This window comes from Ruegeria sp. AU67 (assembly GCF_900312795.1).
In the GTDB taxonomy this organism is placed as follows: domain Bacteria; phylum Pseudomonadota; class Alphaproteobacteria; order Rhodobacterales; family Rhodobacteraceae; genus Ruegeria; species Ruegeria atlantica.
The window spans coordinates 1-57,671 of sequence record NZ_OMPH01000007.1 but is presented as its reverse complement, the minus strand read 5'-3'; the positions used below and the strand labels follow the sequence as shown (position 1 = coordinate 57,671).

37 protein-coding genes, 1 tRNA gene and 1 pseudogene are annotated in these 57,671 nt (G+C 57.0%); 17 read left to right on the top strand and 22 right to left on the bottom strand.

The window, feature by feature from the left end:
- The first annotated feature begins 135 nt into the window (after positions 1 to 135).
- Complete coding sequence (locus tag DK510_RS02605; RefSeq protein WP_160116429.1) at positions 136 to 984, top strand: tetratricopeptide repeat protein; 849 nt, start codon at positions 136 to 138, stop codon at positions 982 to 984.
- A gap of 25 nt (positions 985 to 1,009) precedes the next feature.
- Here the strand turns inward: DK510_RS02605 and rpe are convergent, their stop codons facing one another.
- From rpe to DK510_RS02570, 6 genes are all read right to left on the bottom strand, one after another.
- Positions 1,010 to 1,699: a ribulose-phosphate 3-epimerase gene (gene rpe / locus DK510_RS02600; RefSeq protein WP_109310789.1), complete on the bottom strand. Its 690-nt coding sequence runs from the start codon at positions 1,697 to 1,699 to the stop codon at positions 1,010 to 1,012.
- Between the two features lie 741 nt (positions 1,700 to 2,440).
- Entirely contained in the window at positions 2,441 to 3,454 is a 1,014-nt protein-coding gene (locus DK510_RS02590) for an alpha/beta fold hydrolase (protein WP_109310794.1), read from the bottom strand.
- Positions 3,455 to 3,473: 19 nt separating this feature from the next.
- Positions 3,474 to 4,913, bottom strand: coding sequence for a glutamine synthetase family protein (locus DK510_RS02585; RefSeq protein ID WP_109310788.1), 1,440 nt, complete (start codon positions 4,911 to 4,913; stop codon positions 3,474 to 3,476).
- Positions 4,914 to 5,016: 103 nt separating this feature from the next.
- Entirely contained in the window at positions 5,017 to 5,415 is a 399-nt protein-coding gene (locus tag DK510_RS02580; protein ID WP_109310787.1) for an AraC family ligand binding domain-containing protein, read from the bottom strand.
- Positions 5,416 to 5,419: 4 nt separating this feature from the next.
- Positions 5,420 to 5,854, bottom strand: a complete 435-nt coding sequence (gene gloA / locus DK510_RS02575; protein WP_109310786.1) for a lactoylglutathione lyase — start codon at positions 5,852 to 5,854, stop codon at positions 5,420 to 5,422.
- A gap of 19 nt (positions 5,855 to 5,873) precedes the next feature.
- Entirely contained in the window at positions 5,874 to 6,965 is a 1,092-nt protein-coding gene (locus tag DK510_RS02570; protein ID WP_109310793.1) for an aromatic ring-hydroxylating dioxygenase subunit alpha, read from the bottom strand.
- Positions 6,966 to 7,422: 457 nt separating this feature from the next.
- Here DK510_RS02570 and DK510_RS02565 point away from each other — a divergent pair, with 457 nt between their 5' ends.
- The 4 genes from DK510_RS02565 (at position 7,423) to DK510_RS02555 (ending at position 22,380) form a co-directional block, all read left to right on the top strand.
- Positions 7,423 to 7,935, top strand: coding sequence for an Lrp/AsnC family transcriptional regulator (locus tag DK510_RS02565; RefSeq protein WP_234998858.1), 513 nt, complete (start codon positions 7,423 to 7,425; stop codon positions 7,933 to 7,935).
- Positions 7,932 to 8,273 (top strand): hypothetical protein, encoded by a 342-nt coding sequence (locus DK510_RS23560; protein ID WP_160116428.1) that lies wholly within the window; start codon positions 7,932 to 7,934, stop codon positions 8,271 to 8,273. The genes DK510_RS02565 and DK510_RS23560 overlap by 4 nt, the downstream gene beginning before the upstream one ends.
- A gap of 406 nt (positions 8,274 to 8,679) precedes the next feature.
- Positions 8,680 to 21,882: an autotransporter outer membrane beta-barrel domain-containing protein gene (locus DK510_RS02560; RefSeq protein WP_109310784.1), complete on the top strand. Its 13,203-nt coding sequence runs from the start codon at positions 8,680 to 8,682 to the stop codon at positions 21,880 to 21,882.
- Between the two features lie 18 nt (positions 21,883 to 21,900).
- Positions 21,901 to 22,380 (top strand): invasion associated locus B family protein, encoded by a 480-nt coding sequence (locus DK510_RS02555; protein ID WP_160116427.1) that lies wholly within the window; start codon positions 21,901 to 21,903, stop codon positions 22,378 to 22,380.
- Positions 22,381 to 22,976: 596 nt separating this feature from the next.
- Here the strand turns inward: DK510_RS02555 and DK510_RS02550 are convergent.
- Positions 22,977 to 23,053, bottom strand: a tRNA-Met gene (locus DK510_RS02550).
- Between the two features lie 81 nt (positions 23,054 to 23,134).
- A complete protein-coding gene (locus DK510_RS02545) occupies positions 23,135 to 24,109 on the bottom strand; it encodes an alpha/beta fold hydrolase (RefSeq protein ID WP_109310782.1) in 975 nt (324 codons plus the stop codon).
- A gap of 176 nt (positions 24,110 to 24,285) precedes the next feature.
- Here DK510_RS02545 and DK510_RS02540 point away from each other — a divergent pair, with 176 nt between their 5' ends.
- Together DK510_RS02540 and DK510_RS02535 are read left to right on the top strand one after the other, a co-directional pair.
- Positions 24,286 to 25,494, top strand: coding sequence for a site-specific integrase (locus DK510_RS02540; RefSeq protein WP_109310781.1), 1,209 nt, complete (start codon positions 24,286 to 24,288; stop codon positions 25,492 to 25,494).
- Positions 25,491 to 26,147: a hypothetical protein gene (locus DK510_RS02535; RefSeq protein WP_109310780.1), complete on the top strand. Its 657-nt coding sequence runs from the start codon at positions 25,491 to 25,493 to the stop codon at positions 26,145 to 26,147. The genes DK510_RS02540 and DK510_RS02535 overlap by 4 nt, the downstream gene beginning before the upstream one ends.
- Positions 26,148 to 26,565: 418 nt before the next feature.
- On the opposite strand, the gene DK510_RS02525 is transcribed toward DK510_RS02535, so the two are convergent.
- The 3 genes from DK510_RS02525 to DK510_RS02515 all read right to left on the bottom strand — a co-directional run bounded on the left by DK510_RS02525 (position 26,566) and on the right by DK510_RS02515 (position 30,927).
- Positions 26,566 to 27,465, bottom strand: coding sequence for a GTP-binding protein (locus DK510_RS02525; protein WP_109310778.1), 900 nt, complete (start codon positions 27,463 to 27,465; stop codon positions 26,566 to 26,568).
- On the bottom strand, positions 27,462 to 29,255 hold the full coding sequence (locus tag DK510_RS02520) for an amidohydrolase (RefSeq protein WP_109310777.1): 1,794 nt from the start codon (positions 29,253 to 29,255) through the stop codon (positions 27,462 to 27,464). Before DK510_RS02520 ends, DK510_RS02525 begins: the two co-directional genes overlap by 4 nt.
- A gap of 631 nt (positions 29,256 to 29,886) precedes the next feature.
- Entirely contained in the window at positions 29,887 to 30,927 is a 1,041-nt protein-coding gene (locus tag DK510_RS02515; protein ID WP_109310776.1) for a GlxA family transcriptional regulator, read from the bottom strand.
- Positions 30,928 to 31,070: 143 nt separating this feature from the next.
- Between DK510_RS02515 and DK510_RS02510 the strand changes: the two genes are divergently transcribed.
- Both DK510_RS02510 and DK510_RS02505 read left to right on the top strand, forming a co-directional pair.
- The gene (locus tag DK510_RS02510; RefSeq protein ID WP_109310775.1) at positions 31,071 to 32,465 is read left to right on the top strand and encodes an FAD-binding oxidoreductase; all 1,395 of its coding nucleotides are present in this window, start codon (positions 31,071 to 31,073) and stop codon (positions 32,463 to 32,465) included.
- Between the two features lie 31 nt (positions 32,466 to 32,496).
- Positions 32,497 to 33,441: a homocysteine S-methyltransferase family protein gene (locus DK510_RS02505; protein WP_109310774.1), complete on the top strand. Its 945-nt coding sequence runs from the start codon at positions 32,497 to 32,499 to the stop codon at positions 33,439 to 33,441.
- Between the two features lie 730 nt (positions 33,442 to 34,171).
- On the opposite strand, the gene DK510_RS02500 is transcribed toward DK510_RS02505, so the two are convergent.
- From DK510_RS02500 to DK510_RS02480, 5 genes are all read right to left on the bottom strand, one after another.
- The gene (locus DK510_RS02500) at positions 34,172 to 35,674 is read right to left on the bottom strand and encodes an NAD(P)/FAD-dependent oxidoreductase (protein WP_109310773.1); all 1,503 of its coding nucleotides are present in this window, start codon (positions 35,672 to 35,674) and stop codon (positions 34,172 to 34,174) included.
- 103 nt (positions 35,675 to 35,777) lie between these two features.
- Positions 35,778 to 38,198: an FAD-dependent oxidoreductase gene (locus DK510_RS02495; RefSeq protein ID WP_109310772.1), complete on the bottom strand. Its 2,421-nt coding sequence runs from the start codon at positions 38,196 to 38,198 to the stop codon at positions 35,778 to 35,780.
- A 110-nt stretch (positions 38,199 to 38,308) separates the two neighbouring features.
- On the bottom strand, positions 38,309 to 38,548 hold the full coding sequence (locus tag DK510_RS02490; RefSeq protein WP_109310771.1) for a hypothetical protein: 240 nt from the start codon (positions 38,546 to 38,548) through the stop codon (positions 38,309 to 38,311).
- A gap of 59 nt (positions 38,549 to 38,607) precedes the next feature.
- On the bottom strand, positions 38,608 to 39,762 hold the full coding sequence (locus DK510_RS02485) for an aromatic ring-hydroxylating dioxygenase subunit alpha (RefSeq protein WP_109310770.1): 1,155 nt from the start codon (positions 39,760 to 39,762) through the stop codon (positions 38,608 to 38,610).
- Positions 39,763 to 39,861: 99 nt separating this feature from the next.
- Positions 39,862 to 40,767, bottom strand: a complete 906-nt coding sequence (locus DK510_RS02480; RefSeq protein ID WP_109310769.1) for a LysR substrate-binding domain-containing protein — start codon at positions 40,765 to 40,767, stop codon at positions 39,862 to 39,864.
- A gap of 556 nt (positions 40,768 to 41,323) precedes the next feature.
- Here DK510_RS02480 and DK510_RS02470 point away from each other — a divergent pair.
- From DK510_RS02470 to DK510_RS02450, 5 genes are all read left to right on the top strand, one after another.
- Positions 41,324 to 43,150 carry a BCCT family transporter gene (locus DK510_RS02470; RefSeq protein WP_109310767.1) on the top strand — a complete coding sequence of 609 codons (1,827 nt, stop codon included), beginning with the start codon at positions 41,324 to 41,326 and terminating at the stop codon, positions 43,148 to 43,150.
- 156 nt (positions 43,151 to 43,306) lie between these two features.
- A complete protein-coding gene (locus DK510_RS02465; RefSeq protein WP_109310766.1) occupies positions 43,307 to 44,854 on the top strand; it encodes a trimethylamine methyltransferase family protein in 1,548 nt (515 codons plus the stop codon).
- Positions 44,855 to 44,930: 76 nt separating this feature from the next.
- Positions 44,931 to 46,034: a mandelate racemase/muconate lactonizing enzyme family protein gene (locus DK510_RS02460; RefSeq protein WP_109310765.1), complete on the top strand. Its 1,104-nt coding sequence runs from the start codon at positions 44,931 to 44,933 to the stop codon at positions 46,032 to 46,034.
- Positions 46,035 to 46,045: 11 nt separating this feature from the next.
- A complete protein-coding gene (locus tag DK510_RS02455; RefSeq protein WP_200833192.1) occupies positions 46,046 to 46,777 on the top strand; it encodes an SDR family NAD(P)-dependent oxidoreductase in 732 nt (243 codons plus the stop codon).
- The gene (locus DK510_RS02450; RefSeq protein WP_109310764.1) at positions 46,774 to 47,508 is read left to right on the top strand and encodes an SDR family NAD(P)-dependent oxidoreductase; all 735 of its coding nucleotides are present in this window, start codon (positions 46,774 to 46,776) and stop codon (positions 47,506 to 47,508) included. The genes DK510_RS02455 and DK510_RS02450 overlap by 4 nt, the downstream gene beginning before the upstream one ends.
- A 4-nt stretch (positions 47,509 to 47,512) precedes the next feature.
- Here the strand turns inward: DK510_RS02450 and DK510_RS02445 are convergent, their stop codons facing one another.
- The 4 genes from DK510_RS02445 to DK510_RS02430 are packed head-to-tail and all read right to left on the bottom strand — an operon-like array spanning position 47,513 to position 51,985.
- Positions 47,513 to 48,853, bottom strand: coding sequence for an FAD-binding oxidoreductase (locus DK510_RS02445; protein WP_109310763.1), 1,341 nt, complete (start codon positions 48,851 to 48,853; stop codon positions 47,513 to 47,515).
- The gene (locus DK510_RS02440) at positions 48,850 to 50,346 is read right to left on the bottom strand and encodes an aldehyde dehydrogenase (RefSeq protein WP_109310762.1); all 1,497 of its coding nucleotides are present in this window, start codon (positions 50,344 to 50,346) and stop codon (positions 48,850 to 48,852) included. The genes DK510_RS02445 and DK510_RS02440 overlap by 4 nt, the downstream gene beginning before the upstream one ends.
- Before the next feature lie 3 nt (positions 50,347 to 50,349).
- Positions 50,350 to 51,267: a dihydrodipicolinate synthase family protein gene (locus tag DK510_RS02435; protein WP_109310761.1), complete on the bottom strand. Its 918-nt coding sequence runs from the start codon at positions 51,265 to 51,267 to the stop codon at positions 50,350 to 50,352.
- A 7-nt stretch (positions 51,268 to 51,274) separates the two neighbouring features.
- On the bottom strand, positions 51,275 to 51,985 hold the full coding sequence (locus DK510_RS02430; RefSeq protein WP_109310760.1) for a GntR family transcriptional regulator: 711 nt from the start codon (positions 51,983 to 51,985) through the stop codon (positions 51,275 to 51,277).
- 137 nt (positions 51,986 to 52,122) lie between these two features.
- Here DK510_RS02430 and DK510_RS02425 point away from each other — a divergent pair, with 137 nt between their 5' ends.
- The 3 genes from DK510_RS02425 (at position 52,123) to DK510_RS02415 (ending at position 54,551) form a co-directional block, all read left to right on the top strand.
- On the top strand, positions 52,123 to 53,073 hold the full coding sequence (locus tag DK510_RS02425) for a GlxA family transcriptional regulator (protein WP_109310759.1): 951 nt from the start codon (positions 52,123 to 52,125) through the stop codon (positions 53,071 to 53,073).
- A 385-nt stretch (positions 53,074 to 53,458) separates the two neighbouring features.
- Positions 53,459 to 53,962: a hypothetical protein gene (locus DK510_RS02420; RefSeq protein WP_109310758.1), complete on the top strand. Its 504-nt coding sequence runs from the start codon at positions 53,459 to 53,461 to the stop codon at positions 53,960 to 53,962.
- A 304-nt stretch (positions 53,963 to 54,266) separates the two neighbouring features.
- Positions 54,267 to 54,551 carry a hypothetical protein gene (locus DK510_RS02415; protein WP_160116426.1) on the top strand — a complete coding sequence of 95 codons (285 nt, stop codon included), beginning with the start codon at positions 54,267 to 54,269 and terminating at the stop codon, positions 54,549 to 54,551.
- A 967-nt stretch (positions 54,552 to 55,518) separates the two neighbouring features.
- Here the strand turns inward: DK510_RS02415 and DK510_RS02410 are convergent.
- Together DK510_RS02410 and DK510_RS02405 are read right to left on the bottom strand one after the other, a co-directional pair.
- Positions 55,519 to 57,168, bottom strand: coding sequence for an FkbM family methyltransferase (locus DK510_RS02410; protein WP_234998860.1), 1,650 nt, complete (start codon positions 57,166 to 57,168; stop codon positions 55,519 to 55,521).
- Between the two features lie 397 nt (positions 57,169 to 57,565).
- Positions 57,566 to 57,671: pseudogene (locus DK510_RS02405) on the bottom strand (IS5/IS1182 family transposase); the annotation flags it as partial.

Sequence of the window (57,671 nt, the reverse complement as noted above, 5' to 3'; positions counted from 1 at the left end):
CGCATTTTGCCTAAATTCCGGCCTTGAATCCCGATGCCGAGCTTGGGCTGCAGACGCGCGCGTGGGTGCACTACAATCACGATGAGTATGCGGCTGCCACCATGTTGTCTAGGCAAGCCGTGTCGCGCAAGCCCAATGCAAGCAACATGGCCGGTCTGGTCGCCAGCGCGCCGGGCCGGAGATATGGATTTTGCCGATTTCGAAGAGATGGTGCAAACCGCTCTCGCTCTGAACCCTGAATACACTTGGGCGATGCGCGAGCTGGCCTGGATATTGGAGGATCATAACCGGCAGGACGAAGCGCTTAGCCTGTTCAGAGCTGCCAGCGAACTGGATCCATATGATCCATATGCGGAATACGGCGTCGCCTTTCTGTTGTCCGAGCAGAACGATTGGGAAGGCGCGTTTGACCACGTAAGTCGGGCATTGGAACTGAAGCCGGATTTCGTGACCGCATTATCGCGCCGGTCTCTTATCCTGCTGATGCTGGATCGGCCCAAACAGGCATTGAAAGATGCCGAAGCGGTGATTGAGGCCGAACCTGATGACACGGACGGCTACGTGCGAAAGGCGCAGGCGCTGTCAGACTTAGGACAAAGATCACAGGCGCATGAGGTGTTGGAGCTGGCGGAAAGCCGGGTGGGACCGGGTAGTTATCTGCTTTATTGGCGGGCCAGCCTGTTGGCGGACGACCTCGAGTATGAAGCCGCTCTTTTCCACATTCGACGCAGTGTCGCGCTTGAGGGTGCCGACCGCTTTGACCACCGCCTGCATGCGGATATCGCGTTAGGGCTGGGGTACACGGATGAAGCCCGTGATGCCATTGATCAGGCGCTTGGACTCTTTCCCGATGGAGAGTTTGAGCGGTATACGAATGCGCTGGTGCTGCTGGCCGAGGGGCGGTTCATGCAAGCGATCAAGATGCGTGCTCGGTACAAAAACCGTCAACCGGATGCGACAAGTGACGCGCAACGTTCGAACTAGCGCGTCACTTCGAATGCAGTGATATTTACGACGTCGCCGATTCCGCCGCGCTACGCACCGCTTTGATGTTTGCGCCGTAGACGTCCGGGTTATCGACCGAACCGCCCTTGAATACGGCTGAACCTGCGACCAGCACATCCGCACCAGCTGCGGCCACCAGCGGTGCCGTCTTGGGGTCGACGCCACCGTCAATCTCAATATGGATCGGACGGTCTCCGATCATCGACCGCAGTTTGCGAATCTTGTTGGTCATGTCGATGAATTTCTGGCCGCCAAAACCGGGGTTCACTGTCATGACGCAAACCAGATCGGTCAGGTCCAGCAAGTGTTCAACCGCGCCGGCCGGGGTGCCGGGGTTCAACGCAACGCCCGCCTTCATGCCAGCGGCGCGAATCGCCTGCAAAGTACGGTGGGTATGGGCCCCGGCCTCGACATGTGCAGTCAGGATATCGGCGCCTGCATCCGCGTAGGCCTGAATGTAGGGATCAACCGGCGTGATCATCAGATGCACGTCCATGACCGTTTTGACATGGGGGCGGAACGCTTTGACGGCGGGCGGGCCAAAGGTCAAGTTGGGCACGAAATGGCCGTCCATGACGTCGATATGGACCCAATCCGCCCCCTGGGCTTCGATGGCCTGAATCTCGGCACCGAAATTGGCGAAATCTGCGGACAGGATCGACGGGGCGATCTTGATGCTGCGGTCAAAGCTCATGAATGGCCTCATATGGATAGCGTGTTGGCACAGCGTATAGCGGCGATATGCGCCAATGGGTAGGCCCTCAGTGCGGAAGGACGCAGGCTAAGCTCTGCTGATGAACTGTTGCCCGCATTGGAAGCGGCAATCGTCAGTGGCAAACTAACTGTCCTCGACATCCAAATGATCAACAACCCTACACCTACGACCGGATATTGGAACATCCTGGACTTATACTCACTTGACAAAGAGGTTTCGCACGTCGCGGCCAACGATTCTGAGCACGGCTAGCCGCGCTCAGAATCGTTGGCCGTCAATAAGTCTGTTTATGATCGAATAAACTGTTGCGTTATGGCGGGGAAACGATGCTCGTCTCTAATTCTGCGCAATGTGCAGCAAACCAACAAAGGTCTGCTGTGCGGCGTTGCTAAACTGTCAAACGCCAGCATTTATGGGTCCAATTAGGGCAGCTTGATAAGATAGTGTTTTGGGCTGATCGTAGCGGCTGAAGAGTGGGCGATGAAAAAGACAACTGGAACCCGAAAGAGCCCAGGTGAGAACAACTTCAAAAATTTGATCTCACATCTCGATTCCGACATACCGTTCAAAGAACGCCCCTTCTTCGTCCATCAATAGGTCGCGTGCCAAGTTGGTCTCCATCAATGAAAACAGCTTGAAAGATGTCCTTCGGCAAATTTGAATCTCTTTTGTCACTACGTCTTGGAGAATGCGCACGGCCCCCCAGTTATTCACCAAGTGTTAATCTTCTAAAAGTTCCCGAATATTGGCATCTAACTGCGCCGTGAAACCTTTGTCATTGCCTGGGTTGGCAGCGCAATGGCCCCAAGGGGAAATGTAAGGGCGGAAGATGGCGCGAGGTATGTGGCGGACCTCAATTTCATTGTCCTCGGGAGGGAAATAGAGATCCTGAGTACAAGGCATCAGAATGGCACGAGCCTTGATGGCACCTAGCGCCAGTTTGTAATCCCCATTGTAAAGCGGCCCGGCTGAGATGTCGCCTGCCTGCCAAGTGGCAAGCTTGGCCAGCAAATTGTTGGCATCCCAGCCCTGCACATGGTCTTGCTCCCAATCCTGCATCAGCTCTTCTATCGATTGGAATCCCAGCTGCCGATATAGCCCCTCGCGATAGAAGGTCTGAGAGAAAGCCCAGCCTGCGTAAACCCGGCCAAAGGCTCTAAGCCCGGCCTCGGGTGGGCTGTCATAGTTACCGCCGTTCCAATTCTGATCCGCACAAAGGGCGGCCTTGACCCCTTCGAGGAAGGCAAAATTATGCGGTGAGGTCTTGGCCGAGGCGCAGAAAGGCAGGATCGCCTGGACCATGTCCGGGTATTGCGCCGCCCACTGGTAGGATTGGCAGCCCGCCATTGACCAGCCAGCGACTAGGGCGATTTTCTCGATTCCCAGGTGATCATGGATCAACCGATGCTGGGCAGCGATGTTGTCCCACATCTGCACCAGCGGAAATCGCGGGCCGTCCTGCGGCGCAGGCGTATTCGATGGCGACGATGAGCGACCATTACCGAACAGGTTCGGGCTGACGATAAAATGGCGGCTTGGATCAATCGCGCGACCCGGGCCAAAGAACCCCTCGTTACGGGAATTTGTGCCTGTGTAAAAGGTGGGCAGAACGATGACGTTGTCACGGGCGGCCGACATTGCACCGTAGGTTTGATAGGCAAGCTTGGCATCCTTCAATACCTTGCCCGACAAAAGCGGAAAGTCGCCCAGTTCGTAAATCTCAAAATCCGGCACCACCTGTTCCTTTCCTGTCTTAGTAGAGCCGCAGATATTCCTGCACTTCCCAATCGGTGACCGATTGGTGATACCGCTCCCACTCATCGTTTTTGTATTCGAGATAGGAATTACGCATCACCGGGCCCATCACATGTTCCGCCATGGCATCGCCACGCAAAGCCTCAATCGCGTTATAGAGTGTTCGCGGCAATCGGCGGATTCCGAGCTCGGCAAGTTCAGCTTCGGTCTTAGAATAGAGATCAAAATCCGTTGGTTCGCCCGGGTCGGTCTTTTCTTTGATGCCCTTAACACTACAGCTCAGATGCATCGCCATTGCCAGATAGACATTCATGGTCATGTCGCAGGCACGGTTTTCGATGCAGTGACGGCTTTGCGGCAGGCGGAACTGGGCCGAGCGATTGTTGAAGCCATATGTGATATTGGTCGGAGCCCAGGTGACTGTGCCGCCTTCAAAACCGCCAACGCGCGGCACCAACCCGTTATAGGAATTCACTGTCGGACAGGTGATTGCGGTGATGGCTTCGGCGTGCTGCATCAATCCGCCCACTGCCCAGCGGCTCTCGTCGCTCCAGTTGCCATCGGGTGTCTCAAAAATGTTTTCGCCGGGGCGACTTTCATGCTGCATCGACATGTTGATATGCGCCCCGGACCGCCAGTCCCCCACAGTTGGTTTGGGCATGAAGGTCACAAACAGCCCATGCTGCTTGGCCACCTCTTTCAACGTGATGCGCAGAAAAGCCAACCGGTCGGACATTTCCAGGAGGTTGGTGTAGTGGAAATCAAGCTCAAACTGGGAATACGCCCCCTCGGCCACCACGTCATGCAGGTTCCAGCCTAATCCTTCGATGATGTCGATCAGGGTTTTTAGGAATGGCATCGAGTCGATGGAATACTCAACATCATAGCCAAATGCCTGACGACGCGGACGAAGCCCATCTGCAGGGTCATCGTCAAATGCCTTTACCGGCTGCCCGGCGTCGTCATATTTCATCACGATAAACTCGGGTTCTACCCCGGCGTAACCAGTGTACCCTTCCAGCGCGGCCTCGTGCATGGCGCGTTTCAGGGCCTGACGCGGACAAACGTTGTAAGGAGCGTCTTCCCAGTAGAGATCCGAGAAGATGATCGCCATCGATGTGTCCCATGGACAGACATAGACGGCATCGAGATCCGGAACCACCACCTGATCGCTGTCGGCGGGGCTTAGCTCGGGCACGTACGAAATCGAATGCACCGCGAATTGCGGGCCTTTTCCAAGGCATAGCGGTTCAAAATCACTCATCGGTACGGGTTTTGTTTTTGGAATACCGTGCAGGTCAATCCAGGCGGCCATCACGTATTTGACGCCAGCCTCCTCCAGACGTTGCCGTACCTCTGCGATACGCGGGCGGTTACGCTCGACAGCGTCGTGGAAAGTCTCGTAGTAGATGCGGGTGCTGGCATTATCCTTGGGCATTCGGCGTCCTCCCATCGAATGGCAATCAGATTTGGTTCACCGAGGGTGATCCCTCAGTGTTGGTGTTGGTTACGGTTGTTCTGTCGCTCAGCGGTTAAAATGTTCAGCCGGGGACAAAATCGTCAGGGTCGATGCCCGGAACCTGCGTGATCCCGGCAAGCTGTTTCCAGTTGTGAGGGTAGGCGGCATAGAAGATCACGCATTTGCCGTCCGACTCGTAGGAGATGTGGTTGTCCTTCGGGACAAACAGCACATCACCACGATTGCAAACATAGCTTTTGCCATTGCAAACCAGTCGGAACGTGCCCTCAAGGCAATAAATGATCTCGTCGCAGGTCAGATCCCACGGCACCTTGATGTTGTTCAGGACGTTGATGCCTCCGCACATGGACTTGCTGAATTCGCTGGTCACCATCGGTTTGATGTAGGTGTCGCTGTCGCCCATCGAGTCGTAGCGATTTTGAACCAGATCGAATTTGAAAAGTTGAGGTGTGTCACCCATTTGGTCAGCCTTCCTGTGCCAGGTGTTTCAGTATGGATTCGTTCAATTCGACCTTGTAACCGTCGGGGTCCTCGCAAAAGGCGATGACCCTTGTGCCGTTTTTCATTGGCCCCGGTGGACGGGTGATGTTTATCCCCGCCGCAGCCAGCTGTTCGCACGCGGCATAAACATCTGGCGTTTCGATGCAGATGTGACCCCAGCCGTCGCCTTTGTCATAGGGCGTGCCCTGATCCCAATTGGCGGTCAGCTCCAGCGTAGGAAACTCGGCCTCGGGCCCATAGCCGATAAAGGTATTGGTGAATTTGCCTTCGGGGTAGTCCGTGCGCCGCTGCACTTCCATACCCAGAATTCCGCAATAGAAATCCAGTGACTTCTCCATGTCGGTGACCCGCATCATCGTATGGGCCAGACGAAACCCTTTGGATATGGACTTGTTCATCGTTATTGTTCCTTCTTGCTTAGGCACTAGCTACGTCGCGCTCGATCAGATCCTGGAAGGCGCGCACGCTGTCCTCCCAGGCGGGCGACAACAGGCCTCCATCCTCGGCGACTGGGGATTTGCGGCCCTCAAACATGCGTTCAACCATCTCGTGATCTTCCTTGTGGACATCCCACCAAAGATTTCTGAGGGCTTGTATTTCCTCGGCGCTCAGCTCCTGACCTTCTGTCGTGTAAAGTGCTCGGTACTGGCGCATTTTTCCGGGGCCGATGGGTACGTTCAGATAGACGCCCAGCTGATCCGGAAAATAGCGGCCCAGAATGAAATTGGGGTACAGGGTCAGATAGCGAGAGCTGACGCCCAAACTGCCGGATGTGCCCAACTCTTCGTTCAGATCCACCGCGCTGCCGATGCAGGTGCCATCGGTGATAGTATAGTGGTTTTCCAATGGTTGATCAGTGGTTGAGGCATGGACAAACTGAACGTGGTAGGGCTCGATAAAGTTCTCCATGATCAGCTTCCAGTTGGTGCCAATCTCACCAAAGTCGAGCAGGCCAATTGGTTCCACTCTGGTGAAATCCATCCCCTCCAGCCGGCTTATCAAAGGCGCGGCATAGTCTTCGAAATCAGGCGCGTTCCCATCCAGATTGACGAAGATCCAGTCATGCCAGACATGGGTGCGTACAGGCTTGAGGCGATGATTTTTGATATCAAAGCCGTCGAACTCCTGCTTGCCGGTTCCGGCAAAATGAGGTGCAGCCCGCAGGCGGCCATCCAGGTCATAAGCCCAAGCGTGATAGGGGCAGCGGATCAGCTTGCCAACGTTCTTGGGCTTGTCGACCAATGTCATGCACCGGTGCAGGCAAACGTTGTGAAAAACCTGGATGTCGCCATCACGACCGCGCACCGCCAACAGTGGCAAGTTTGCGCATGTGACCGGATGAGCGTCGCCGGGGTTTGCCATCTGATGCGCAAACCCGATGAATACCCAGTTCTTGGCCAGGACCGTCTGGCATTCCCGTTGCCAGAACTCTTCGCTGCGATACGCCCCGGCGGTCAGCCCGTGTTGAGGCCCTCCAATGGCCTGGGCTCTATCCTCGGCAATTGTCATTTGTCCTCCCTTCGACACTGCCACCTGTACCCGTCGGTCCAACGACAGGCGCATGGTTTTTCCGTTTCTCGCGGTCTTCCTACTTGCCGGCTCTGTCCCGCCGCGCCGGGACGTGAGGTTTCGACTGCGAATATCGTATTTTCCGTCTAGCGATATTTCGATTTCCGCGACTAATTGGGATTTTGGGGCAAGAATCGGAAATGATCTGGTCAAAAAACGGCATGATGGTACGAATTTCGAATAACGAGGTCGTGTGGATTGCGAGAGTCGCAATTCCAACGGGATTTTACAGAAAATTTGGCAATAGGTCCGCGTCACCGTCCTTGGAATCTGCGGTGTCGAGGGCAAAGGATGTCGTTTTCTGCACTTCCTGCCACAGAATTCTCAGGGGAGAATTGCGGATTTCGATGTCCTCACCTAGTCTCAGCTACGAATGCAGCAATCGAGCATCAGGTATATGGCAGTCAAAAAGCAATCAAACGTGCGCGCCACCGGACAGAGCATTAGGTCCCCAAAGGATGACTTGAACCAACAGATCATCCGGCTGTTGCAGCAAGATGGCCGGATGGCCTTTTCGGAGATTGCGCAGCAGTTGAACGTGTCCGAAGGAACCATCCGCAACAGGGTGAGCGGTCTGCGAGACAATAACATGTTGCGGATCGTCGCGATGTCGGATCCCGTGGCCACAGAGTACACAACCGACGCGATGATTGGGTTGAATGTGGCTGTTGGCGTGACCCCACGCCAGGTGGCGGAGCGGCTTGAAAAGAACCCTCGGGTTGTTTTCATTCTGTGGGTCGCGGGTCGATATGACCTGATCATTGAATTGGTCAGCGACGATGATGACGCATTGAAGGAATTTCTGGAGCATGAAATCCACGCGAATGACGATATCGCCAATGCCGACGTTATGCCGGGGCTGAAGAACTTCAAGAATCAGTTCCTGCTAAAGCAGGATGTGAGGGAGTGATTAGGAAGAAGTTGATCGCTGAAATCAATTGGGCGAGAGGCTTTCACCAAGGTTATTTTTTGGGGGGGCTTTGTTGCATACTTTTGAATAGTGACCTGCGTGGCGAACGGCACTATCCAGTTGAAAGTTGGTCAAGGATTTCTTTCAAAGGTGCGCGGGATCCAAACGAAATGACCCTGTTCGCAGTGATTTTCTATGTTCGATACAGTGTTTCCTATCAGAATCTAGAAGAAATCATAGCGGAACGTAGTGTATCAGTTGATCAAACCACACCGAACCTTTCTCTCACTAAGAAGCCTGATCGTCCATTCCTTGACGGTAACGATGAGCCAAAATGACTCTCTCAGAAAATCGCCGTGCATCGACCCATCGGTGCTGGCGACAGGCAATGTGACAACACCCCAAACAATACTGTGAGTATCAAACTGAGATTGTCTGTTGCATTTTGGCAATGGGTGAATCGTACCTCCAATGGGGCGAGCTTAAAATAGATAATCTCCTTAATCTTGTGTTTATTCTATTCCGAAGTGAGATGGGGAAATTCGAGTTGTAGGTTGCCGTTCTGCGCGAACGCGGCTTGCCCCCAATGTGTTTTGGCTAAGTCGTATGTGGGGTGCAAGGGTGTCCAAAAAATCTAGATTGCTATTGGCAGTCTCTTTTTATGCTTTAATTTCAACGCCTTTATTCGCAGCGCCCACGGCAGACTCAAAAGTAGGCGACACAGTGGCCAACCCGGTGACAGGTATGGACACCACTGTCAGCGCACTGATTGTCGACCCGGCCTCGACGCCTACAGCCGGAACAACAGCATTTGTAGAGACAGCAGATGGCTACGTTTTCCTCGTCAAAGATGTTGGGGCCACAATTTACAATTCCGACAATCCTCCGCTTGCCTTTGAAATTGCCTCCATTTCAGGAACAACGGCTCAGATTAGCAATTCAGGGGCAACCGGAACGGCCGGTTTGTCCACTCAGCTGACCCTTGCGCAATACAATAGCAACTTTAATAGCTCTGGCACCCCGGGCGCAGTGACGCCGCCTGAAGACGTTTCAGGGCCAAATGGTGTGAGCCAAGTTATCTATGGTCAGGACGGCAGCAATGGCCGAGACGGTGCGTTGGTTGTACCGCCTAGCTCAGGCGACAGTGGCTCAACTGGACCGACGCAGACAAAGACCCTCAGCAGCGACGTCAACGCGACCAGCAACATCGGGTGGCAGGTAGGTAGCGTCGGTGGTGATGGTGGCAACGGCGGTGATTCATACCTGAGTTTCTGGGACGGGCGCGATGGTGGCGATGGCGGCAAGGGCGGCACCGTGAATGCAACACAGTCCAGCGGCAGCACAATCCAAACATCGGGCAACGACAACGACGGCATTTTCGCATTCAGCCGAAGCGGCAAGGCTGGGAATGGCGGCAGCGGGTTCGCCGCCCCCGGCGGTGGAACCGGCGGGCATTCAGCGGATGGCGGCAATGTGACCGTCACGCAGAGAGGTGAGATTTCGACGTCCGGAGATTCCGCCGATGGTATCTATGCACTGAGCGTTTCGAATAATGGTGGAAATGGCGGCTCGCAGTGGGGCCTGGTAGGATCTTCAGGTGACGGCGGCTATGGCGGCAGCGGCGGTGCTGTGACAGTCAATACCACATCAACCGGCAGCATACTGACAACCGGCGACTATGCGAACGGGATTTATGCACAGTCGATTGGGGGTTCGGGTGGGTCCGCAGGGACCAGCGGCAACCTATTGGTGTCCCTGATCGGCGGTGCCGACAACGGTGGTAACGGCGGGACGGTCACGGTTTCCCATGCTGGCGCTATTGAGACACAGGGCGACTTCTCGCGCGGGATCGTGGCGCAGTCGATTGGTGGTGGCGGCGGTTCCGGCGGCGCAGGGGGCGGGTTGGTTGCGTTGTCTCTGGGTGGTGTCGGATCGAACGGTGGCAGCGGCAGCGCCGTTAGCGTGACGGTTCAGGGCAGCGGCAGCATTCTGACCTCAGGCAAAGGTGCCGATGGTGTCATGGCGCAATCTATTGGCGGCAGTGGTGGAACGGGTGCGAACTCGTACGGGTTGGTCGCAATCGGTGGCACCGGGTCAAGAGGAGGCACAGGAGCTGCAGTAAGCGTCAGTAACTACGGACAAATCCAAACCGGGGGCGACGGCGCGCGCGGAATCATCGCTCAGTCGATTGGCGGCGGTGGCGGCGACGGTGGCTCGTCCGCCGGAATGGTATCCGTTGGCGGAAACGGCAGCGGCGGTGGCGCTGGATCAACTGTGACCATCGTCAATGACGGGATCATTACCACGACCGGAGACGATGCGATGGGCATTCTGGCCCAGTCCATCGGCGGTGGCGGCGGCAATGGCGGTTCTTCCGGAGCGGTCGGCGCATTCGTGGGCGTTGCCATCGGCGGCGATGGCGGGTCCGGAGGCAAAGGCGGCGACGTGAACGTCACATTGTCGAACACCGACAGCAGTCAGCCATCTGCAATTCAAACCTCAGGCGATCGCTCCACTGGTGTGTTCGCACAATCCGTCGGCGGCGGTGGCGGCAATGGCGGCGGCGCTGTTTCAGTAGCGGTCGGTGCCTTTGGCGCGGCTTCGGTCTCGGTTGGTGGCTCGGCCGGCAGTGGCGGCGACGGTGGCGATGTGTCAATCAGCGGCAGCGGGTCTGCATCTGTGCAGACCGGCGGCGACGATGCAATTGGCGTCATGCTGCAATCCGTTGGCGGCGGAGGCGGCAATGGTGGATATGCGGTTTCTGTTGCGGTGTCTGGCGGCCCGGTTTCGGGCTCTTTGGCGGTTGGTGTCGGCGGCGATGGTAGCACGGGTGGCAAAGGCGGCACGGTCACGGTCGGCCAGTTTGACGGCAGTGGCTCTCCGACGGCTGCGGGGTTTGAAGGCACCGTTGTCACAACCGGGAACCGCTCGACCGGTATGCTTTTTCAATCCGTTGGCGGCGGTGGTGGTAATGGCGGATTGGCTGTGGCGGCAACCGGTGGTGCCTCGGCGCTGTTTTCCGGCAATGTCTCGGTTGGTATCGGCGGTGAGGCTGGCAGTGGCGGCGACGGCGGCGATGTGCAGGTCTATACCAAGGCTGACATCACGACGACGGGAACCAGTTCGAGCGCCTTGATCGCGCAATCCGTCGGCGGTGGCGGCGGCAATGGCGGTGGCAGCATCGCAGCCGGTGTCAGCGCGAGCGGCGTGGCGGCAATTGGGATCAACGTGGGTGTTGGCGGAGATGGCGGCGGTGCCGGGATCGGCGGCGACGTCACCCTGATTGCAGGCGGGACAAACATCGAAACCAGCGGAGCGTTTTCCAGCGGTGTTGTCGCACAGTCCGTGGGTGGCGGCGGCGGCAATGGCGGCTACAGCGTCGGCGCGAGCGCCGATATTGGCGGGGCGGCTGCTGGGTCTGTCAGTGTGGGCCTTGGCGGCAAAGCCGGCGGTGGCGGTGACGGCGGCGCAGTAACCGCACAGGTTGACGCAAACGTCACAACGCGGGGCGATGACTCTGGTGCTGTTGTAGTTCAGTCCATCGGCGGCGGTGGCGGCAATGGCGGCTTCAGTGTCGCCGCGGGTCTGGCCGCAGGCGGAGCCGGTGCAGGAACCGTTGGTGTCGGGCTTGGCGGCGAAGGCGGCAGCGGCGGTATCGGCGGCAGCGTGACCGGTGTTCTCGTCAACGGTGATGTCCGCACCGAGGGAATGCGCTCGACCGGTGTTGTGATCCAGTCCATCGGCGGTGGCGGTGGCAACGGCGGTTTCAATGTGACGGCTGGTGTGGCCGCTGGTGGAGCAGGCGCTGGTTCGATTGGTGTCGGACTTGGCGGCGGCGGTGCAACAGGCGGCAATGGCGGCATTGTTGAAGGACAGGTCGTGGGCAACGTGACCACGCTTTCCGACAATTCCAGCGGTGTCGTATTCCAATCTATCGGCGGCGGTGGCGGCAATGGCGGCTTCAACGTAACGGCCGGGGTAGCCGGTGCAGGCGCTGGTGGCGGCGCGGTTACGGTTGGCCTGGGCGGCGACGCGTCCGGCGGTGGGATCGGTCGATTAGTGACCGGTCGGGTTAGCGGAACTGTCAGCACGGCCGGTGCGGATTCAACAGCGGTTTTGGCGCAATCCGTCGGCGGCGGCGGCGGTAATGGAGGCTTTAATGTCAGCGCCTCACTGGCGGGCGCGGGTGTGGGCAGCGGTGCCGTTTCAGTTGGGCTGGGCGGCAGCGGCGGCACAGGTGCAACTGGTGGCACGGTAAATCTGACAACCACGGATGCAATCGTAACGGCTGGGGACAGGTCGTCCGGCGTAGTCGCTCAATCCATTGGCGGCGGCGGCGGCAATGGCGGCTTCAACGTCTCGGGCGCTGGCGCCGGCGCCGGTGTTGGATCCGGCGCAGTTAGCGTGGGGCTTGGCGGCAACGGAGCTGGAGGCGGCGATGGCGGCGCGGTTACGCTGACCTCAGGTGGGACCATCCTGACGCAGGGCGACTCGTCGACGGCGTTTCTAGCCCAATCTATCGGCGGCGGCGGCGGTAACGGCGGATTCAACGTGAGCGCTTCGGTCCAGGGATCTGGCGTTGGCGGGGGTGGAGTCTCGGTTGGCCTTGGTGGCGATGGCGCAGGCGGGGGAGACGGTAACACCGTCATCGCGACGTCCAACAATGCGGTTGAAACCCGTGGTGATCAGTCTTCGGGCGTAGTGGCACAATCCATCGGCGGCGGCGGCGGCAATGGCGGGTTCAACGTCTCGCCGGTTCTGTCGGGTGCTGGTACCGGTAGTGGCGCGGTCAGCGTCGGGTTGGGCGGATCGGGTGATACGGGCGGCGATGGCGGCAACGTGACGCTGACCTCAAATGGCACTATTCTGACCGATGGCTTCGCTTCCAGCGGTTTTGTTGCGCAATCCCTTGGCGGCGGCGGTGGTAACGGCGGCTTTAACGTCTCGCCGACCTTGTCAGGCGCAGGCGTCGGAGCGGGTTCAGTCTCGGTTGGGCTGGGGGGCTCGGGCGGTGGCGGAGGTGACGGCAGCCTGGTGACCGTGAGCACAACGGCCAACGTTGTGACCAAAGGCGATGCTTCAGTTGGTATTCTGGCACAGTCCGTTGGCGGCGGCGGCGGCAATGGTGGCTTCAACATTTCACCTGCATTGGCTGGTGCGGGCACCGGTTCAGGCGCGATCAGCGTCGGTCTGGGCGGATCTGGCGGTGGCGGTGGCAACGGCGGTGTCGTTGGTCTGACGGTTGCGAGTAATGTGCAAACCGAAGGCGCGCAATCAAGCGCGGTTGTTGCCCAGTCCATCGGTGGCGGCGGCGGCAACGGCGGCTTTAATGTCTCTGCATCCGTCGGCGGTGCTGGAACTGGTTCTGGCGCAGCAGCCGTTGGGCTAGGTGGTCGGGGATCTGGCGGAGGCGATGCCTCTGCGGTAACAGCAAACGTGACGGGGAACCTTGTGACGTTGGGCGAAACCTCGACCGGTCTGCTGGCGCAATCCGTCGGCGGCGGTGGTGGTAATGGCGGAATGAACATCTCAGTAGCGGTTGCAGCGGCAGGTACGGGATCGGGTGGCGCATCCGTTGGTCTGGGCGGCGCATCTGGAACGGGAGGCGACGGAGGAACGGCTGAGGCCACTCTGAACGGCAACGTTTCGACGCAAGGGGACGAGTCCGGCGGGTTAATAGTTCAAAGTCTTGGGGGCGGTGGCGGCAACGGCGGCATGAACGTCTCTGCCACAGTCACGGTTGCCGGAACCGGCAGCGGGGGCGCATCTGTTGGGCTTGGCGGCAGCGGTGGCAGCGGCGGTGATTCCAATACGGCCAACGGCACGGTTGTGGGTGATGTCACAACGGCCGGCGATAATTCGGGCGGTGTTTTGGTGCAGTCCGCCGCGGGCGGCGGTGGTAACGGAGGGCTGAATGTCTCTGCGGCCGTGAATTTTTCGGGCACCGGCGGCGGCGCTATTGGCGTTGGCATCGGTGGGTCTGGCGGTGACGGCGGTAATGCAAGTATGGCTACGGGCTCGGTTACCGGAGACGTAACCACAAGCGGCGATAACGCAACTGGGGTTCTGGTTCAGTCCGTCGGAGGCGGCGGTGGCAATGGCGGCGTCAACATTTCAGGCGCCCTCAGCATTGCGCGCACAGGGTCCGGTGCTGCGGGTATCGGAGTGGGCGGCTTTGGCGGTAGTGGCGGTACCAGCGGGGCCGTCGAAAATACGTTCTCGGGCAATGTCAGCACTTCGGGCACACGTTCGGCCGGAATTATTGCCCAAAGCCTCGGCGGCGGCGGCGGTAACGGTGCCACAAATATTTCCGGCGCGATTTCGGTGGCCAGCGACTATTCAGGCGGTCTCGGGATCGGCGTTGGTGGCTTTGGTGGCGACGGTGGTGATGCAAACAATGTAACGCAACAAGTTACCGGCAGTGTTGTAACGACAGGAGACGACTCGGTCGGGATTCTGACGCAAAGCCTTGGCGGCGGCGGCGGCAATGGTGGCACTAACATCTCGGCCGCGTTGTCCCTGTCTCGGTCGGCCAATGCGGCCGTAGGTATCGGCGTAGGCGGCTTTGGCGGCGGCGGCGCAAATGCCGGTGCCCTGGTTCAGTCGACTGTTACGGGCGGTGTTGGCACCGTCGGCGATCGCAGCACAGGTATTCTGACACAGAGCCTCGGCGGCGGTGGCGGCAATGGCGGAACTAACATCTCGGCCTCGTTGGGCATTAGCCAGGAAAACGGCGGCTCGGTCAGTCTGGGCGTGGGTGGCTTCGGGGGCGGGGCCGGTAATGCCGGTGACGTGATCAGCACCCTGCGGTCCAGCACAGATAGCAGTGGCACAACCTCCGTGGTCACAATAGGGGCGGACAGCATCGGTGTCATAGCGCAATCCGTTGGCGGCGGCGGCGGCAATGGCGGCCTCAACGTCTCGGGTGCCGTTAACCTGACAGGTAAATCCGGCGCGGCGGTGACTTTGGGCCTTGGCGGCTTTGGCGGCGGCGGAGGCGATGCTGGGACGATAGTGCTGGATGTGGAAAGTGATGTTGTCACGGCTGGCGATGGATCACATGGCGTGCTTGCGCAGAGCCTCGGTGGTGGTGGCGGCACCGGCGGCGTGAATATCTCTGGTTCTCTGGCGCTGACAAAACCCTCGGGGTCGGACACAATCTTTTCGGTCGCGGCTGGCGTGGGCGGGTTCGGCGGATCGGGTGGCGATGCCAGCGACATCGATCTGGAATATACCGGCAACGTTCAGGCGGTGCCGATGGTCAAGCAATCAGACGGTACATTCGCCGTTGACCAAAGCAAAGGCGCCAGCGGTATCATTGCGCAGTCGCTGGGCGGCGGCGGCGGTAACGGGGGCACCAACGTATCTGGCGGCATAGCGATCAGCGGCAAGCCCGGTGCGGGCCAAGCCGACAGCAGTAAATCTTATGCAGTGGTCGTGGGCGTCGGTGGGTTCGGCGGCGGCGGCGGTGACGCCGGGAATGTCGATGTGAATATCGGAGCAGGCAGCACGATCAAGGCTCATGGAACTGGCCAATCCGGCCTGTTGGCGCAATCCGTAGGCGGCGGTGGCGGCAATGGCGGTCTGAATGTGTCAGGCGGGATCGTGTCCGACAGCTCTCTGATTGTGGGTGTTGGCGGATTTGCCGGTGACGGTGGCAAGGCTGGTGATGTGACGGTCACGTCCCAAGCGGACATCACGGTCACAACGAACCCGGATGACATCTCGATCCCCGATACAACCACATTTGAAGACAAGCTACGCGATTTCCTCGGCGACACGATTGTCGACGATACAGAAGAGATGGTGTCGAACTTTGGTCTCGAACGCCTGTTTATCGATATGGGTGTCTTCAACGAAGAAAAGCCTGACACTGATGGCTCGGCCGGTTTGTTGGCGCAGTCCATCGGCGGTGGCGGCGGCAATGGCGGTCTGAACGTTTCGGGCGGCATTGCGCTAAGCAAGGATGGCAAGATCCCATCGGTCACCTTCGGTGTTGGCGGATTTGGTGGCGACGGAAATGTTTCGGGTGATGTGACCGTTGATCATACCGGTGCTGTGTCCGTGGCAGGCAACTGGAAACACGGCGTTTTGGCCCAGTCCATCGCTGGCGGCGGCGGCAACGGCGCGCTCAACGTGACCGGACAACTGAACTATGGCGACTCCAACAACTCAGACGGCAAAACCGATTTGAGCATCGTGGGTGGTCTGGGCGGCCACGGCGGAATCGGCGCGGATGCCGGTGATGTCCTGGTCACGCAATCCGGCGCTATCTCGACAAACGGGTATCACGCGCGCGGTGTCTTTGCCCAAAGCATCGGCGGCGGCGGTGGAACCGGTGGGATCAATGCGACGTTCGTTGGCACCAAAGACAGCTCACCGATTGCCATGGGCATCGGCGGCTTTGGCGGCGGTGGCGGAGACGCAGGCGATGTCACTGTGGCGCGGGGCACCACTGCTTTGGCGGCAGGGACCATCACAACTGACGGTGTTGGTTCGCATGGCATCGAAGCCTCTAGCATTGGCGGTGGTGGCGGAGATGCCGGCATCAACGCGGTTGTGGGCGTCAGCAAGACCAACGGCAGTCAGAGCAACGGCGGCACCGGCGATTCATCCGACCGCAAAACACCGACCAACACGGGCGTAGATGACTCGGTAATTGCCAATTACAACAACGTGCTAGATGAGCTTGAAGGCAAGGTGAATCCGGCGGATTCTTCTGGCAACAAATCCGGCATGTCGGCGGTTGTCGCCATCGGCGGTGATGCCGGAACTGCAGGGGACGGCGGTACAGTCGATATTGATCACTACGGTGATATCCTCACGAAACAGGACGGCAGTCATGGAATCTTTGGTCAGTCCATTGGCGGCGGCGGCGGAAACGCAGCGCTGAACCTGGCATTTGCCTACGAACTGTCATCGAACCAATCCAACAAAGGTTTTGGTCTTGCTGTAGGCGGCGGCACCGGTGAGGGCGGTATTGGCGGTGCAGTCGATGTGCGAACCACCGGTGATATCTCTACGCTCGGGGCGGATTCACATGGCCTGTTCGCCCAATCCGTTGGCGGCGGAGGCGGCAACGCGGGGTATAACTCTGCCTCGACTTCGGTGGATGGCGGCAACGTCAATATCCAGATCGGTCGGACCGGAGGTACCGGTGGCAGCGGCGGTGATGTTTATGCCAGCTCGGACGGCATCGTCAGCACCGCAGGCGACCGGTCTTACGGGTTCTTTGCCCAATCCATTGGCAACGGCGGCGGCAATTCGTCCTCGATCTCAGCCAGCATCGGTACGCCGAAAACCGGCGACAGCAAAGGCAACAAGGCCAGCGTGTCGGTCGGTTTGGCCGGCGGCACTGGCGGAGCGGCGGGTGACGTAAAATCCGTTATTGCCGGGACCGTGGTAACTCAGGGTGACGACGCCCACGCAGTGTTCGCGCAATCCGTAGGCGGCGGCGGCGGCAACGGCGGCAAGGCCAGCAACTCGGCCGGTGGCGGGATTTCAGCATCACTTTCCATCGGCGGCACCGGAGGCACCGGAGGCGTTGGCGGCAAAGTCGATGTGACAAGCTCTGCGCGGATTTCAACGTCGGGCGAGCGCTCGATCGGCCTGCTGGCGCAATCGGTGGGCGGCGCAGGCGGCACCGGCGGTATGGTGCAGGCGGGCCAGAGTAATTTGGATACGATCAAATCCTTCATTAGCCCATCAACCGTTGGGACGGCAGCTTCGATCAATATCGGGGGCACCGGCGGAGACGGTATGACTTCGGACACAGTTACAGTTGTGAATGATGGCATGGTCACGACTGCCGGCATGATGGCGCATGGTATCTATGCACAATCCGTTGGCGGCGGCGGCGGCATGGGTGGTCTGGTAGAAAACCGTATCATCAACCTTCGCAAAGAGATTGGCAACACGGCGACAATTTCCATTGGCGGCAATGGCGGCACCGGCGCGATGTCTGCGGCAGTTTCGGTCACCAACCGAAAAATAATCGCAACGGAGGGTGACAAATCCATCGGCATTTACGCGCAGTCCGTCGGCGGTGGCGGCGGTGACGCGCAGCAGGTGCGCAACATCATTCTGGGGCGGTCCTCGGACGGGGCGACCACAAACGCCATTCTTATCGGTGGCTCAGGTGGTACCGGCGGCTCTGGCAGCACGGTGACCGTCGTCAACGAAGCGGATGCCAATATTCTTACCACTGGCAAGGAAAGCCACGGTATCTTTGCGCAATCCGTTGGCGGTGGCGGCGGCAACGGTGGTTCCACGATCTCTGTCGACGGGCGCTATGGCGGGTCTGAGGCGTCCACACGGCGAGCCTTGCAATTCGGACTGGGCGGATCGGGTGGCACCGGCGGAACTGGTGGCGACGTCTCGGTTACGAATGCCGGGACGATCTTGACGACCGGTGATGGTGCGCATGGTATCTTCGCGCAGTCCGTAGGTGGCGGTGGCGGCAATGGTGGCAGCTCGATGACCGGGACGCTGCGGTTGAAAACCGGGGACAACAGCTCTCCGACGGCACAGCTGAACATCGGTGGCTCGGGCGGCAGCGGTAATGTCGCAGGCAACGTGCTTGTTACGAACAGCGGTGATATCCGGGTTGATGGCGCAGGTGCGTACGGCATCATGGCACAATCCGTTGGCGGCGGTGGCGGCAATGGCGGGCTGGCTGTTGCGATGGATGTAAATGACCTCAAAAACACCATGACCGGCAAGTCCTACTCGAAGATCGCCATTGGCGGTTCGGGCGGGGATGGCGCAGATGGTGGAGACGTCACGGTCAGCCATACAGGCGCGATTGTCGTAAATGCAGAAAACGGGTTTGGCATCTTTGCGCAATCTGTTGGTGGCGGCGGCGGAAACGCCGGATATTCAGTGTCATCCCCGCTGGTCTCTGCGTTGGATTACACGGTGTCGCAACTGCTTGGTGCGCGCGAGGGTGCCACTGGGTCGGTTGGAACCGTTACCGTCAATTCGACCGGGGACATTCTTGTGAATGGTTCAGGTAGCAAGGCTATTTTCGCTCAGTCCGTGAATGGCGGCGGCGGCAATGTAGAAACTTCGGTTGATTTCACGACCGAGACAGCCAGTGCTGGTGGAACAGGCAGTGTATACATCAGCGACATCTCGTTGGGCGGCGATGAAGTTTCAGACATGGCCGGCAGTCAGGTTATGCAGTCGCATAACGGTAAGATCGCCACGACAAGTGACCGCTCGACCGGCTTGATGCTGCAGAGCGTTGGTGGCGGTGGCGGTACCTCCGCTAACAATATCAATGTTCAGGACGGGGACGGTATCGACATCACCGCACGCTTAGGGGCGATCAACACGGATGACGCTGGCGGCGGCGAGGTCACCGGCAGTCGGACCGGAGACGTGGGCACCGATGGCGCGTTTTCGTCTGCAGGTGCAGCTCAGTCTATCGGAGGCGGGGGTGGCAAACTTGTGCTGAACAGCGCTGGCAACGCGAATACAAACAAAGCTGCTTCGGTGATCCTGGGTTCCGACCCAAGTTTCCGCAATGACGGCGGTGATATCGACCTCTCTCTGGACGGAGACGTTACCACTACGGGTGATCGGTCATTTGGTCAGAGTGTCCAAAGCATTGGCGCGGGTGGCGGCGAGGTCGTTGTCGCTGGACTAGGGCGTTTGGATGTAACTTTGGGTGCGCAAGACGATTCAACCGGTGACGGCGGAACCGTTGACCTTACCAATATCGGGGGCATCACCACCAGCGGTTCTGGGTCTCATGGTTTCGTAATCCAAAGCATAGGTGGCGGCGGCGGCCTCGTCTCTACAGATATGGATGTAAGCCAAATCACAGTGAATCTCTCGCCTGCTAATGGCGGTGACGGTGGTGACATTACGTTCACTCAAAACGGTAATATCGTCACCACTGGTGAAAACGCGATTGGTGTTGTGGCGCAGTCGCTGGGCGGCGGCGGCGGCATGGTGGATTCGGTCTTCCGTGGATCCGCAGGCGGTGTCGGGTCCGGTGGCACCATCGACATGGCGCTGAACGGTAATATCCTGTCCGTGGGCGAAGGCGGTATCGGTGTTCTGGCCCAATCCGAGGGGCGCGACGGATCGGGTGCAATCACACTTGGCTTCGATGGCGTCGTCATGGGCGGGACCGGGCAGGTAGACGCTGTTGCGTCTATCATCGTGGACGGCGGCGCGAACAACGCGCTGACTTTGTCCAAGGACACAGTGCTTCTCGCCGGGAATAACCAGTTGGTGAACGGCGGAAACGGCAATGAACAGATTTCGTTGGCGGGTAAGGCACTGGGCAATCTGGACCTCGGCGCGGGTACCAACGGTCTGACCGTCGAGGAACAGGGCGCCTTTTATGCGCTGGACACGATCAATCTGGGCGCTTCTGGGTTGATGCAAGTGAATGGCGACTTTGTTTTGGGGGCGAACTGGGGTCTGAATACGGACATGACGCCGACTGTTAAGTCGGGTGACTTTGTCTTTACCGGAAACGTCAGCCAAACCACGAACCTGACGGGAAGCCTAGCCTTTGGTGCGACGGCATCCTCGACCCTCGATGTATATTTCCTGACCACGGGTGCATCGGGTGGCAATAGCGATCTGGTTAATGTCAGCGGTGACGCCACAATGGGCGGCACACTGACACCACAGCTCAATACGCTTCAACGGGCGTTGCCTCTGGTCATCGTCAACCCGAATGGGACAGCTGTGGATGCGGGCACGACGATTCAGGACACTGTAGTGTTGGATTACTCGATTGGCTTGAACGGCTCGACATCGGACGGCAGTTCGATTGACCTGGTGATAACTCCGGACTATTCGACCGCGAATATGAACGCGAACGAGGCGGCCGTTGGCGACTACATCAATCAGGTGCTGAACGGGCAGGGTTCGGCGGCGCAAGGTGAGTTGTTCGCCCTGATCGGGAATATGACCTCCGAAGCTGACGTTATCGCGGCAATTGGTGCATTCACTGTGGCCGATTATGCCGCGGATGCGGTAGATGCCTACTACGGTACCCGGGTATTCGCAGACGCACTGCATAATTGCGAGCGGTTTACCGATTACCAAGCCGGAGACGATCCACGCAATTGTGTCTGGTTCTCCGGAGGAAGGTCCTTCTACGACCGTGACCAGACCGGTATCTACGATGAGTTGGACATCAACAATACCAACCTGTCTGCCGGTGTCCGTTTGCCGGTTGGGGATGAGCTCTATGCCGGTTTCGCGTTGGGTCACGACCAAATAAGCCTTCGGAATGGATCGCAGTACAATGCGACCGGTGACCGGTTCAATCTGGGTGCTTCGCTGACCAAATACACCGGCCCGTGGGAGTTCGCGGCCATGCTGTCAGCCGGTTGGTCAGACTATGACACAGACCGGTCGGGTGGGATCAGTGGTGTGCTGCCCAACGGAAACGTGGTTAACACCGTTGGCGTCAGTTCGATCAAGCACAAGATGAACCAGCAGAACCTGCGGTTGAGTTTTGCCTATGACCACAGATTTGCCGGTGGCAGTTCCTATCTGCGACCCGAGATCGCTGTTGATGCCACCCGTCTGGCGACGGAAAGCAACGGCGATGCAACCCTTTCGGGGATCGTCCTGCAGGATGATAGCGAGATGATCTATTCCCTGACCCCATCGCTTGAGATCGGGACAGAACAGATTCTCAGCGCCTCTCAAAAACTACGCGTAAGCTTCCGCGCCGGCGCCATCATCTCGTCGAACGACACAGTATCAGTAAGCGCCGGTTTTGCAGGTGCAAGCGCAGCCGATGGCGGGTTTACGAATACCAGCTTTATCGGAGACGCTCATGGACTGGTTTCGGCGCGATTGGGGCTGTTTGCGTTGGATGACAGCAGCTTTATCAATCTGAGCCTGGACCATATGTTCGGGGACTCAACCAAGGCTCTCCAGGTTGGTCTGGGCCTTGGGGTGCAATTTTGAGCAATGAGGGACGGCAGTATGAAAATTTGGCTTGGCGCGCTAGGAATCTCACTGGGTTTGACACACCCTCTTGCCGCGCAGCAGAACGGCACACTCCCGTGGTCGGTAAATTGTGGAAATCCGGGCAACGGAACCGAGCTGGTCTGTGAAATGACCCAGAGTATTGTTTTGACCGAAAACAATCAGAGGCTTACCTCCGTTGCGTTCGTGAAGCCTGCGGGGAAAGATGAGACCGAAACCGTGCTTACCTTGCCGTTTGGCCTGCTTTTTTCCGAGGGGCTGATCGCGAAAGTCGATGACGCCAAAGTTGCGCGTCTGGAATTTCTGACTTGCGAGGCTCAAGGCTGCTTTGCCCGTTCGCCTGTCTCGTCCGAATGGATGTCTGCGATGCGGGCTGGAAGCCAATTGACGATCGAAAGTAAAAATACCGCAGGAGACCCGATCTCCTTTGGTTTTGATCTGACGGGGTTCAGCAGGGTATCCGATCTTCTGCCATGACGGCTGTTTTTATGGGCATGGCCGACTTTCGGGGTATCGTCATGTTAACTCCCCGCCAACAAAGAAGTCCTGATGTTTGCATTTCAAGTAGCTCTAGTTGTTTGATGGTGTGATCTTTTGAGGAATGGAAGGCAGCACTAGGGGACAAGTTCGTTATGGTCGCAAAATGACCACGCACGCGGGTAGAACATCAATCCAGCAATCTCGGAGTTGAGCTGGGAACTGGGCATCAATCCTAAGACGGTTGCTAAGTGGCGCAAGTGGTAGATTGTCGAGGATCAGAAAACCGACCCCAAAGAGCTACTTCAACCGTTCCCAGCAAAGTTTAAGAAGCCATGGTTGTAGCGTTTCGGCGGCGCGCCCTGCTGCTGTAGGCCGATTGTCTGCGCGCCTCACAGCCGCTGATCCCGCACTTTTCTGCATCGTTGTCTTCAGCATCAATGCGTTTCACAGCTATTTGATATGAGGGTGACAAACCCAAGCGTCAGAAGTTCAAACAGTGAGCCCGTGAAGGTGCCATTGGTCCGAACCCAATGGCGAGCTAAGCTTCATTGCTTGATCGTAGTTATCGCTAATGAATAGATATTGAGAGATTTTGGTAGCGGAGGAGGGACTTGAACCCCCGACACGCGGATTATGATTCCGCTGCTCTAACCAACTGAGCTACTCCGCCATGAGTGAGAGGCGATTTAAGCGAGGGGCCGGAAAGGGTCAAGGGGGAAACACCGCCTTACGGAGATTATTTTTGCCCCGATCAATCTGCTTTGGTTGCCTGTTGTGCAGCGACCCCAGCAGTATCAGCAATTCTACGAATGAAGACCGCGCAGGCGTCGGGTGCGGTGATCGGGATCATATGGCCCAACCCTTCGATCTTTTCGTCGCTCAGCCCGAACCGGGCCATGGGGGCACCGTTGGCGGTGGGTGAAAGTATGGTGTCTTGTGCCCCGTACAGAATGCCGCCGGGTACGGACAAGTCGGTATAGCGGTCTACCTGGGCTCCGATACTTTCATCCACCCCTACAACATCCTGCGACGCGGTAATGAAGGCCGAAGGGCGCAACCCCAGCGCACCGCCGGCGCGGTCCAGAAAGTCATCTGGCGCGGGTTCCGGATAGAAAACGGCTCCCAATGTATGCGGGGCGGTCTTAGCCGATATGGGGACAGCGATCGTGTTGCCGATAAAGTTGCGCAACCACTCGGTACGTATTTCCAGCGGTTTGAAAACTTGCGGCGTATTCGACAGCTTTTGCGTCAACGGGGCGAGCAAAGCGAGCGCTTTGGTTTTCTCCGGGTGTTCCAACGCCATGGCCAGCGATACGGCCCCGCCCAATGAGTGTCCGACCAGAACGGCGTTGGAAATGCCTTTGGTGTCCAGAAACTCCTGAATCATGCGGGCCTGTTCGGGCAGGCGCCCAAGATCGGCGCTATCGCGGGTTGAGTATCCGCAGCCAGGGCGGTCGAGTGCGATGATGTGATAGTCATCCGCCAACAGGTCCATCAGAGAATAGGTGAAATGCTGCAGTTGCCCCGCAAGACCGTGGATCATGATGACTGTCTGCTTAGTGGGGTCGCCCTTTTCCACGTAATGAATGCTGCCGCCGCGCACCGGGACAATCTGTCCAAGTTGCGGGACGCGCTTCAATCCCTGCCGGGTCAGTCGCCGGGTCCACAGGTTCATGCCGACAAAGAAGCCGCCGATCAGAAGGGCGATAAATAGAATTGTGGTCATCTCATCACTTTCCGCCTGAGGGTGTCACGGGGACCGATCCCGCCCGACTGATGTACCACATTCCCCTTTAAATGCAAGCCTATGCCCTTTACACTACAGACTGAGGGCGACACAAATACGCTCTCCGGTGCGCCATATGCGCGCCACAGGCCAAACGATGATGAGACGGAAGCACGATGACAGATATCAGACAGACCGCGCCCGTAGCACGCCTCAGACCCAAACCGGCAGACCCGGTCAAACTCACGACCCAGCGCGTGTCCAGGCTGCAGCCCCGCGCCAAGCCGTATGATGTGCGGGATGCCCAGACACCGGGCCTGATTGTCCGCGTCCAGCCAAGCGGGAATGCGTCGTACTACGTGAAATCCCGTGTTGGGCCCGGTCGGGGCGCTGTCGCCCGCAACGTGCGGATTGGGTCGGTTGACGCGGTGTCGCTGGCCGATGCGCGCAATGAGGCGCTGCGGTTGCTGGCCGAGATGCGGCGGGGCATAGACCCAACGGACAAAACCGAAGCGCTGACCCTCTCTCAGCTCATTGACGCATACGCCCAACGCTTGGCGCAACGGGGCGTCGTAAAGCGCAAAGACGTGGTGTCCTGCCTGCGTCGCAACCTCAGGCGATACCTGCCCCGCCCTGCGCAGGGGCTGACACGGGTGCAGATTGTGGGTGCAATGAATGACCTTGAGGCGCGTGGCCTGCAGTCCGAATATCTGCGCAAATGCGTGTCCGGCTTGCTGACATGGGCCGCAAATGATGGATATCTGCCCGCCAATGTGATTGCCGGATATCGCAAGGAACAGGACACACGGGCGCAGAAACTCAACACGCGGGGCAAGGTGACATTCACCAGCGCCGAGGAAATCAGGGGGTTCTGGAGTGCGACGGGCCAGATGACAAACACGATGTATCGAGATCTGTTGCGGTTCATGCTGCTGACCGGACAGAGGCGCAGTGAAACAGCGTGGATGACGTGGTCGGACATATCCGGCGACGTCTGGACTGTCCCGGCAGAGCTGCACAAGATGGGGCAGGCGGTGCGTGTTCCGCTGGGGCCGATGGCGCTGGACTTGCTGGATGCGCAACCAAGGCACGCTGGAACGGACTTGGTGTTTCCCGGTCGGAACGGCAAGCGCATCGGTGGATTTAGCCACATCATGAATGAGCTACGCCCGGCGCTGGGCAATCCGGGGTTTGGGTTTCATGCGCTGCGCAGGACGTACCGCACGGGGCTTGAGGAACTTGGCGTCCGGGAACGCGTGTGTGAGCTGATGATTGGACACGTCCGGCCTGACCTGATGGGCCGGTATTCAGCTGCGGACCTGTGGGAAATGCGGTTTGAGGCGCAGGCGCTATGGGAAGCGCACATTGCGGAGGTGGTCGCATGAAGCCCGACCGTATCACAATGGAACTGCCGACCACGTTTGACGGGCGGCGCGTTGGGGCAGCATATCTGCGCTATCGGGTGGCGCTGGTTATGGCCTCGCAATGCCCTGATGAGGATCTGCGCCGCAGTACAGCCCTGACCGCAACCATTGCATACATGCAGGAAGCGCACCCTGAATTGCAACGGGGCCATGACCTCGCCCCGCTGCTACGTCTGCGTGATGAAATTCTGCACGCTGAAATCACGTCTTTGACCCGCGACCCGGGCAAAGGACAGCCCCCGGTTTCGCTGGGGGAAGCCACGGTACGATGCGCAGCAATTGCCTGTGTGGAATTCCTGCGCGATGGCAAGGCGCACGGTCAGGCGCTGTCTGCCGCCAAGGCACGGGATGAGGTGGCAACCATACTCCGCAGCACGGGCAGAACGGACGGGGCAGAACGCGTGCGAAAATGGGAACACAAATGGTTGCCGGGACAGTACATCGCGCCCGACGAGGGGCTTGCCAGCGAGACAGACCCGAGACACTCGGTCGACGCGTTGGGGGAAGCGCTGCGCAAGCAACACAATCCGATGCAATCCCCATCGCTGACAGCACGGGAATTCCTGCGGGACACGGTGCAAAGTTACGCGCCAAGCCCAAAGCGAAGGAAATAGCGCAGTAAAATCATGGGGGTGGCAAATAGTCCCTTTGCCCCCCCACCAAAGTACCCGAACATCTGTGGCACCTGTGGTGGTGGAAGTTTTCACATCACATACGGGCAAATCAAATGTCGGAATTCACACACATCAAGCAACCTGTCCTTGCCGCAGCTGGCGGGATGATTGAGCTCGATGTCCTGTACTCATCGCAGGATCTCGCGGCCATTCTCGGCGTCAGCACCCGCAGCGTTGAACGCTGGCGCAAGGACGGACGCGGACCGAGAGTTACACGCCTGTATACCAACGCACCGCCCAAGTATCGCGGCAAGTGCATCGCCGCTACTAGGCTGGAGGCGTGGAAGCAAGCAAAGCGGTCATTGTTTAGGTCCTATTATCTGCAAGGGTGCCGTCGCATGCCGAGGCGGTCTCTCTCCTAATCCAGCCCGTTTTCTTGAACAGAAAGCCGTATGGAAAGGATTCTCGTCGTCGGCGTATCGGCCTCCCAGGTACCAGCCGGGGTGATCGTCCAACGGCGGCCGACCTGCTGGTACAGATGCCGCGTGTCCGGTTCACCTTCCAGCGCCACAAATCCCTTCGCACGGATTGCGGACGACAAGAAGTCATTCGCAACTGCTTGCAGCTCCTGTCGCGTAATTGGCTCAGCGCTCTCCCAAACTGCGCTCACATAGCCTTCATCGTGATCGACATTGGATTCGGACTCTTCACGCATGACGTGGTTCTCTACCCTCCGCGTCACACCGAACAGCACCTCTACTGGCAAATCGGCATAGCTAGTCTCAATGACAGGCGTTCCAGGCGCCTTCTCGGCCAGCACTGTTCTGGATTTGGCAGTGCGCGCAGCGTCGGCTAGGTCTGTCTTATTGAGCACGATCAAGTCGGCCTGACGCAGTTGCGCAGCTACAGCGCGACCAATGTATTTGTTCTTAACCTGGTCAGGCAATTGATCGGCATCGGCGAGTATTATCACGCCGTCAAGTGGCAATTGGAAGGCGGATGCATTTCGAGCAACCTTGCCGGGTTCGGCAACGCCCGAGGCTTCAATTGCAATGTGGTCAAACTCATCCCTTCTTTTTAGGATCTGAGCGATGGCGACAGCCGTGCCATCTGCCGCTGAGCAGCAAATGCATCCGTTCGTCAACGCAATCGTATCCCCAGAATGCTCGGCGATCAGGCTAGCATCAACATTTAGCGCGCCGAAGTCGTTTACGATGACAGCGATTCGACGCCCGTGGTCGCCAGTAAGCATCCGATTAAGGAGTGTTGTCTTGCCCGCACCAAGGTACCCGCCAAGAACGGTAAGAGGCAGTTTCACGCTGGCCGCCTCCAGACACTTTCACCTTCTTTGAAGGTTTCGAGTACCTCAAGCTCCATGAGAGCATCAGTTTCAACCTCCAGCGGATTGCGATCGAGAACAACAAAATCAGCCAGCTTGCCCGGTGCAATGGAGCCTTTCGTATCTTCTTCGAAGATCTGCCACGCAGCGTCGATCGTCATAGCGCGAAGCGCCGTCATTATGTCCACCCGCTGGTCTTCGCCGACAACAACGCCTGTACGAGTGCGGCGCGTGATTGATGAATGCATCATTCTCAGGGGATCCATAGGCGTCACAGAGAAGTCTGAGTGGTTGGAGAAACGGATACTTTTTTCCTGCGCCGATACCATGGGGCTCATGAATCCTGCGCGCTCAGGCCCGGTGTTCGCGATGTGCACATCGCCCCAGAAGAAGGTGTGCAAAGTGAAGAACGAGGGTGTCAGGCCGAGTTCGACGTAGGAGTCTAGCTGATCGGGTCGCATGAATTGCGAGTGAATGACACAATCCCGTCGATCATCTGACGCGCTGACACCGGCATCACGGATCGCGTCAACAATCATGTCGATTGCCGCGTCACCATTGGCGTGGGTGAATGTCTGGATGCCTTTGCTGACAAACTCCGCCACTACCGGAGCAACAACTTCCGGTGGGAAAAGCGGAAAACCAACATAATCGTCTTCGCCCTCCGGCCCTCCGGTAAGCAGCGGTTCACTCCAGAATGCTGTCTTGCCCTGCGGAGACCCGTCGAGCGGGATCTTTACGCCCTGCAATTTCAACCGGTTGCGATATGTGCCAAAGGCGAGTGCGGCCGTATCTGGAAGTTCCATGGGACCACCCTGAAAATTCGGGGCATACTCTGCAATCAGGGCTGGGAATTCGATCACAAGTGGCAAAGCAACAATATCGATCTTAAACCGGTCTTCATCAGCAGCCCTTATGAGGAACTCAAGGTCGGCCTTATGTGTTGCGCCCTCCTGAGCTGTCGTCACGCCGCGCGACGCATAAATGTCTTGCGCCGCATCCAGCGTGTCGAGAAGTTCTTGCTCGGACGGCTTGGGCAGCTCAGCGAAGATCGGCAGAAACGCTGTCTCCATCAGAAGCCCATCCGGCTCGTTTGAGCCGTCTTTACGCAAAATGAGGCCCCCGTCAGGGGTTGGGGTCGTTTCATCCATGCCGAAGATTTCGAACCCGCGAGAGTTCATTACGCAACCGTGGTTCGACACGTGGATCAACATAACTGGGTTGTCGGGAAAATGCGGATCGAGATCATCGCGCGACAGCTCTCTGCCGTCTGTGATCACGTTCACATCATAGCCATAGCCAATGATCCACTCGCCTGGAGCCGGCTGAACACTATCAACGTATTTTTGGATTTCAGAAACAATGTCAGCGATTGAGCCGACCGGGCCAACAGGCTCGCCAGACACGTTCACCCATCGCACAATCTGCGGCGCGTTCATGAAGTGGCCGTGGCTATCAACAAAACCGGGAAGCAAAGTTGCTCCCTGCAGGTCGACTCGTTCTGTTGACTCCGTGGCAAGCGCCATGATGTCGGTTTCGGATCCAACTGCTACGATACGTCCGCCCGCGACAGCGACCGCTTCCGCGATGGGCTCGGCGTCCTCGACGGTCAAAATTGTACCTCCGAAAAAAATCTTGGTTAGAGTGGCGCCCGTCTGTGCCCGAGCTTCACGGGGAAGCCCAAATGGAGATGCTGCAAACAGCGCAGCGGCCGAACCAGTTTTGACCACGTGACGACGCGAAGGATAAGTGATGTTGGATGATGCCATTCGTTGAATTCCTGACCTTGGTATTTTTGAAATAATAGCCTGACTGCGCGACATTCCAAGCGGCACTTGTTTTGAGCATCGATACCGTCGTGCAAGGTGGTCGGCGCGTCAACTTTTAACGCACCATCGTCAGCGCCGCTGCGCACCACACCCGTGATTGACGCGCTGAGAGAAGGGAATTCGGGCGAGCCATCCCACATGCTTGTGCTGGCAAAAATGGTCCGCGCAGGACTCGAGCCGGAAAACATATAAAATGTTCTGACTGGCTCGGCTCGACGTTTGTTTTTGGTTCTCGGCGATGCGATTCCGCGCTTACAGCAAAGGACCGCTTTCTGCCCTTCGCGACGGATGCTGCACCATTCATCAACGGAAACTTTGGGCTCGCTGCAGTCATTCACCGAATTTTGGTGACTGCCTGCTATGTAGCGGAAAGCAGTCCTTCATCGCTAGAAATTCGAACTTTGGCTCTCAATGACCGCTTTCACCAGCACCAGACGTTCGCTGCAGTCATAACGAGTGTCTCAGTTGCGGACAAAGTGAGCTTTCGCTGCAGTTACGTGAATGTCCGCTCCAGTGAAAGAGCTCTTCTTGAGCTGGTTACAAGTTGTTTCACGATAGATCCTGAATTCGTCTAGGCATTTGCGGTCATAGGATTGGCAATCTGTGAAATACGTTGGAACTTCTTCCTGTAAGCGGCGGGAGACAGGCCAACTCCACGTTTGAACACCCGTCTGAACGATGCGGGATCTTCATAACCAACCAATACGCCAACTTCATCGACAAGCTGTTCGTCGGTCTCCAGCATCTGTTTGGCCTCTTCAATCCGAAGGGCCTGCACATACTCTATCGGCGCAAATCCCGTCGCCGCCTTGAACCGGCGGGAAAATGTTCGGGCGTTCAGGCCAGAACGCGCCACCATTTGTTCAACCGGCTTGGCAACTTCGTAGTTTTCGGCAATCCATGTCTGACAGTCGGATATTTGCGCATCGGATGTTTCCATCGGCCGGGTCATCACAGCATAGGGGGATTGTCCTTCAGAATGTCCACTTATTAGGAACACTTTCGCGGTTTCAATCGCGTGCTGGTATCCGCAAAGTTTGGCAATCAGATAAACGGTAAGATCATGCCACGCGCTTACGCCGCCTGCTGTCACGATCCCGTCAGCTTCTTCTGTTAAGCACAAGATGCTTTCATTGCGAAAGGAAACATTGGGATAGTGGCGCTGAAACATGTCACGATATGCCCAATGGGCTGTTGCCTCTCGGCCATCCAGCATTCCACCTTCGGCAAGCAAGAGCGAACCTGAACAAACAGAAGTTACAAGCGCGCCATTGTCATGAACTTTCCGCAGCCAAGCAATTTCGCGCGGATAGCGCCCCTTTGGGACGTCATAAATCGAAGTATACATATCGCAAACAACAACAGCGTCGGGCGTGGCCTCGTCGTCGGCCGCCATATGCGGCTCAACTGGAATATTGCCCAGACAGTGAAATGGTTTCCCGTCCGCTGATGCAATCTTGATATCCAAAACTTCATTTCCCGGCGTTCCGGCCAACATGTCGGAATAGACAGCCCCAACCGAGGCCAGCACATCGTACAACCCGTACAATACTGAGGCTGAAGTTTCTGGCGCTGCCAGCAACACAATCAGGGGGTTCTTTTCTTGGCCCATTAGGCTCTCCTGTCCATTTCAGCACGGTTTTGACACGTTTGCCGTGGTCATTTGTCCAGTATGCCTTGGCGGCGTCCATATTGCCACTTCTTGCGCTAGGAGGAGTTGGGGTAGCCTGAAAAAAATCAATAGGGGTGATTACGATGAACAACTTATCCAACATGTTAGATACGCACTCACTTGAGTTTAGTGGTAATTTGATTGGCCCGGATGATAACCGGTTTAATGGTGCCCGTGCGGTTTGGAATGCGATGATAGATCGCCGACCTGCCGTCATTGCCCAGTGCAAATCTGCATCCGATGTCCAAGCGGCTGTGAAGCTCGCCGTCGCCCAGGATTTACCGATTTCGATTAAGGGCGGCGGACACAACGTAGCTGGGCACGCGGTATGTGACGGTGGCGTGATGATCGACCTTTCCGGGATGCGCGGTGTTGAAGTCGACCCAACCGCTCGTTTGGCCAAAGTTCAAGGTGGCGCATTGTGGCGTGATGTAGATACGGCGACACAAGAACATGGGCTTGCCACGCCGGGTGGTTTGATTTCTGACACCGGTGTGGCTGGGCTTACGCTGTCTGGCGGCATTGGCTGGCTGCGCGCCAAACACGGGCTTTCTGTCGATAACCTGGTTGCGGCTGATGTAGTGACCGCTGACGGGTCATTGGTGCGCGCCAGCACTGACGAAAACCCAGATCTATTGTGGGCGCTGCAAGGTGGCGGCGGCAATTTTGGCGTCGTTGTTAACTTTGAATTTTCCCTGCACCCTATGGGCCCGGAAGTTATGTTTACCGCACCAATTTATTTGTTGGAAGACGGTCCAGAACCAATCCGGGCTTGGCGAGACTTTTTAGCAAAACACGGGGACAAGGTTGGTTCCCTGTGCGAGTTTTCAACGGCAGGCGGCGAAGAATTTCCGGAAGAACACTGGGGCAAACGGGTCTTTACCCTTGCATGTATTTACAACGGAGACGCAGCCGAGGGTGAAGCGCTGACCCAGCCCCTTCGTGAACTTGGCGAATTGTCAACGGATTTCTCCGGACGGATGAACTACTGCGATGTGCAGCAGTTGTTTGATACTCTGGTGCCCGCCGGAGATTTCCGGTGTTATTGGAAGGCGCGCTATCTCAGCGAATTGTCAGATGAAATGATCGACCTGGCAATTTCTAATGCATTGGCGGCCCCATCAGACAATTCGATTTCATCGCTTTGGAATTTTGGCGGTGCAACAGCAAGGGTCGCCGCCGCTGACACCGCATTCGGCGATCGTTCTTTTGGCTGGATGTATTCGCTTGATGGAATTTGGTCAGACCCGGCAGACGACGTCGCTAACATTGCCTGGTCACGTGACGGCTGGTCCAACTCCGAACGCTTTGGTCATCATGGGCGCGTTTACCTAAACTTTGCGGGCCATGGCGAGGACAACGCGGAACTGACGCAGACAAGTTTCGGCCCGAACTATAAGCGGCTTGTCGAGATCAAAACAAAATACGACCCGCAAAACCGGTTCCAGTTTAATCAGAACATTGCACCTGAGACATAGGGCCAGCGAAGCATTTTGAAAGGAGCAAGACTTGTCTCAACCTGCACCCAGATTGCCACATCAGACGGATGACATCTTCTTAACCGATGGCGGAACCGAGACATGGCTTATGTACAAACGCGGCTTCGAGCTTCCGGAATTCAGCGCATTCCACTTGCTGAATGATCAACGGTCCGCAGCTGCGCTGCGGGAATATTACACCGCCTTCGCCAATATCGCAGTGAAGTTTGGAACGCCCTTCATCTTTGACAGCCTGACTTATCGCGCCAGTCGTGATTGGGGCGAGTTGCTTGGATATTCCACCGAGGGTCTGGCCGAGATGAACCACAAGTGCTTCAAGCTTTACCGTGAGTGCGCCGCTGACGCTGGTTTGACAGCTGAAAACACCGTTATCAGTGGCTGCATCGGGCCGAAAGGTGATGCCTATCAAACGAACAATGGCCTTTCTGCCGAGCGTGCCGAATTCTACCATAGCGAACAGATTGAGACGTTCAAAGCCGCCGGGGCCGATATCGTCACGGCACTAACCCTGAACACAACAGACGAGGCAATTGGTATTGCAAAGGCTTCAGCCCGAGCAGGCATCCCGTCGGTGATTTCCTTTACGATTGAGAAAGACCGCAAACTGCGCAGCGGTGAAACGCTGAAACAAGCGATTGAAGTGGTCGATGCCGCAACGTCAAACGCTCCGGCCTATTACATGATCAACTGCTCGCATCCGGTCGATTTTGGCCCTGCACTGGCCAGCGAGCCTTGGGCGAACCGTATCCGTGGACTTCGGGCCAACGCGTCGTCCTTGGATCATGGTACCTTGTGCCAGTTGGGCCATCTTGAAGAGGGCGATCCCGATGAATTGGCGTGCCAATACGTTAATATCAGGGCCGCACATCCGACAATGAATGTTTTTGGCGGGTGTTGCGGCACCGATTATGTCCATGTCGAGAAAATCGGGCGAGCCATGTTGGCCGCAGAGTAAGCGATCCGCACCAACGAACTTGCCACGTTAGCTGCCATTCGAAGCTAGCGCAGCATTCGTTTCTATGGGCTCAAAGCAGCTGTTCGCTGCAGGCTGCCTGAACGTCCGCTTTGCTGCCAGTGAGCAGATTTTGTATTTATAGGTCCAGAGCCTAGGGTGGGAAGTGCCAGCTTCAATTCCCTTCGATGATACCGCGTGACCACAGGTCAAGCATATAACGACAGAGTGAAAGTCACGAGCTAACCTTGATGGCTCTGTTTGAGCAAATCCACGCCGCCTCCGTTGCAAGTTTTCGCCACGTAAACTTGCGCAGACTATTCAACGCGAGATGTTTGGTCTATCGCGATCGAAAGCATTTTGATGGAGTTCAAAATGAAGCTTAGCGCACTTGAAATAGGCTGCGTACTATTGGCTGGCGTAGTGGCCGGGTCCGGTTTTGTAGCGGCAGCACGCGTACTGATTTCGGCAATCTGAAGTAGCCGCGCTGGGGCCGGGGTATAGGTGGGTGTTACGCTAAATCCCGGGGTGCAAAATGTCACAAACCGGCGCGCATGGTGCTGGAAAGACTGGGAAAAGTGCTTAGTAGCAAAGCCCTGCGGAGATTACACCCCGGTTTACGCCTGCGGTTTGGCCTGTTCCCTGCGTGTGTAGAAAAAAAAGGATGCGGGGGCGCCATATGCGCGCCACGGGATTTCCAGCGTTTGAGGCGCTGGGCGGTAACATATTGAAACTACAGTGATATGTCTGGGGCAGCGCAGTTTTGTGTCTCCCCGCCTGAGGAAGGGGCAGGTTGGTATTGTTCCAGCCCGGATTGCGCCATGCGCTTTTCATACTCTAAAACGGTCCCGGGCCAAAGCGTCGTGTTCCGGCCCTGTGCATCCTGATACCATGAGGCGCAGCCACCCACCTGCCATACGCTGTCTTCGTGCCGTTCGCGCATCTCCTGTTCGAAGGATTCCTGGTAGTCCGGGCGGGGTGTTATAATCTGCAGTCCGTCGCGGTTCATCTGGTCCAGCACTCGGCCGATGTGGCGAACCTGTGCTTCGATCATCAGCACAACCGAGTTGTGACCGAGGCCGGTATGTGGCCCGAGCAAGATGAAGAAATTGGGGAAACCTGCGATGGCAGTACCCAAATGCGCTTTCATTCCGTCCGACCATGCCTGGCGCAATGTCAGTCCATCGGATCCCGTTATGTCGAGGCGCTCGACCACATCTGTGACATGAAACCCGGTGCCCCAGATCAGAACGTCAGCATGTGTTCGGCTTCCGTCAGATGAAATGATCTGATCGCCCTCAATTGATGCCACACCGTGCGGGAGAACTGTCACGTTTTCACGCGCCAGTGCCGGGTACCAATCGTTCGAGCTGAGGATGCGTTTGCAACCGATCCTATAGTCCGGCGTCAACTGTTTGCGCAGGCCTGGGTCGGCGATCGCGCTTTCCAACGATTTGCGCCACATCTTCATGGCAAAATTTACCATCCGTTTTTCGCCGCTGAACACGCGGTGGCGATACTCGAAGACAATGTAAATCAGTTTCCGGCGTGCCCAAGGTAACACCGGGATGCTGCGATAAAGGCGGCGTAACCGGGGCGCGATTGGGCCATCCGGGCGGGGCAGGACATAGGGCGCGCTGCGTTGAAAGATTGTGACGTGTGCAGCAGTTTTTGCAATCTCTGGAACAAACTGGACAGCGGATGCGCCGGTTCCGACAACTGCGACGCGTTTTTCCTCAAGCGACGTGTCGTGATCCCACTCGGCAGAGTGAAAGCAAGGCCCGGGAAAGCTGTCCGCACCGGGTAAATCGGGGATGCTGGGCAGATGCAGCGCCCCTATGGCTGAGACTAGAAACCGCGCGGACCAGCGCTGCCCACTTTCGGTTTCCACCTGCCAGCGCATGCCGTCCCAGCGGGCAGATTTCAGCTGCTGCCCGAAATGGCATAGCTCGTAAATCCCCTCATCAAGGCAGACCTTTTTCAGATAGGTCTGAATTTCAGCGCCGCCCGCATAAGCCCGGCTCCAGTCCGGGTTCAGATGCGTTACCATGGAATAGAGGTGCGATGGGATATCACACGCGACACCGGGATAGGTGTTCTCGCGCCACGTCCCGCCAATCTCATTCGCTTTTTCAAGGATCGCAATGTCCTTGATGCCGCGTTTGCGGGCCTCAATCGCCATCGTCAGGCCGGAAAACCCGGCGCCGACGATCAGCATATCGGTTTGATAGTCCATGCGCTCGTCCCTCCCAAAACGACCGATATGGTTGGGTCAGACTATAGGTGCTGGATTGCGTGAGAACAGCCTCCCGTAGGGTCAGGCACCGTTCACGGTTTATTCAGCCGCGTAGGATTTCGCCATTTGGATCAAAAGGCGGCTCGGACAGAATGGTCGCCTTGTGCGGACGTCCCAATACCATCACCTCGACCTCATCCCCTGCTTTGGCATCGGTTACAAAGCCAAGCGCCAGAGACATGCCGACGGAATAACCATAAGCGCCAGAGGTCACGCGGCCGATACCCTGACCATTTTTGAAGACTGGCTCACCGCCGGTCGCGTCGGCGTTCGACGCGCTGGTGTCAGCCTCATCCAGATGCAAAAGGACAAGCTGTTCGCGGGCAGGGTTGGCTAAAACGGTCTCGGCTGCGTTCTTGTTCAGAAAGTCTTTGCTGAACTTGCACAACCGATCCAGACCTACCTCATGCGGCCAGTATTCGGGGCTGTATTCGCGGCTCCACGAGCCATATCCTTTTTCGACCCGCAACGACATCAGTGCTCGGCTTCCCACTGGGCCTGCGCCAAACTCCTGACCGACCTGAAGCAGGGCGTCATACAGGCGGGCCTGATCTTCGGTGGCACAGTGAACCTCCCACCCCAAATCACCCGTGAACGAAACCCGTAGGGCCAGTACTTCGATTCCGGCCAGTTCGATTTGGGCGGATCGCATGAAGGGGAAATCCTCGGTGGCCAGCGAGGTATTGGTCAGGCGCTGCAATAACTCGCGCGATTTTGGGCCAGCGACGTTGAACCCGCACACGGCCTCGGTCCGGCTTTTGAATGTGGTGCCATCGGGCAGGGGGACCTGTTTGAAGAACCGTTTGTGATACCGCTCGGCCAATCCGGATCCGATGATCCAAAACTCGTCATCGGCCACACGGGTTACAGTGAAGTCCCCGGCGATGCCCCCGCGTTTCGAGATCAGAGGCGTAAGACAGGACCTGCCGACCGATTTGGGCATGGTGTTGGTGAAAACAGCATTCAGCCAGTCCTCGCCTCCCGGTCCCTTGCAGACATATTTGGCAAAGTTCGAGATATCGATGATCCCCGCGCGCTCACGCAGCATCCGGCATTCCTCACCCACGGGTTCCCACCAGTTCTGACGGGTAAAGCCATTAGTGTCTTTGGTTCCTGGCGTATCCGCGAACCACAAGGGGTGCTCCCACCCTGCGTTCAGGCCAAACACTGCGCCTATTTGAGCTTGCGTGTCATAGATGGGGCGCGTGCGCGCTGGGCGGCCTGCGCTGCGTTCCTCGTTCGGGAAGTGGATCGCGAACCGGTGGGCGTACTGGTCCTGAACGCGGGCCATTGTGAACTCTTTCGTCGCCCAGTCATCGAACCGAGCCATATCCCAGGCGAACATATCGTACTGCGTTTCACCCTCGATGATCCATTGCGCCGCCATCAGGCCCATGCCGCCAGATTGTGAGAAGCCGGGGATGATACCGTTGCAACAGAAATAGCCGTCGACCTCGGGCACTGGTCCCATCAGCACGTTGCTGTCGGGCGACCAGATCATCGGCCCGTTGATAACCCGCTTGATACCGGCTTCACCCACGGCGGGCAGACGTTCGATGGCGTTCATCATATTCTCTTCGATCCGTTCCAGATCGTCGGGGAAGAGATCATGCGCGAAGTCGAGTGGCGTGCCGTCCTCGGCCCAGAATTTCATGTCCTTTTCATAGGCGCCAACCAGCAGGCCCTGACCTTCCTGCCGCAAGTAATACTCGCCGTCACGATCACTGACCGAGGGCAGCCGGGTGCCACGCGCTGCCACGTCCGCCATTGTTTCGGTCACGAAATACTGGTGCTCAGTCGGTTGTAGGGGCAGCTCAATTCCGGCAAGTTTGGCGACTTCGCGCCCCCACAGACCGGCGGCATTGACGACCCAAGGGGTGTGGATGTCGCCCTTGGGTGTTCGTATGATCCAAGTGCCATCTTCTTGCTGGTCAGTCGCCGTGACGGGGGTAAATCGATGGATCTCGGCTCCGCGTTGCCGGGCGCCCACCGCATAGGCGTTTGTGACGCCCGATGGATCCACATTGCCACCGTCTGGTTCATACATCACGCAGCGGATGCCATCGTAGTTGACCAGCGGGTTCAGTCGCTGGGCCTCTTTGATGCTGATCTCATAAAAGTTCATGCCGTAAAGCTTGGCCTTAGCGGCTTGCAGCTTCAGCTGATGTTCGCGTTCTTCGGTTTGAGCGAGGTAAAGCGAGCCGGGCTGGAACACGCCGCAGCTTTGGCCGGTTTCGGCCTCAAGCTCTTTGTACAGGTTCATCGTATAGTGCTGAATGCGGCTGATATTGGTGCTGTCATGCAGCCCGTGGATGTTTGCCGCCGCATGCCAGGTCGAGCCTGACGTCAGCTCATCCCGTTCCAGTAGCACCACATCCGACCATCCCAGTTTGGTCAAATGATAGAGGATCGAGCACCCGATCACCCCGCCGCCAATCACCACCGCCTGTGCATTCGTTTTCATGAGCCTGCCGTATCAAAGTTGGTCCCGCGGCCATGTGTCATCATCGTAATGGCATCGGCAACGGACATAAATTTCAAGTTGGGTTGAGTGAGTTTAATCTGAGGCTAAACTCAGAAATCCAGCTTATGCGCCCGGCCATATGCGACCAGCCGTTGGTTCAGCGCATCAGCTTCGGGCGCGCCGGATTCCAGCGCGAAAATGAAGGCATGTGTCAGGTAGAAACAGGCGGCGTCGATGTCTTGCATCGCTTCATGCTCATCCGCGGCTATCGTATAGCATCGGATCAGATCGGCATGATCATTTCGATCATGTGCGTCCAGCAAGAGGCGATCCAGCTCCTGTTTGTCCATGGGCGTCCCCTTCTACGGGCAACCGGTCAGCCACCCGGCGGCTGAACAATCCAAAAGGGTTACTCCGCGCGGCCGTTTTCAACTTGCGTCGCGACCCAATGGTGGAAGTTGTGCGTCGGGCCATCCATCGCGGGCGAGAACCGACCGCCATCGAATAGCATTCCATGCCGGCCCTTTTGCATGCCTTCGACCACAAAGACATCCTCTTCGAACACGGTTTTCCACAGCTGCGCGTTTGAGGCGCGCAGCCCGTCATGTTGGGGCGTGTCTTCGAGGCTTTTTGCGTAGTATAACTCGATGTGTTCTACCGTGTTTTCCTGATCGACCGGCTCCAACACGATGGCGAAAGCATGGTCGCGCTGAACGCCCAACAGAACGTTCGGGTACAGCGCTATATACTCTGCGCCTTCGTCCCATTTGTCGCTTAGCCCGTCGAAGTCCGGGAAAGTCGCGCCATCTTGATCTGTCAACTGGCGATAGACCATAGTGCCTTGTCCGGAATACTGGCCGCGTACTTCGATGTTATAGTGATCCTCCAGCCGGGAATAGCTGTTCAGGCCGGGATGTACCCACGGCAGGTGATAGCTTTCGCAATAATTCTCGACCGCCAGTTTCCAGTTGGTTTTGACCTCCAGCTTGAACGACGACGTTTCACCGCCGTGAAAGACGGGTTTGTCAAATTCTTCCCATCGCTCCAGCAGAGCGCCGTGAACTTCTTCGAATTCGGGCGCTGTGCCGTCAACATTCACAAAGATCACGTCGCGCCAGACGTAGGACCGCACGCGGATCAGACCCAGGTCTTCGCGATTGACGTCTTCGTGTTTGTTCTGGCCGGGGCCACCCACATGCGGGGTTGCGCGCAGCTCTCCTTTCAGGCTGTAGCACCAACTATGATAGGGGCAGCGGATTGCGCCGCCGATTTTGCGCGGCGTGTCTACCAGGATCATCCCGCGGTGGCGGCAGGTGTTTTGGAAAACGCCAACCTCGCCGTCTTTGTCCCGGACAATCAACAGCGGCATGCCCAGAAAGTCGACTGGTTTTGCATCGCCTTCTTCCGGAACATCCTTGCCAAACCCGATCCCGGACCAGTTGGCATACAGCACAGAACGCTTTTCTTCGTCGAAAACGATCGGATCGATGTAATGTTCGTTAGGCAGGCCATTTGCGACGTTTACATCGGCCAGAACGGAAGACAGCGCGCTATGCTTGTTCATCGGGCTCTCCTGAGGTTTTGCTGGATGCTATTAATCCCTATTGGCGGATTGAACCTGTTGGTCTCAATATCAGAAAAGCTCATCAGAGAGTGATTTCACCTAAACCGAACCTTCCTGAACCTCTTGAACGATCCAGTTTTTCAGGGCGCGGGCACTGTCTGAGAGTTCTTCATCCGGTCGCCCGACTAGGTAAAACTGGTTTGGAGCGGGCAACTGATGCGTGCCAATCGGCACCAGTTTACCTGATTGCAGCATGGGTTGGATCAGCCGCTGCCAACCCAGCGCCAGCCCCGCACCCTTACGTGCAAGCTGCAGCGCGACTGAATAGCTGTTGACGCGGGATTCAATGGGCACTGCGCCATTATATCCCAACTGCTGGAACCATTCGGGCCAGGTGGTCCAGGTGCGGTCTTCTGAATCCAGATAAATCAGCCGTTCAGAGGTCAGATCTTCAAGACCGGCATCCGCAAGCCTTTCTGCCATCTCTGGGCTTCCGACCGGGACTAGCTGGTCGCGAAACAGCGGAGTGTGTGACAGGTTGGGATCGCTGTCCCGCCCATAGCGAATGAAAAAGTCGACGTCAGGCCGATCGCGAAAGGGGCGATCCTGTGACAGTTGATCAACATTGACTTCGGGCATGTCCCGCCAGAACCGAATGACGGCCGGAGATAACCACAACGCGGCTACTGCGGTTGTCGATCCTACGGTCACCTTTCCGGCTGTCGATCGGTCGCGGATCATGCTCAGCGTTTTTGAGATGCGCCCGAAGGACGTGGACAGCGCGTCATAAAGCGCCTTGCCATCCTCGGTCAGATCAACGCCGCGATGCTTGCGTTGAAACAACGGTGTGTCCAGATCGCCTTCAAGCGCCTTGATCTGGTGACTGACCGCGCCGGGTGTGACAGACAGTTCAACGGCGGCGTTCTTAAAACTCAGGTGGCGGGCGGCGGCCTCAAAAGCTGACAAGGTTGTCAGCGGCGGCAGGTTGTAGTGGCGTCTGGACATGGAAGCTGGTGAATCGTTTTTCGGTTTAGTTTAATTTTTGTCAACTCAGTTTTAGTTTTTTTGAAGGTGAAAGCTATAGCGCTTTTGATGATTTGATGTTTTTCTGGCTCAAGTTAAAGGCGGATGTCGCATTTTTCGTCAATGCGTCGGTTCTGGCCGAATTTAGAACGGAGCGCCACTATAGTCAGTTCTACCAACAAACGTTGTGTTTTTCGGGCTTTTCGAGAGAATTTTCTGGGCGTCATAAGATGGTACTGCGACACAACGATGTCCCGAACTGACAAACGGGAAAGGTCGAAAGGGGAAGTGAAGGAGGCGCGAACCCATTCCCAGTTGGTAAGACCTAGTATCGCCTGATTGCACGGTGTGTTGAATTCAATGCAACTCAGAAGGCGTAAGATCATGCGGCAGTGCCGCATTTCTGAAACACAGAAACGAAACAAGAAAGAGCCGATACGTCTGCTGCAGCACCTTCCCCATCGTTCGAGGCGACTGGGCGAATAGCGTGAAGTGCAGAGACAGTATCGCAATTGATACAGCACCACGGAGGAGCAACATGTCGATACCCGAACCCTTTACGGATCTAGAGATAGAAACGGCCGATGCCGGATTCTATGAAAATTACAGCGTCCCAATTGCCCTAATCAGTAAGGGCATCATGGTTGCCCTTGTACTGTGGGCACTTGTCTTCCCGGCCAATGCCAACAGCACACTTGGCAGCTGGAATGGGAAGTTGCTGGAAATCTTCAACAGCTTCTACGTCGTCATTGTCGGCCTGTTTGTCATCTTCCTCGTCATTGTTGCCGTCCTTCCGTCGACCGGAAAACGGATTATGGGAACAGCGGGCGAAAAACCCGAGTTTTCGAACTTCTCCTGGTTCTCGATGATGTTCGGAGCGGGACTGGGTGTCGGCCTGATGGTTTTTGCCACCGCTGAACCGTTGGGCCTGTGGGGATCGAACCCCGAAGTCGTGGCCGGTGCAGTTGCAGGCAATGATCCAGAGTCCGTTCAATCCGCGTATCGGTATACTTTCCTGCATTATGGCTTTCATGCCTGGGCAATTTACGTGGTGACCGGCCTGTCGCTGGCCTACTACGCCTATACCCGTGACATGCCTCTGACCATTCGCGCGGCTCTTACCCCGCTTTTCGGTCGTCTGATGAACGGTTTTCTCGGCCACGTCGTTGACGTTCTGGGCGTTGTTGCAACGATCCTGGGTGTGTCCGTTACGATCGGGTTTGGTGTCAGCCAGTTCATCGACGGTCTGTATGCAATCACCGGCATGGAATGGATCATGGATTTTGGCGGTGAAGTACCCACGCCAAGCAAAGTTGGACTGATCGCGGGTCTGGTTGTCATCATGGGTCTGTCGATTATTTCGGCGGTCTCGGGTGTTGGTCGCGGTGTTAAATACCTGTCGAACCTGAACCTTGTTCTGTCGATCATCCTGCTGGGCACCTTTGTGATCTTCGGCTCTTTCGTATTCGCCATGACAACCTATGGCACAGCACTGTTTGACTACCTTCTGCACTTCCTCTCGCTGAGCTTTGGAGCATACGGTCCGTTGTCGACCGAAGCGTTTGCAGCGGCTCTGCCTGCAGAAGCGCAGGCGCATGCGGCTGATCTGGTGGGTGGCGCAACCAACGCATGGGGCAGCTTTGATGGCTTTAAGAGCGGTCTTGAAGGTGCTGCGGCTGAGCTGAGTGACGACACGCTGGCGGCTGTTTATGCAGCAGGTGAGCAAGGCCGTCAGTTTGGCTGGCAGTCGGGCTGGACCACCTTTTACTGGGCTTGGTGGATTGCGTTCTCGCCGTTTGTGGGCCTGTTCCTGGCGCGCATCTCCAAGGGTCGGTCTGTGCGTGAGTTCATTCTGGGCTGCGTACTGGCGCCGGCGCTGGTTTGCTTTGCGTGGATGACTGTTCTGGGTGGTACTGCGATTGATCTGGAATTGGCTGGTGCAGCTGAAGGCGCGATCATCGGTGCGTCGAACACCAACAAGTTGTTCGTGACGCTGTCTTACATGATCGACGGTGGGCTTCTGTCCATGCTGAACGTCATGTGCGTGATCCTGATCATGACCTTCCTGGTGACTTCTGCGGACTCAGGCATTCTGGTTATGAATACCATCATGTCCGGTGGCAGCCAGGAAACCGGGGTCAAGCACCGTATCATCTGGGGTGTTATCCTGACCGCCGTGATCGGTGCGCTGATCTTGGCCGCTGGTGAAAACAACCCGATGGACGCGTTGCGCAATGCGATGATCATCGGTGCACTGCCCTTTACCATCGTGATGGGCCTGATGATGGTTTCGCTGACCAAGGCGCTCTATCGTGACGGTCGGCGCGACAAGCATGCTGATGCAAGCACGCAGGCCGCTGAATAAGCGCAGGTCTTAATGCCAAAAAAGACGCCGCCCCAGTTGGGGCGGCGTTTTTCGTTCCGGGTTCCCGTGTCGTTTCCTGCAAGCAGATATCGCAATCAGTGAGGTGCACCGCCGCCGAATCCGTCAATCTGAAAAGTAAGATTGGAGGATTGCCCCGTGAACATTCGTACCGCGACACGCTCGGGCGGACGCTCTGCCCGTCGCGCCCTGCGCACTGCCCCGAACTTTGAAATGCTGCCTGGCCTGACCCGAGGCATCCCCTTGTGTGAGGTGATGGATGGCGCTCAGGTCGAACGCATCGATAGTGCCTCGATGGGCATCCTTGAGAACGTTGGCGTTCAGTTCCGAGACCCCATCGCGCTGGAAGACTGGAAGAAGGCCGGTGCCAAGGTCGATGGCGAGCTGGTTTACCTCGACCGTGGTTTGGTGCGCGAGTTGATTGCCACCATACCCAGCAATTTCACTTATCACGCGCGGGACCCTAAAAAGAATGTGCGGCTGGGCGGTAAGCACTCGATCTTTGTGCCGATGACCGGCGCACCATTCCTGCGCGATCTGGACGACGTGCGCCGAAATCCGTTGCTGGAAGATCTGGCGATGTTCCACAAACTCAGCCACATGATGCCCGCGCTGCATTCCTCGGCGCATCACATCGTGGAACCTTATGACCATCCGATCAGTCAACGCCACCTGCGCATCACCTATTCGTCGATGAAATACTCGGACAAAACGTTCATGGGCATGACCACCTCACCCAAGAACGCCGAAGACGTCATGGACATGTGCGCGATCTTGTTTGGCGAGGAATTTCTTGAAGATCACCCGGTGGCCACCGGTAACTGCAACGGCAACTCGCCGTTGGTGTGGGACGAAACCATGCTGGGTGCGTTGCGGGCCTTTTGCCGTCGCAATCAACCAGTGCTCTGCTCACCCTTCGTTCTGGGGGGGGCCAACACGCCCGCATCTGTTCCGGCCACTGTGGCACAGCTGAATGCCGAGGCGCTGAGCGCACTGGCCTACACGCAGGTCATACGCAAGGGGGCTCCAGCGATCTATGGCCACTACCTGTCGACCGTGTCGATGAAATCCGGTGCGCCGATGGCGGGTACACCCGAGATCAGCCTGATGAATTTCATGATTGGTCAGATGGCACGGCATTATGGGGTCCCGTGGCGTACTTCGAATACGTTGGGTGGGGCCAAGACTTTTGACGCGCAGGCCGGATATGAATCTGCCACCACCTTGCAGGCAGTCATGCATGCGGGCGCTAACTACATCTGGCATTCAGCCGGATGGAATGAGGCCGGGATGCACTGTTCCGTCGCCAAGTTTATCGTCGACGCCGAACAATGCGCGATGGCCCATCGCATGGCTGAGGGGCCGAAATGGCACGATTTCGATCAGGCCCTCGCAGCGGTTCCGGATGTTGGACCTGGTGGTCACTATCTTGGTCACCCCCATACACAGGACAATTTCCAGAGTGCATTCTTCATGCCCGAGCTGTTCGACAACAACTCGATCGAACAATGGCAGGCCGAAGGGAGCGTCGAAATCACTGCGCGCGCCCTGAACCGCGCGCGCGCGTTGCTGGCCGAGTATGAAGAGCCCAAACTGGATGAGGCGAAAAACGAGGCCTTGCTGGACTACATCGCCCGACGTGAGCGAGAAATCCCGGCCGCTGATGAGTTGAACCAAAGTTACTGAAGTTACTCCCCCGCATTCCACCCGTCCGGCCAGTTGGGCGGGTTTGTCCCTTCAATAGCAGTACGGAACACAAGCCGTGAAAATCGCTGAAATTCACATCTATAGCCACGATCTGCCTGTCAAAAACGGCCCCTACACAATGGCCAATGCCGAGGTCTGGGCGCTAGACACCACATTGGTCAAACTGGTGGCCGACAACGGGTTGGTCGGATGGGGCGAGACCTGCCCGGTTGGCCCCACTTACGCTGAGGCACACGCCGCTGGTGCTCGGGCTGCGTTGGCTCAGATGGCCGAAGGACTATTGGGTGCCGAGGTCTCTCCACTAGGACTGCACCGACGAATGGGCGGCCTTTTGAACGGACACAACTATGCCAAGGCGGCTATCGACATCGCGGCACATGATCTGCTGGGCAAGCAGTTTGGGATCAGCGTGTCGGAACTTCTTGGCGGTGCCGAAGTGGACAAGGTTCCGTCATATTATGCGACGGGGGTTGGGGCACCCGACGATATAGCCGTTCTGGCCAGGGAAAAATTGGCCGAAGGTTACCTGCGCCTGCAAATCAAAGTTGGTGGCCGGCCGGTTGAAATCGATATCGAAACCATCCGCAAAGTGTGGGAGGCAATCGGCGGGTCCGAAATGCGCTTGGCCGTGGACGGAAACCGCGGCTGGACAACCCGTGACGCGTTGCGTGTCACCCGCGAATGCCCGAACATTCCGTTTGTCATGGAACAACCCTGCGATACGATCGAAGATCTGCAAAAGATACGGTCACAAGTGAGCCACCCGATCTACATGGACGAAAATGCCACCAATCTGAACACGGTTATCACTGCGGCGGGCACTGGTCTGGTGGATGGGTTCGGTATGAAGGTCACGCGGATCGGTGGCCTGCAGCCAATGCGCGCGTTCCGAGACATCTGCGAGGCGCGTAATCTGCCCCATACCTGCGACGACAGCTGGGGAGGGGACATTATTGCCGCAGCATGCACACATATCGGCGCGACTGTTCGGCCCGATCTGCTGGAAGGCGTTTGGCTGGCTGCGCCATACATCGAAGGCAATTTAGATGCCGAGAATGGAATCAGCATAGAGGGTGGGCATATCCAAGTTCCAACCGGGCCGGGGTTGGGCGTCGTTCCCGACGAAACCTGCTTTGGCGCGCCGGTCGCATCTTTCTGACGGAGCATATCATGGAGTTTGCAGGAAAATCGGCTTTGGTCACGGGCGCTGCTGGGGGAATAGGAACCTCTCTGGTGCGCCGCCTACGTGCCGCCGGCGCGCAGGTTGCCGTTGCTGACCGCCTGACCGACGGGATCGAGGCTGATGCCCATCTGCCCGGCGATCTGCTGGACCCGGTCTATGCCGATGCGCTGCCGAAACGGGTGGCAGATGCGCTGGGCGGGTTGGACATTGTTGTTAACAATGCGGGTGTCATTACGCGGGGTGCCGTCACGGAAACCTCGGATCAGGATTGGTCTCTGTCTCTGGGCGTGAACGTCGACGCCCCCTTTCGCATTTGCCGCGCTGCGATCCCGATTATGGCTGCGAACGGAGGCGGGGCGATCGTAAACACCGCATCCTGCTGGGGCCTGCGCCCCGGTCCAAACCACGCTGTCTATTGCATGACCAAGGCCGCGATTGCCTCTCTGACTCAATGCATGGGGATGGACCACGCCCATCAGGGCATCCGCATCAACGCGGTTTGCCCGAACGAGGTGAACACGCCTATGTTGCGATCCGGTTTTGCCAAGCGTGGCTTCGACCCGGACACAGCTGTCGCCAAGCTGGGGCAGACTGTTCCCTTGGGGCGAATCGCGGAACCCGAAGACATTGCTGATGTGATCCTGTTTCTGGCCTCGGATGCGTCGCGCTATATCTGTGGCGCGGTGCTTGAGGTGAACGGAGGCAAGCCAGTATCATGACCCGATTTGAAGGCAAAACCGCCCTAGTCACCGGCGGGCGCAGCGGGATCGGTCGGGCCATTGCTGAACGGTTGCGTCAGGACGGGGCGCAAGTATTTACCGCGCAACGCGGGCAAGATCTCAGGTTCGAAGGGATCGAGGCAGATTTTGGTGATCCGAGCAGCCCGCAATCTGTGGTAAATCAAGTCGTTGAGCGGGCAGGGCGTCTGGATATCCTCGTCAACAACGCGGGCATGATGCAGGAAGCCCTTGTCGAAGACATGAGCCTGGAGGATTGGCAGCGCAACCTGACAGTCAACCTGACGGCTCCTTTTCTGCTGATCAAGGCGGCGTTGCCCCATCTGCGGCAGACGCAAGGGAACATCGTCAATATCGGCTCAATCGAAGGATTGGGCTGCAATCCTGGCCACGTGGCCTATTGTGCGACCAAAGCCGGGTTGCACGGATTGACCCGTGCCGTCGCCGTGGATCACGGGGCGGAGGGGGTCCGGTGCAACGCGGTGGCGCCCGGCTGGATCGACACTGAACTGAACATGGGTTTCATCGACGCTCAGCCGGACCCGGATGAATTTCGCCGCGACATTGGCCGCATCCATCCCGTCGCCCGGACCGGCCGACCAGAGGAGGTCGCGGCAGTGGTAGCGTTTCTTGCGTCCGAGGACGCCAGCTTTGTCACCGGTCAGATTTACACGGTGGATGGGGGTCGCATGTCCAAGCTCAGCCTGCCCTGACAGGTCATTCCTTTCCTGAACGCCACTCTTTCCAAATCAGATAGCTATTTGCACCCAATGATGCGAACGGCTCTGGCGGCAGGCGCAGCGGCATCGGTTGGGCCAGGAAATGATCCGCTATGTCCGATCCGCCCTGCGTGACCAATTCCGCCACTGCCATGCCCTGCAGTGTCCCTCGGGCAATTCCCAAACCGTTCTGACAACAGGCCGAGAAGATGCCAGTGTCCAACTCTCCGAACGCCGCTGATCCGTTTCGGCTAAGGCAAAGCATTCCGGCCCAACGATGCTCCATTCGTACGTCCGGCAGATGCGGAAATCGTTCGCGGAACTTGCGGTCGTGCACCCACCCTGCATTGCGCAGGCGCATGGGGCTGGTCTCGATCGTCGGGTGGAAGGTCGAGCAGGTGCGGATCAACAGTCGGTCGCCATAACTGCCCGAGACGCGGCGGACTGAGGTGCCCATTGGATCGGCTGGGGTGACGGCCCAGCGGGGCTGGCCTCCCAATGTCTTGATCTGTTCAGGCGTCAATCGCTCAGTGATCGACGCGTAAAGACAGACATGCATCAGCCGCCGTTCGTAGAACCCGAAGCTTTCCAAATGGCCATTATTGGCCAGAATGATCCGACCTGTCGAAACTTGCGCGTTGGGTGTTTTTACCAGCCACCCCGTGCCTTGTTTCTCAAACCCGGTCACGGGAGAGTTTTCGAACAGATCAACTTGTGACGATAAGTGGGAGGACAGAGCCCGAATGTAACCGGCGGGCTGAATCATCACCGTGCCGGGCGCATAAAGGCCCGAGCTGTAGTGCGGGCTGCCCGTGATCTCTTGCATCTGTTGGCGGTCAAAAAGCGTGCTGGGCTCTCCCAACCGATCCAGATGTGCGGCGAATTCGCGGTTGTGCTTGTCCCCGGCTCGTGTGGCTGCGGCGTTGAATTTACCGCAGGGGTCGAACATTTCCTGCGGCAGCTCGCATTCTTCAGCCACGTTGGTTGCATATCTTATTGCGCGGCGGTTTAGCGCTATGGTTGCGCGGTCCGCTTCCAGCCCGTCTCCGGTGTAATTATCCGACGCCAGATCGTGGGGCAGATCGATCATGAAGCCCGAATTGCGACCCGCGGATCCGTCGGCAAAACGACCGGCCTCTAGCAGAACAACCTTGAGCGCTGGGTCAACCTGATGCAGCCGGTGCGCAGCGCTCAGCCCGGCAAACCCGCCACCGACAATTGTGACGTCGGCTGAGATGTTCTGTTCAAGTCGGGGTAGCGATGTTTGGGGCGGCAGAATGGCGTTCCACCCAGCCGACCCGGTCTGTCGTGGCAGCCGTTTTGCAGTATAGGCCGTCAATCGATCGCCTCGTCCGCGTCATCGGCCAGATCAATCCAGATGGTTTTCAACTGAGTGTACTGGTCGTGGGCGTGGACCGAGTTATCGCGGCCACCAAAACCGGATTGTTTGTAGCCTCCGAAGGGGGTGGTGATATCGCCCTCGCCAAAGCTGTTCACCGTCACGGTTCCGGCGCGGATCGCCCGCGCGCCGCGGATGGCACGCTTGGCGTTAGCCGTAAAGATCGAAGCACACAGGCCATAGTCGGTGTCATTGGCAATCTTGATGGCCTCGTCAAAGCCAGACACTTCGATCACCGACAGAACGGGTCCAAAAATCTCTTCGCGCGCCAGAGTGCTGTGATTGCCGGGTACTTCGACCACGGTCGCTTCGACAAAACCCTTGTTGGCATTGCCACCAATCACCACGTTTTCGGCTTGTTCTAAGTAGCCGCAGACCTTGTTGTAGTGGCCTTCGCTGACCAACGCGCCCATTCGGGTTTCCGGGTCCAGCGGATCACCGATGTTCCACTGCTTCGCGTGATGGGCGATCCGCTCCAGCAACTCGGCCTTTACGTCCTTGTGCACGATCAGACGGGACGAGGCGGAACAATTCTCACCCATATTCCAGAACGCGCCATTCACGACATGGGCCGCCACGCGGTCAAGGTTCTCGGCGTCATCCATCACGATGGCCGGGTTCTTGCCGCCCATCTCCAACACAACCTCCTTGGCGTTGCTTTCCGCCGAATAGGTCAGGAACCGTTTGCCAGTGACGGTCGAGCCGGTGAAAGAAACCATGTCGATATCCATGTGTCGACCGATGGGCTCGCCCACGTCAGCACCGTCACCCGGAACGATGTTCAGAACGCCGCGCGGCAGGCCCGCCTCCATCGCCAGTTCCGCGAGGCGCAGGGCGGTCAGCGTGGTCTCGGTTGCTGGTTTCACCACAACCGAGCAGCCCGCCGCCAAGGCAGGCCCGATCTTCCACGCCAGCATCAGCAGCGGGAAGTTCCACGGCAGCACCAACCCCACAACACCGATGGGTTCGCGAACCACCATGGCGATGTGGTCGTCGCTGGCGGGCGAGACCTGATCATAGATTTTGTCGATCGCCTCGGCATGCCATTTCAGGCAATGGATCGTTTCGGGGATATCCACGGTTTCGCAGTCATAGATGGTCTTGCCGCTGTCGATACTCTCCATCACTGCCAATTCACGGGCATTGCGGGTCATCAACTTGGCCAGTCGGATCAGTATGTCCTTGCGATCCGAGGGGTGCATTCTGGACCAGCGTCCATCGTCAAACGCCTCGCGCGCTTTTTCGACGGCAAAATCCACATCCGCCGCGTCGCAAGCGGCAATATCGGCCAGTTTCTCGCCTGTGGCGGAGTTCACCGTCGCAAAGGTCTTGCCCGAGATAGCCGGGCGGAAAGCGCCGTCGATGAAGGCCCCGGTGGGCAAGGTCAGGCCCGCAGCGATGGATTTGTATTCGTCCTGTGTCAGCAATTCCATGCCTTAGCCCTCCGCCACGATATCTGCGATTGTTTTCTTCAGCACGCGCGTCACCTGTTCCAATGCGCGTTTGTCATCCTTGTTCAGCCCCTTTAGCGGGGGCCGCATCGCGCCTGCGTCGATCCCGTTCATGGTGACGCCATGCTTGATAGTCTGGATGAACTTGCCGCCCTGTTCCAGCACCCGCATCAACGGCATCATGGCGGACATGATGCGGCGGCCCTTGGCGAAGTTCCTTTCGACAACGCAGGCTTGATATAGTGCTACATGTTCGGCTGGCAGGAAGTTCGACCCACCGCAGACCCAGAACGGTGCGCCCCAGGCGAAGAATTCCAGCGCCTGATCATCCATGCCGCAGCCAAGCTGGATATGCGGGTAATCCCTCGCCAACAAATGCACCCGGTTGATATCCCCCGAGCTTTCCTTAATGCCGCAGAAGTTTCGGCTGCGCCCCACGCGGTCAAGGAATTCTTCCCCCATCATTGTACCGGTGCGGTGCGGGTAGTTGTACAACATCACCGGCAAGTCAGCGGCCTTGTCGATAGCCAGCGCGTTCAGGGCGTTTTCCCGATCGGTCGGCACAGAATAGGGTGGGCTGGCCAGCAGGATCGCGTCTGCGCCAATCTCACGCGCGCCCGAGGCCAGCGCGATGGAATCCGGCGTCAGCATCGCTCCAGTTCCGACAACCAGAGGCAACCGGCCTTTCAACTGCTTGTGCGTGAACGACGCCAGTTCCAGCCGTTCTTCGACGGTCTGGGCATAGTTCTCACCCGTTGACCCGCCCGAGATCAGCCCGTGCACACCATTCTCGATCAGGTATTCGATCACGTGGGACAGGGCATCCCAGTTCACGCGGCCATCTTGGTGATAGGGCGAGACCACCGGGGTATAGATCCCCTCAAATCTGAAAATCGGGTTCATTCCGTCCTCATGCAGGTTTCGAAAGGGGCGGGATACCCATCGGGATATCCAGCGCAGCAGGCATCACGAACAGTTCGATTTGGTCGCGTGACAGGTTCCAGTGGTCCTCGGCCAGCTGCGCAGCAGCCGCCTCATCGCCCGCCTCGATGGCGGCGATGATGGCGTCATGCTGGCGACTTGCCTCGGACAGGTTCTCGGTCTTGTGCGCGGATTGGGGTCTATAGAAGGTCATCCCGATCCGGGCATGGTCGATCAGCAGCCGGTTGAATGATGGCCGCAAGTAGACATTGCCTGACATCTCTCCGGTCACATCATGAAAGCGATTATTGGCTAGCGCCCGATCTTCGGCGGATCCGGATTGCAACGCAGCCTTGAACGCCTGTTGCGCGTCTTTCAGGTCGTTGATCTGAGTTCGTGTGGCGTTCTGCGCGGCAAGTCGCAAAACCGCGCCATAGACCATGGGTGCAGCCAGAAAGAAGTCACGCAGGGTGGTATAAGACATCTCAGACACCCGGGCACTGCGATTGGTGCGCAAGTCCAGATAGCCTTCTCCCGCCAGTTGCCGGAACACTTCACGCAATGGCGTGCGGGACAGGCCGAAAGCGTCGGACAGATGCGCTTCGTCCAAATCTGTGCCTGGTTGCAGGCGCAGCGTCAGGATCGACACTTTCAGGTGCTCCATCAACTCGGCCTTTCGGGATTTGGCGTCGTCTTTCATCCGTTCCTCCAACAGTCGCTGCGCGAATCGTGCCGGCTATTTCGTTCATTCTCTGTATTCCAATAAAATACAAGTTGTATACAGAAAAGAATCGTGCAGCATAGGCCGTCGACCACGTCAAACTGAATCGGACGTCTATGCGCCAACCCCGCCACATCACTTTCATCCTGATCGAGGAATTCTCGCATCTCGCCTTTTCCTGCGCGGTCGAGCCGCTGCGCATTGCCAACCTCGTCAGCGGTCAAGATCTGTATGAGTGGTCTTTTGTATCCGAACACAGCAAGCAGGCCGTCTGTTCCAACGGGTCGGTGACTTTGGTTCATGGGGGACTGGACGCGCTGCCAAAGACCGACCAACTGTTTGTGCTGTCAGGTATTCATATGCGCAACCATGTCTCGCGCCCTTTGCTTGCAACCCTGCGGCGCGAGCGGGCGAGAGGTACGGCCATCGGGGCCTTGTGTTCGGGCGCGTGGTTGCTTGCCGAGGCAGGATTTCTGGACGGGATGCAGGCCGCCATTCACTGGGAGTACCACGATGCCTTTATGGAGGCCTTTCCCGAGGTGAATCTGGTGCGCAGTGTCTTTGTCGCCGATGAAAAGCACATCACCGCCTCGGGTGGCACGGCGACCGCCGACCTGATGTTGCACCTGATTGAAAGGGACCACGGCGAAGAGTTGTCCATCGCGGTTGCTGACCAGATGGTCTACAACGCCGTGCGCAATGCCACGGCCAAACAGCGCGTGTCCCTTCAATCGCGTAACGGGATGCGCAATGCACATCTCGCCAAGGCCATTCACACCATGCAGGATTGCATCGAGGCCCCGGTGTCCCCGTCTGAGATAGCCGAGGATCTGGGGATATCTACGCGCCAGTTGGAGCGGCTGTTCGGCAAATACCTCAACACGTCACCCAAGAAGTACTTTATGGAGCTTCGGCTGGAACGCGCCCAGAAGCTGTTGTTGCAGACCGAAGCATCCGTCACCGAGGTGGCAATGGCCTGCGGGTTCGAAAATCCGGGACATTTTTCGCGCGTTTACCGGTCGAGTTTTGGTGTGACGCCACATGCCCAAAAGAACAAGATAGACTAAGTGATAAGGACGGGGGGAGCGTCTCTGTCCTAAGGCGAGCCTGGCTGAACAGGCGCTCACCCCCTGATCCTGCTTCGTACCCCCTCGTTAAAACTTTACTGGTAAACTGGTCAGCAGGATTGAGTATTCATACATATCGAAGTGGGCATAACTATTACAAGATCGTGTCAGATATGTGTGCTTTTTGTTTAAAACATTAACGTTTGCGGTGTTCACCAGTTGACCAAATGGCTCAAAACAGGCCAACTTATAGGGTGAAATGTATAGACAGACTCTGAAGTTGGCCAAAAAAGACGACAAATCGGGAAATTCTGACCGCAATTCCCATGCCGGCGATGCCGTCAGATTTTATATCTTCATCACAAATTGACGGTGGAGGATATCAATGCACTTGGAAATCGGTAAATCTGACTCCCGCTTCGCTAACGGCGCGGTTTCTCGTGCCAGTCGCGAGCGTCAGATTTGCGATGCGGCCAAATTGGCCGAAGCTGCCTTTTCCGAACTGACCGCTGTTGCGGGTCGCGCACCGGATATGGCTGCGTCCAACGGTCAGGTTTTTCAGGTGTTCCGTTGGTATTTCTTGTCGGCTTATTGCACGCGGCTGCTGACCAACGCCGCCCATCGGCTAGAGCTTCAAACTTTACAGGTCTCGATGGACGTGTTCAGCGCCGTTAGAATGGTCCTGTCGGACACAGAGGTTCAGGCATCCATGGCCCTGGCTCAGGGTGAAGTGACAACACCGGCCGCGGCGCGCTTGAACAAGATCGGATGCCGTGGACATTCTGCGGGCTGGATCGCCGCAAAGATGAATCAGCAAGGTCGGGACATCCCATCAGAGATCAAGAGCTCGCTTGCGGGCGCATTGTCAGCGTCGGAACGGCGCATTTGACGCGACCGGCGATCCCAGCGCGCGCTGGGTAATTTCGACAAAAAAACTCAACGCACTGTCGGTTTCTCAATGGGAGAGTGGATCGACAAATTCAAGTTTCTCCCGGCAAGTGGGGCTTGCATACGCCATGTCCCGATCCCCGTTTCAGGATGGTTGCATTCATACTCCGCGAACAAGTCGTTGAGCTGAATGGTCCAAAGTAAACTCAATACGTCACGCGCAATTCGAACCGCACCACCGCGGCTTGATGCATCCAATGCACATGCAATCGGGTAAGGAAGAACGGAACCTGGACGGATGTGGCATGATAACGATTTATGAAGAAGACTCGCTGAATGTATTGGTGACCGTTCAGGATCAGCAGACATCACAACCATTAAACCTGACAGGTGCGACTGTTGAGATTGTTGCTGGTCGGTTTGCAGGTGAATCGGTTCAGGCCGACGCTGACATATTGGACCCCAAGCCCAACGGGCAGATTGCCGGTTCATTCCCAGCGGGGGCCTTACGATGGGATTGTGGTGTGATGAATGTCGATCATCATCACTTGGTCTCTCCACGAGCGGAGCGAGCCATAGAGGGCACCTGAATGTGTTGGCAGCGAAACTGCAATACCTTCAGGGGAGGACTTCACATGGTTGGTGTTTGATGAAGGAGACGAAGGTCGACGCACCTTAACAGTGGCCTATAGGGTTACTACTACGTATGCGGAGGGACCTTTAACAAACGCCACCCTTGCTACACTGTGTGCAACTTGGCTTTTCAACTGATAACGCCCTTATGCACAGACACGTCGATATAATCTGACGGGACCTGAGCCCCGCCATCTCAAGACAACAATCATCAGAAGTACACATGAAGTGCCCGATAGGTTCCGCTTAAGGGAAACTCACGGGGCAACTCACGGGATTTGCTAGGGTGAGATGTCCAGCACACAGGACGCTTCACCACAGATGGTCTGCTATCAGTCTTCCTGTCGGTCGGTGATAACGCAATGCTGACATCGCCTCGAAGTTCCATGAAAAGAGGCACTTCAGAAATTCTGTTTACGGTATGTATGTGGGTGAATTTACCCAGTCTGGCCATCAAGCCTGCCTGACGAGCGTTTACTTACCTCACGTGGGGAGGATTTTTATAAGTATATGATATAAAACATCTTTCTAAGTGACCCTTTGCGGATATCTAAAGGCCGACGAACGCTTGCTTACTGCTGCAGCTTGGGGGCGAGGGTGTCTAACGTCACTCACGTCACAGCCAAAGGTCCGCCTTAACCGACAAAAATGACCTGCGGGTTGTTAAATCAGTGCCTTAGGCTCTGGACCTATAAATGCAAAATCTGCTCACTGGCGACAGAGCGGGCGTGCAGGCAGATTGCAGCGAACGGCTGCTCCGAGCCTAATGCCGTAGTTGAGATCAAGCGCAGTGAATGTTAGCGCCTGGCTCGTCGAAAACACTGGCGCTGAGCGCGACAGGTGGGCATTTCAAAGCTAAGACTGCCACTCATTGCGAGCGGACCAAGGCACGGTTCCAAACCTGTAGTCCGGAATGCCTCATGACTAGACGAGCATAGTCTTCAGGTCCCGATATCGCGCGTCCCTCTTTGCTGCTGATGCAAGAAACTTCTGTCGCCGCTTTTCTGAAAACATACCTTTGCGCCGAGCCAAGAAATACAAGATCGATGGGATAGTCCCAGGACCATTCCCAGCAATGCGGGCGCTAAATTTTCTTTTTTGCTTGGACAAGCGTCCATTCCTCATGAAGAATGTGCCGCGAAGCAGGAAACAACTATCAACTACAAAACCACAGCCACATAAAGTGTTCACAACTGCGGGGACAGTATTCTCCCCTCCGCGCTCTGGGCCTGCATCAACAGCAACATATTCTGCCCGACTGAGGGCCTCTGCAGCGCCAGCCAACACTTCCGGCTCCATCCCCTCTGCTTCTATTTTCAACAGTCGGATAGGTGATGAGTTGTCAAAAGAGAGTAGTGCAGAATCCAAAGTTCGCTTTTCTACCGCAATTACATCATCAACAGTCTCTGGCTTAAACAGGCTTGAGTCTGCATGCTCGGTGCTCAAATAAAAATTTGTCGTTCCATTGCTGAAACTGAGCGCAATGGGAAATGCGCTTGCGCCTCCAACATTCTCCTTGAGGGCTCTAAATGCCTTGGGATCAGGCTCAAATCCTAGATATCTGGCACCCTTGGACTGGGCCCAAATCCCTAATTCGCCATTATTTGCCCCTACATCAACAACTATATCCTGAGGTCGAACTAAATCTATGGGAATTCGATAGTCTCTCAAAAGCCAGCTCTTCCGGTGTTCGACACCTTTTGTATAGAGTTCAAGCCGTTTTGGGTCCGATACAAAAACTACGCCTTGCGACTGCGCATCTCTTACAAAGAATAGGTCCTTCGCATCGTCCAAATGAAAGGTCACCCCTTCAACTTCTGGCGTTGCAAGTTTTGGGCTACCATTCGATATCTCCGCTCTATTCTCCGAGAATAACGTATTGAATTTTTCTTGCTTTTCAGCGAGTGAGGTGATCCCGGTCGCGTACCACTTTGGGCGTTCGTATCCTGGCCTTGGCCAGATGTGAAACTCAGTGTCGTAGATGTCTCTTTCGATAATATTTACGCGATCATAGGTGAATTCCATTAACGCAATGGGTAGGCTAAGTTGATCTCGGCGAGAATATCTCAATACGTGAGATAGCCACATTTCCATCGCCGAAATGCACCTTTTTTCATTGTGACGCCGTGCAAGCAATCCACCCCAAACTGGTTTTCCTGAAACAACATCTGGAAAATGATTTATATAAGATTCGAGCTGGTCAGCGAGCAGTAAATCATCCTCAAATCTGGCCTCTAGAACAGCATTGAACTCCTCTCGAACTGTATCCCTAAAAGAATGATGGAAAGCAGAAAACTCGATGCCTTTGCTTGGCATCATGTACTCCCAGAGGCTTATGGGACTGGCTTTTAGTTGAACACTTGAATCAATGTAAATTGATCTTGTGTATTCACTAAGCCATCGGTGAGGCCGTATTTTCTGCTCTCGGCTACTTCGATTTAGGTCATCTAAAAAAGTTGGGTGCACTACCCTGACTGACCATCCGTTAGGTTCCAATTCGGACCTATCGGTAAAGCAAACGTAGTCGACGTTCTGCTCATCTACAGGATCGGGTAGTTCGAACCCAGCCCCCATAGCGACAGTGTATACCACTAGTTTTTCTTGCGTGACAGACATCGATCGAACCATTGCAACTCTGTGTTAGTTGGCGCTTCTACAGGGAAATTAAGGTTCTCGGCAACCAAGAAACCCAGACTGTCCATAGAAGAGGCCTTGGCACGGCAATCTATAGGTCCGCCTTATCTAGTCTGAGGCAAGAGCGGATGAAGCACATTACCCGAGAACGGTTGTGTTTCCGTTACTCAGGTGGTCTTTCTTCCACCGTTCAAAAAGGCAGGTGAGTGTGGGACCCTCGGGTGCCGATTGTGGAGTGCTTGCGGGTTCCCACTCAGGGAAGCGCGTAGCCTGTGGGTCCGGGGTGAAGTCGCCTTCGGCCCGCTTTAATTGCTGACTAGGCTCCAGACTCATTGATTTACAGCCAGAATAGGACGGTAGCCGCGAGAGCGATGGCCGACAGGAAGACCTTTGGGGATCTATCATAGCGGGTAGCGACACGCCGCCAGTCCTTGAGGCGTCCG

What these genes read in the sequence shown, in the direction of transcription:
- DK510_RS02425 (WP_109310759.1), top strand. Translation starts at nt 52,123, where the DNA reads ATGCGCCAACCCCGCCACATCACTTTCATCCTGATCGAGGAATTCTCG.
- DK510_RS02540 (WP_109310781.1), top strand. Translation starts at nt 24,286, where the DNA reads ATGACAGATATCAGACAGACCGCGCCCGTAGCACGCCTCAGACCCAAA.
- DK510_RS02480 (WP_109310769.1), bottom strand. Translation starts at nt 40,767, where the DNA reads ATGTCCAGACGCCACTACAACCTGCCGCCGCTGACAACCTTGTCAGCT.
- DK510_RS02420 (WP_109310758.1), top strand. Translation starts at nt 53,459, where the DNA reads ATGCACTTGGAAATCGGTAAATCTGACTCCCGCTTCGCTAACGGCGCG.
- DK510_RS02450 (WP_109310764.1), top strand. Translation starts at nt 46,774, where the DNA reads ATGACCCGATTTGAAGGCAAAACCGCCCTAGTCACCGGCGGGCGCAGC.
- DK510_RS02585 (WP_109310788.1), bottom strand. Translation starts at nt 4,913, where the DNA reads ATGCCCAAGGATAATGCCAGCACCCGCATCTACTACGAGACTTTCCAC.
- DK510_RS02410 (WP_234998860.1), bottom strand. Translation starts at nt 57,168, where the DNA reads ATGGGGGCTGGGTTCGAACTACCCGATCCTGTAGATGAGCAGAACGTC.
- DK510_RS02510 (WP_109310775.1), top strand. Translation starts at nt 31,071, where the DNA reads ATGAACAACTTATCCAACATGTTAGATACGCACTCACTTGAGTTTAGT.
- DK510_RS02605 (WP_160116429.1), top strand. Translation starts at nt 136, where the DNA reads ATGCAAGCAACATGGCCGGTCTGGTCGCCAGCGCGCCGGGCCGGAGAT.
- DK510_RS02415 (WP_160116426.1), top strand. Translation starts at nt 54,267, where the DNA reads ATGATAACGATTTATGAAGAAGACTCGCTGAATGTATTGGTGACCGTT.
- DK510_RS02485 (WP_109310770.1), bottom strand. Translation starts at nt 39,762, where the DNA reads ATGAACAAGCATAGCGCGCTGTCTTCCGTTCTGGCCGATGTAAACGTC.
- DK510_RS02495 (WP_109310772.1), bottom strand. Translation starts at nt 38,198, where the DNA reads ATGAAAACGAATGCACAGGCGGTGGTGATTGGCGGCGGGGTGATCGGG.
- DK510_RS02470 (WP_109310767.1), top strand. Translation starts at nt 41,324, where the DNA reads ATGTCGATACCCGAACCCTTTACGGATCTAGAGATAGAAACGGCCGAT.
- DK510_RS02580 (WP_109310787.1), bottom strand. Translation starts at nt 5,415, where the DNA reads ATGGGTGACACACCTCAACTTTTCAAATTCGATCTGGTTCAAAATCGC.
- DK510_RS02430 (WP_109310760.1), bottom strand. Translation starts at nt 51,985, where the DNA reads ATGAAAGACGACGCCAAATCCCGAAAGGCCGAGTTGATGGAGCACCTG.
- DK510_RS02515 (WP_109310776.1), bottom strand. Translation starts at nt 30,927, where the DNA reads ATGGGCCAAGAAAAGAACCCCCTGATTGTGTTGCTGGCAGCGCCAGAA.
- DK510_RS02500 (WP_109310773.1), bottom strand. Translation starts at nt 35,674, where the DNA reads ATGGACTATCAAACCGATATGCTGATCGTCGGCGCCGGGTTTTCCGGC.
- DK510_RS02455 (WP_200833192.1), top strand. Translation starts at nt 46,046, where the DNA reads ATGGAGTTTGCAGGAAAATCGGCTTTGGTCACGGGCGCTGCTGGGGGA.
- DK510_RS02570 (WP_109310793.1), bottom strand. Translation starts at nt 6,965, where the DNA reads ATGACAATTGCCGAGGATAGAGCCCAGGCCATTGGAGGGCCTCAACAC.
- DK510_RS02440 (WP_109310762.1), bottom strand. Translation starts at nt 50,346, where the DNA reads ATGGAATTGCTGACACAGGACGAATACAAATCCATCGCTGCGGGCCTG.
- gloA (WP_109310786.1), bottom strand. Translation starts at nt 5,854, where the DNA reads ATGAACAAGTCCATATCCAAAGGGTTTCGTCTGGCCCATACGATGATG.
- DK510_RS02555 (WP_160116427.1), top strand. Translation starts at nt 21,901, where the DNA reads ATGAAAATTTGGCTTGGCGCGCTAGGAATCTCACTGGGTTTGACACAC.
- DK510_RS02560 (WP_109310784.1), top strand. Translation starts at nt 8,680, where the DNA reads ATGGACACCACTGTCAGCGCACTGATTGTCGACCCGGCCTCGACGCCT.
- DK510_RS02565 (WP_234998858.1), top strand. Translation starts at nt 7,423, where the DNA reads ATGGCAGTCAAAAAGCAATCAAACGTGCGCGCCACCGGACAGAGCATT.
- DK510_RS02545 (WP_109310782.1), bottom strand. Translation starts at nt 24,109, where the DNA reads ATGACCACAATTCTATTTATCGCCCTTCTGATCGGCGGCTTCTTTGTC.
- DK510_RS02490 (WP_109310771.1), bottom strand. Translation starts at nt 38,548, where the DNA reads ATGGACAAACAGGAGCTGGATCGCCTCTTGCTGGACGCACATGATCGA.
- rpe (WP_109310789.1), bottom strand. Translation starts at nt 1,699, where the DNA reads ATGAGCTTTGACCGCAGCATCAAGATCGCCCCGTCGATCCTGTCCGCA.
- DK510_RS02435 (WP_109310761.1), bottom strand. Translation starts at nt 51,267, where the DNA reads ATGAACCCGATTTTCAGATTTGAGGGGATCTATACCCCGGTGGTCTCG.
- DK510_RS02520 (WP_109310777.1), bottom strand. Translation starts at nt 29,255, where the DNA reads ATGGCATCATCCAACATCACTTATCCTTCGCGTCGTCACGTGGTCAAA.
- DK510_RS02535 (WP_109310780.1), top strand. Translation starts at nt 25,491, where the DNA reads ATGAAGCCCGACCGTATCACAATGGAACTGCCGACCACGTTTGACGGG.